Raw genomic sequence first — 40,605 nt, 5'->3', positions numbered from 1 at the left:
GCCCCCCGCCCCGGGCCCACCCCGGGGGCGCCCGGGGCCGCCGGGGGGACCACGGGGGCCCCGGGCCGTCCACGAGGGCGGCCCGGGGCCGGCGCGTCGCGTCTTCGGGCCGGCCCTGCGCGGAGCCTCCCGGCTCCCGTCGGGGCCGCCCGGGCCGCCGGGGCCTGCCGGGGCGGGCGCGTCCGGGCGGCACGGGAGCCGCCGCTCCGGCGGGACCGTCACGGCTCGTGCCCCGAGGCCGGCGCTCCGGCGGGGCCGTCCCGGCTCGTGCCCTGCGGCCGCCGTTCCGGCGGGAGGGTGCTGGGCGGGGCCCTGCGGCTGTCGCTCAGGCAGGGGCGTGCCGGGTGGGGTGCTACAGCCGGCGTTCCAGCAGGACCGTTCCGCCCGCCTCGCCCACCAGGGCGAACCGCGACCCCGGATGCAGCCGCCCCGCGTACGCCAGCGGGTCCCCGACCCGGCCGTCGGCGTTGTCGAAGACCAGGTAGGCCGGGCGCACCCCGCGCGTGCCGCCGAGCCAGAAGACACGGCAGCGCGAGGTCAGCCGGGTCAGCGCCGGGTAGTCGGCCTCCACCGAGACCCCGTCCGGGATCCGCGCCAGCAGCCGTTCGAGCGCGACGGCCCGCGCCGGCTTCTCGTAGGCGGCCCGCTCCCCGAGCCGGGCCAGCGGCAGGCTGGTCGCGCTGAGCGCGAGCGCGGCCGCGAGCACGGCGCCGGGCAGCTGGTGGGCGTACGAGCGCAGCCACGGCCGGGGGCTGCGCCGCTCCCGGTCCAGGGCGTCGGCCAGCGCCAGCGTGACGACCGGCATCAGGACGGCGCTGTAGTGCCAGTCGGTGGACCAGTAGTTCGGGTCGGCGGCGGTGAACCGCCAGCCCAGCGTCGGCAGGGCCACCCACAGCAGCGGGGAGCGCAGGGCCAGCAGTCCGCTGGTGGGGATCAGCACCCAGGCCAGGGTGGTGAGCTTCGTGCCGAGGCCGTGCAGGGCGGTGCCGGGGCCGCCGGCCTTCTGCCAGTAGGTGTAGCCGTCGGCGGCGAAGGCGGGGATCACCACCGTGAACACGAGTGCGGCCGCCACCGCTCCGGCCGCGGCGACGCCGAGGGCGAGCCGCGCCGCCCGCCGGTCGGTGCGCCGGGCCCGCCAGGCGACGACGAGCGCCAGCGCCGCCAGCGTGAGCCCCTGGTCCTCCTTGACCAGCAGCAGCGGCAGCCCCCAGGTCAGCGCCGCCCGCCAGCGCCTGGCCAGCAGCGCCTCCAGGGCGAAGGCGATCAGCGGCACGGCGAAGCAGATCTCGTGGAAGTCGAACTCGACGGCCCGCTGGATCCCCCAGGACAGCCCGTACGCCGCCCCGAGCGCGAGCCCCCGTGCCGGGCCGAGGAGCCGCGTCGAGGCGCGGGTGACGGGCAGTGCCGACAGGGCGAACAGCGCCGCCTGCACCACCAGGAGGGTGACCGGGCCCGGGAAGATCCGGTAGAGCGGGGCGATCAGGGCGATGACGGGGCTGAAGTGGTCGCCGAGGACGAGGGTGCCCGGGCCCTTCAGGTCCACGACGGGTGCCTGGAGGTGGGCGTAGGCCCGGACGGCCTGCTCGAAGATGCCCAGGTCGTACGAGGCGTCCTCCATCCGCCGGTGGCGGGTCACGGAGAGCGTGGCGTAGGCGGCGAAGAGTGCGGCGGTCAGCGCGTAGGGCGCCCGGCGCCGGGCCCACGCGGCGGCCCGGACCCGTGGCGCGGGGCGTGCCGCGGCGGTGGTGGGCGCGGCCGGCGCCGTGCGGGGCGCGGTCGTGCCGGCGGACGGGCTTCCGGAGGTGGGCATCCGGACAGATTGTCATCCCGGCGCGGAAGCATTGCTTCCGCCCCCGGACCCGCCCCCGGACCCGCCCTGGCCCCGATCCCGCCCCGCCCCCGCCCCGCCCTGGCCCCGATCCCGCCCCGCCCCCGGACCCGCCCCCGCTCCGCACGGGACCCGCCCCCGCCCCGAATCCCGCGCGCGGCCGTCACACCCGCGGCATAGGGTGGAACCCCCGGCCCGTTCACGTGTCGGGTGCTTCGCGTTGCCCCGCCCGCCCCTCCACCGGATGGAAAGCCGCCTTCATGAGCCTGCACGGACTGCTCGACGCCGTCACCCGGGACCCCGCCCTCGCCGAGGCGGTCACCGCGGCCGGGGACGGCAACCGCATGCACGTGGACCTCGTCGGCCCGCCCGCCGCCCGGCCCTTCGCGATCGCCGCGCTGGCCCGCCGCACCGGGCGGACCGTGCTGGCCGTCACCGCCACCGGACGGGAGGCCGAGGACCTCGCCGCCGCGCTGCGCTCCCTGCTCCCGCCCGACGAGGTGGTGGACTACCCGTCCTGGGAGACCCTGCCGCACGAGCGCCTCAGCCCGCGCAGTGACACCGTCGGCCGCCGCATCGCCGTCCTGCGCCGCCTGGCCCACCCCAGCGCGGACGACCCGGCGGCGGGACCCGTGTCGGTGGTCGTGGCCCCCATCCGCTCCGTGCTCCAGCCGCAGGTCAAGGGGCTGGGCGACCTGGTGCCGGTGAGCCTGCGCCAGGGCGGGAGCGCCGACCTCGGCGCGGTCACCGAAGCCCTGGCGGCCGCCGCGTACGCGCGCGTCGAGCTGGTCGAGAAGCGCGGGGAGTTCGCCGTGCGCGGCGGCATCCTCGACGTGTTCCCGCCCACCGAGGAACACCCGCTGCGCGTGGAGTTCTGGGGCGACGAGGTCGAGGAGATCCGTTACTTCAAGGTCGCCGACCAGCGCTCCCTGGAGATCGCCGAGCACGGCCTGTGGGCCCCGCCCTGCCGCGAGCTGCTGCTGACCGACCAGGTGCGCGAGCGCGCCGCCGCCCTCGCCGAGGAACACCCCGAGCTCGGCGAACTGCTGAACAAGATCGCCGAGGGGATCGCCGTCGAGGGCATGGAGTCCCTCGCCCCGGTCCTCGTGGACGACATGGAGCTGCTCCTCGACGTCCTGCCGGCCGGCTCCATGGCCGTGGTCTGCGACCCCGAGCGGGTCCGCACCCGGGCCGCCGACCTGGTGGCGACCAGCCAGGAGTTCCTGATGGCCTCCTGGGCGGCCACCGCCGGCGGCGGCCAGGCCCCGATCGACGTCGGCGCGGCCTCGCTGCGCGGGATCGCCGACGTCCGCGACCACGCCCGTGAACTCGGCATGATGTGGTGGTCGGTCTCCCCCTTCGCCGCCGACGACCCGGCCCTGGGCTCCGACACCCTCAAGCTCGGCATGCACGCCCCCGAGGCCTACCGCGGCGACACCGCCCGCGCGCTCGCCGACACCAAGGGCTGGATCGCCGACGGCTGGCACACCGTCTACCTCACCGAGGGCCACGGCCCGGCCGCCCGCACCGTCGAGGTCCTCGGCGGCGAGGGCATCGCGGCCCGCCTGGAGGCCGACCTCGGGGCCCTGGAGCCCTCGATCGTCCACGTCTCCTGCGGCTCGCTCGACAACGGCTTCGTCGACCCGGCCCTCAAGCTGGCCGTCCTCACCGAGACCGACCTCACCGGCCAGCGCACCGCCACCAAGGACCTCGGCCGGATGCCCACCCGCCGCCGCAAGTCCATCGACCCCCTCACCCTGGAGGTCGGCGACTACATCGTGCACGAGCAGCACGGCGTGGGCCGCTACATCGAGATGGTGCAGCGCACCGTCCAGGGCGCCACCCGCGAGTACCTCCTCGTCGAGTACGCCCCCGCCAAGCGCGGCCAGCCCGGCGACCGCCTCTACATCCCCACCGACCAGCTGGAGCAGGTCACCAAGTACGTCGGCGGCGAGGCCCCGACCCTGCACCGGCTCGGCGGCGCCGACTGGACGAAGACCAAGGCGCGGGCGAAGAAGGCCGTCAAGGAGATCGCCGCCGACCTGATCAAGCTCTACAGCGCGCGCATGGCGGCCCCCGGCCACACCTTCGGCCCCGACACCCCCTGGCAGCGCGAGCTGGAGGACGCCTTCCCGTACGCGGAGACCCCCGACCAGCTCACCACCATCGCCGAGGTCAAGGAGGACATGGAGAAGTCCGTCCCCATGGACCGCCTGATCTGCGGCGACGTCGGCTACGGAAAGACGGAGATCGCGGTCCGCGCGGCCTTCAAGGCGGTGCAGGACGGCAAGCAGGTCGCCGTCCTCGTCCCCACGACCCTCCTCGTCCAGCAGCACTTCGGCACCTTCTCCGAGCGCTACAGCCAGTTCCCCGTCAACGTGAAGGCGCTCTCGCGCTTCCAGTCCGACACGGAGTCCAAGGCCACCCTGGAGGGCCTCAAGGAGGGCTCGGTCGACGTGGTCATCGGCACCCACCGCCTCTTCTCGCAGGAGACGAAGTTCAAGGACCTGGGCCTGGTCATCGTCGACGAGGAGCAGCGGTTCGGCGTCGAGCACAAGGAGCAGCTGAAGAAGCTCCGCGCCAACGTCGACGTCCTCACCATGTCCGCCACGCCCATCCCCCGCACCCTGGAGATGGCGGTCACCGGCATCCGCGAGATGTCCACCATCACCACCCCGCCGGAGGAGCGCCACCCCGTCCTCACCTTCGTCGGCCCGTACGAGGAGAAGCAGATCGGCGCCGCCATCCGGCGCGAGCTGCTGCGCGAGGGCCAGTGCTTCTACATCCACAACCGGGTCGAGTCCATCGACCGGGCGGCCGCGAAGCTCCGCGAGATCGTCCCCGAGGCGCGGATCGCCACGGCCCACGGCCAGATGTCCGAACAGGCCCTGGAACAGGTCGTGGTCGACTTCTGGGAGAAGAAGTTCGACGTCCTCGTCTCCACGACGATCGTCGAGTCCGGCATCGACATCTCCAACGCCAACACCCTGATCGTGGAGCGCGGCGACAACTTCGGCCTCTCCCAGCTGCACCAGCTGCGCGGCCGCGTCGGGCGGGGCCGCGAGCGCGGTTACGCCTACTTCCTGTACCCGCCGGAGAAGCCGCTGACGGAGACCGCGCACGAGCGGCTGGCCACCATCGCCCAGCACACCGAGATGGGCGCCGGCATGTACGTGGCGATGAAGGACCTGGAGATCCGCGGCGCGGGCAACCTGCTCGGCGGCGAGCAGTCCGGCCACATCGCGGGCGTCGGCTTCGACCTCTACATCCGCATGGTCGGCGAGGCCGTCGCGGACTACCGGGCCGCCGTCGAGGGCGGGGTGGAGGAGGAGCCGCCGCTGGAGGTCAAGATCGAGCTGCCGGTCGACGCGCACGTCCCGCACGACTACGCGCCGGGCGAGCGGCTGCGCCTGCAGGCCTACCGGGCGATCGCCTCGGCGACCTCGGAGGCCGACATCAAGGCGGTCCGCGAGGAACTCACCGACCGCTACGGCAAGCTGCCGGAGCCGGTGGAGAACCTGCTGCTGGTGGCGGGCCTGCGGATGCTGGCCCGGGCCTGCGGGGTCGGGGACATCACCCTGCAGGGCACCAACATCCGCTTCGGACCGGTGGAGCTGCGCGAATCCCAGGAACTGCGCCTCAAGCGCCTCTACCCCGGCACGGTCCTCAAGCCGGCCACCAGCCAGGTCCTGGTCCCCCGCCCGAAGACGGCCCGCGTCGGCGGCAAGCCGCTGGTCGGCCGCGAACTCCTGGCCTGGACGGGCGAGTTCCTCACCACGATCCTCGGCTCGTAGGGGCCCTCCCACGACGGACCGCCCACGCCCCGGCGCGGGCGGTCCGGGGACCCTTGCCTAGCATCACCGGGTGATCGTTCCGGCCGCCGCGCTCCACGCCCCCTCGTCCGCGGGCCTGCCCGCCCTGGTCCTGCGGCCCTGGCAGGAGGAGGACGTCCCCGCGCTGGTGGAGGCCTGCGCGGATCCGGCCATGCGGCGGTGGATCCACCACCGCGCCGACGACGAGGCCGAGGGCCTGCGCTGGCTGGCGGAGCAGCGGCGGGGCTGGACCTCGGGCGTACGCTTCGCCTTCGCGGTCCTGGAGGAGGGCGCCCCCGCACCGCGCCGCCTCCTGGGCAACGCCGTCCTCAAACTGCCGCGGCCGGACGCCCCTTCGGCGGAGGTCGGCTACTGGACCACCGCCCACGCCCGCGGCCGCGGCACCGCCACCCGCGCCCTGGACACCCTCACGGCCTGGGCCTTCGACACCTTCGCCGCCTCGGGCCTTGCACGCCTCGACCTCTTCCACCAATTGCCCAACGAGGCCTCCTGCCGCGTGGCCGAGAAGTCCGGGTACCCCCTCCACACCACCGTCCCGGCCTCCCCGCCGGCCTACCCCGCACCCGGCCACCTCCACGTCCGGCGGGCGGCCGCCCTTGACCTTGCCGTGCCCGCCCCTAGGACCGACTGCCGCTGAGGGCGGCGACTTCCACCCCGAGCTCCGCAGCGGTGGGCCGATCGGCCGGGTGGGAGAGGAGTACCTCGCGCAGGACGTCCTGGAGTGCGCGCCATCGGACGATGCCGGTCAAGGGGACTCCGTAGGCGATGACCGCACGGAGCCTGTCAGGGGTGACGGCGGTGCGGTCGATCCCGATCGCCGGGTAGTCGAGCGGCCACGCGCCGGTTGCAGAGGTCCACAGTGCGCCGGCCAGGGAGTAGACCTCGGCCTCGGCGGTGACGAAGAGGCGGTCGGCTCCGGCCGTGGCCTGAGCGGCGAGTTCGGGGGCGAGGAGATGGACCACCCCGCCCTTGAACGTGCCCGGGACTTCGAAGCCGTCGCGCCTGGCCCAGGCGAGGTCGATGAGCTTCACGCCGTTGTCGGTGTGCAGCGCGTGCGCTGCCTGGAGGTCGCCGTGCACCCACCCGGAGGCGTGGAGCTCGCCCACTGCCTGGCAGAAGGCGACGGCCGCTTCCCGGGCGCGACCCGGGCCGCGTCCTTGGCGTACTGGTTCGAACAGGGCATAGGTCGACGGGGCATCGAACCAGGGGGTGACCATCCAGCTGATCCCGTCCAGGAGTCCGGCGCCGAGAAGGTAGCCGTCCCAGTCGAGCTGCCGCAGGGCTTCGGCCTCCCGGGCGGTGGTGGCCGCGCCCGGGCCGGTACCGGTCTTCAGGGCGACCACGCCGTTGGGTCCGTCGGCCCTGAAGACCGACGAGCCGCGGCGGTCGCTGACGGCCGTGAGCTCGACCTGGCCGCCGCAGGCCGCATCGGCGGCCGCTACGGCCTCGCGGGGCGGGGGAGAGTGCTCGACCACGTCTTGATCTCCTTCCAGTCGTGGGACAGCCCGGCGAAGACGTCCCGGCCGTCGTCCTCCGCATCACGGATGACCTCCGCGAGTGCGGGGGTGCCGTCCAGGAAGTACGGGTCCCGTCGGCGAACGGCGGGGCGCATGGACAGAAACGTGAACGACGGTACGGGGAGGGGCACTCCGGAGCGGCTCGTCCCGGTCTCGCCGGTCCAGAACTTTCCGAACATCAGGCCCACCCCGACGTAGAGGTTCTTGAGCGCCCAGTGCGGCCAGTCGAGTTCGCCACGGCCGGCCCCCTCCACCACCAGGTTCTCGCACACGAGGTGTCCGGACGGGCCGCGTGACGACTTGCGTACGCGCTCGGCGGACTCCACGGCCACCGCGAACACCGCTGCCTCGACCTCCTCCTGCCCGGCGCCCGGCACGATCTCGTAGGCCGTCCAGAACGTCAGACCCCGCTCGACGGACGGGGCGAGGAAGGGGCAGAAGGTCGTGGTCGCGTCCACGTAGGCCTGTGCGGGGGCCGTCACCGAGCGGGGAGCGAGGATGCGCAGAGCCCCCACCCGCCAGGGTGAGGGCTCCATGCGCGCGGTGCTGGTCACTCCGTCGTCTCGGCCGGGCGGCCGGTGAACTCGGGCCCGCAGTTCCACGAGGCCGTCACGGTGCCGGTCTCCCGGTAGACGGCCAGCAGGGCCGTGTCGAGACGGCAGGCGGCGTCGGTGAACCAGATGTCCGGCAGAGGGCCGTACGCCTCTTCGTACACGGAGATCCAGGCGATGGGGCCGTGGCCGCCGGACTCGGCGTGGCTCACGAGCTCACCGGCGGTCCCGGCGCAGAGGGCGGGGTAGTCCCTGGCCTCCAGGGCCTGATGCCAGGCGGCGTCCACTGCGCCGGAGAACATCTCGGGTGCGGGCTCGCCCGCACGATGGCGAAGGCCGGCGACGGTGAGGAACCGGCCGAGCTCGGTCGTTGCGGTGTTCATGGTGGTGCTCCTTTCGGTCGGGTGTTGCGGGTATTGCGGGTTGCTAGCCCCGTTCGAGGCTGGACGGGTCCCTGACGATCCACTCCCGGCCGCCGCCCTCCGGGCGGACGAACACGGCGTTCGTCATCAGGACGTGGGTGGAGGGGTCGGTCCATTCGCCGATGAACTGCACGATTCCGCTCCGCTGCTCCAGCGGGTCGTTGACCTTGACCCCCTCGGACACCCATCCGGGCACGGTCTGGCGCTGGCGTGGGCGTGGGCGGACACCGCGTGCGGACGTCATGGGTCTCTCCTTCGCGCCGTACGTGTGCGGCCTCGCGTCGACGAACCCCCCTTTCGGGTTCTGTCCGTTTCCGCGTCTTGAACGTACGGTCGTCGCGGACGCGGTAGGACTGACCGGCAGTACGTGTTGGCGGACGGCGATGCTCTCGGGGAGCTGGATATGGCGGCCACACCGCCCGCACGTGGACGTGCGCACATCGGGGCAGTCGCGGGGTTCGTGCTGAGGCTGGCGCGGGAGAGTGTTCCGCGCACCCAGGTGTCCATGGCCGAGGCCTTGGGGGTGGACCTGGGGACGTTGCAGGGGTGGGAGTCCGGCCGCAGGCCGCTCGGGAACATGAAGGCAGCGGCCTTGTTGCACCTGCGGCGCAGGATCGGGGCGATGGGCGCGGACGCTGTGGTGCTCGGCCTGCTCGACCCGGCGATGGACGCCGACCAGATCATCGCTGCCGCCCTGGATCCGCCCGACGCGATCGGGCTGCACCCGCTCGCCTCGTGGGTGCACAACCGTGAGACCGCCCACATGCTCGCGTGGGCTCTGACCGGGGTGGCGCCGCCGGTCCTGGCCGGACGGGTTCCCGCGCCGCGCCGGGGACCGTCGGCCGCAGCACCCCTGCTGGGAGCAGGGGAGCGGATCCAGTTCTTCGACCACCTCCGGGCGTCGGCGGAGGCGGCCCGGCGGCCGGGGGGTGACGCTCTGCTCCACCGCCAGGCCCTCTATCTGGCCTCGTACGACCGCAGCCCCGGGGCGGTGTCATGGACGGCACACGCCCTGCACGCGGGACGGGGTTACCTCGCGCGCCGGGGCTGGTCGGAGCAGTGGGCACAGGCTCGCTCCACCGCTACGGCACTGGCCCGGCTCGGAGATCCTCAGCCGTTACTCGACTTCATCGAGCGCTCGCTGGCGGACGACGACGCGGCCGAGGCCGCGAACCTGAACTACTGGGCGTACTGGCTCGGTGGTGTGCGCCTGCCGCAGTCGGACGACGGGTTCATGCGGGACCGCGAGCTCACCGCCTGGGACCCGGTCACACTGCTGCGCGGGCTCACGTACGGGCTGCACGAGGCGCCCGGATACGTCGATCTCTACGCCCACACCCTGTGGGCCCTGCTGACGGCCAGGCCGTGGCTTCCGCAGGCTTCGGGGCGGTTGGTGCGCGATCTGGCGGAGCGTACCCAGATGCTCCTCGGTGGCGGAGGGATCTCCCAAAGGTCCCGTCGCGAGCTCGATGCCGTGTACTACGTTCTTCTTGATCGGACTTGAGACCGGAGGTCAGCGGATGGCGGACGAGACGGTGAACGCGCAGGGCACGGCCGGATTCATCTTCGAGATGGGCGTGCTGAAGAACGCCAAGCGCACCGGGTGGTGGTTCACCGGCAACAACAACCCCGAGTCGATCGCCGAACACAGCTTCCGCGTCGGTGTCATCGGCGCCGTGCTGGCCATGATGGAGGGGGTGGACCCGGCGAAGGTCGCGCTGATGTGCCTGTTCCACGACACGCAGGAGACCCGGATCGGCGACATCCCGCACATCGGCCGCCGCTACATCGACGCCGCGGCCAACCAGGCGGTCACCGCCGACCAGGTCTCGGCCGCGCACCCGGCCGTGCGGGCCGGGGTGCAGCGTGTGGTGGAGGAGTACGAAGCCAACGACACCCCCGAGGCGGTCGTCGCCAAGGACGCCGACAAGCTCGAGTGCCTCGTCCAGGCCATCGAGTACCGGGCTCAGGGCAACACCCTCGTCCAGGACTGGATCGACACGTCACTGAACAGCTTGAAGACCGCCTCCGCGCAAGCCCTCGCGGAGGCCGCGCTCACCATGTCGCCGCTGGAGTGGCGCAAGACGTTCCTCGGGTGAGCCGGTCCGGCGGGCGGGGTGTCAGATGGATTCGCCGGCCGGGCCGCCCAGTTTCGACATGTCGAGGACGTCGGCGTCCTTGGGGGAGGTCGTGTCCACCGGGACGTCGAAGGCCGAGAAGAGGGCCTCGCCCGTGGAGTCGCCCATGACCGTCGACTTCAGGACGTACGGCCTGCCCTGGGTGGCCACGTAGTCGGTCTGGGTGCCCTGCTTCGCCGGGGAGGTCACCGCCAGGGCCGGCTTGCCGTCGACCGTCGCCGGCTCGCCCCTGCGGGCGAGGGGGCTGGGGTGGTCGAAGCCGCTGGTCAGCTTGGACAGGTCGCAGCTGCCCGTCATCGGGGCGGCGCGGGGGTCCGAGGCGGGTATGCGGACCCAGCGCTCGGCGAGCATGGCGACGATCTGGTCCGTCTGCTTCTGCGGGGAGTGCTTCGTCTTCGCGACGGCCCGCCAGTAGGTCTCGTCACCCCGGAAGTGGACGGACTCCGAGGACTTGATGACGTCGAGCCGGCCCATGCCGTCCATCCGGATCTCGCCCTTGCAGTTGCCCTTGCGGTCGAGGGAGAGGTCCACCTTCATCGGCTTGCCGTCCTGCTGGACGGTGGCCGCCACCCGCATCGACTCGGCCTTGCGGGTGGCCTCGTAGGCCTCGGTGAGGATCTCCTGACCGGAGCGGGTGGGGGAGGCGGAAGGAGTGGGGGAGGCGGAGGGGGAGGAGGGGGGCGCGGTGCGCGCGGTGGCCGGGCCGCAGGCCGTCGGGCCGGCCAGCAGGGCCGCGGCGGCTGCGACGGCCGACGCCGCCCTGGACTTCGTACGGTTGCGCATTTCCGGTGACCCCCGTGGTGACGACGTGTTCGCGGCTTCCCCGTCGAGGGTAGGGCGCCCCACCGACACCGCTACCCGGTGGGGCCGGTAAGGGCCTGGTACTCGACGTGCCGGCCGTCCGGGCCGCTCTCCTCGTGCTTGAGGAGGTACGGCGCGGGGTCCAGGGAGACGTGGTCGGTGATCTCGACACCGCCGGGCCCCCGCGACACCAGCACCGCGGCCGGCCTGCCGCTGAGGCGGGTGTCCGGCCCCCGGCGCAGGCCCGTGCGTTCGGCCGGGAAGGTCCGGGCGGGGGAGCCGTCCGCGCACAGGGCGACGAGGTGGGCGGCGGCGGGATCGGCAGGCCGCAGGTCGATCCAGCCGTCCTCCGTGTCGGAGGATCGGGCGGACCGGTTCCCGAACGGGTCCTGGACGAAGCCGGCGTCGCCGCGCAGGGAGACCTTGGCGTCGTCCACGAGGATCTCGCCCGTCCCGGCGCCCTCGACCGTGACCTGCCCCCAGCAGCCGCCGTCGTCCCCGAAGTTCAGCCTGGCCGTGATCGCGCGTTCGCCGATCCGCCGCGAGACGACGGCGGCCTTGGAGTCCGCCCGCTCCGTCCGCTCGTACGCGGCACGCAGCACGGTGGCCGGATCCCGGTCCGCGAACGGATCGTGCGCCGCGGCGGCCGTGGGCGAGGGGTCCGGCCCCGCGCCGGCGGACAGCGGGCCGCAGGCGGCGGCGGTCGCGGACATGAGGACCGCACACAGGGCGGCCGTGAGCGTGGACGTGTGTCTGGGCGTGTGTGTGGGCGTGTGTGTGGGCGTGCCGGTGCGCATGACGGGTCCCCCCCCCCGGGATCGATCAGAAGGGGTGAGGCTAGCCGAGGGGGCAGGAGAGCCGGTGGAGGCGGACGGGGTACGGGCCCGGGGCGGGCGTGCTGCGACCCTGCAACGGTTGCGGCCATCCCCTCACCGGCGGCCGGAAACGCTGTATACGCTTCCAGCCGTCACCCTTTCCGCACGGCCCGTCAGGAGCAGCGATGCACGGCCCCGGCATCCCGCCGCAGCAAGGCCCCCACGGCCACCGGCCCTTGTCCGGGGCGGCGATGACGCTGCGCGTGCTGTTCACCGCGCTGCCCCTCCTGACCTGCGGGTTCTTCGCCTGGGGGTCGCTGCTGCGGATCGCCCTGCTCACTCGCAAGACCCGCGACTGGGTGCTGCTGGTGCTGGGCGGGGTGCTCTCGGTCGTCTGGATCGTCCTCATCGAGCTCGACCCGACCGAGGAGACCAACGGCTGGCAGGGCAACCTCGGCGCCGGTGGCTCGATCTTCACCGGTTTCGCCATCTGCGTGTACTACCTCGTCGCCGACATCAAGCACCACGAGGCGAAGGCCGCCGCCGCCCCGGCGGTGGGCGCCGCGCCCTGGTACCCGGCGCAGCAGGCCCCGTCCCCGTACAACCAGCCGCAGCAGCACCAGCCGCAGCCCCCGCAGCAGACCCGGCCCTCCTACGGCTACCCGCCCGTCCCGCCGCAGCAGACCCCGGCCCCCGGCACGCCCCCGCGCATCGGCCAGGTCCGCGCCGAACTCGACGAGCTGAGCGAACTCCTGCGCAAGCAGACCCCGCACACCCCGCCCCGTCCCCCGCAGCCCGGCGGCCCCTACCAGGACCCGAACAGCACGGCGGTCCAGGACCCGCAGCAGTGACCGGCGGCGAGCGGCTCATCGGCGAGCGCTACGAGCTCGCCACCGTCCTCGGCCAGGGCGGCATGGGCCAGGTGTGGACGGCCTACGACAAGCGGCTGGACCGCCGCGTCGCCGTCAAACTGCTGCGCCCCGACAAGGTGGCCGGCCCCGGCACCGTCGCCGAGGAGCTGCGCCTGCGCTTCGTGCGCGAGTGCCGGGTCACGGCACAGGTCGACCACCCCGGCCTGGTCACGGTGCACGACGCGGGCAGCGACGGCGACGAGCTGTACCTCGTCATGGGCTACGTCGAGGGCTCCGACCTCGCCGACCACCTCGCCGCCCACGACCCCTACCCCTGGCCGTGGGCGGTCGCGGTGGCCGCGCAGCTGTGCGGGGTGCTGTCCGCCGTGCACGCCGTGCCGATCGTCCACCGGGACCTCAAGCCCCGCAACGTGATGATCCGACCGGACGGGACCGTCCTCGTCCTGGACCTCGGTGTCGCCTCCGTGATGGACACCGACACCACCCGCCTCACCAGCACCGGCACCCCCATCGGCAGCCCCGCCTACATGGCGCCCGAGCAGGCCATGAGCGGCGCGGTCGGCCCGTACACCGACCTGTACGCCCTCGGCGTGCTGCTGTACGAACTCCTCAGCGGCAACGTCCCCTTCGCCGGGTCCACCGCCCTCGGCGTGCTGCACCGGCACCTGTACGAGCCGCCCGCCCCCGTACGCGACCGCCGCCCCGAGATCCCGCAGGAGCTGGAGGCGCTGCTGATGCGCCTCCTCGCCAAGGACCCGCAGGACCGCCCCGGTTCGGCGCAGGAGGTCTACGAGGCCCTCGCGCCGCTGCTCCCGGCCCCCGGCAGCCGCGCCCTCGCCGGCCCCCTCGACCCGACCCGGCCCTTCCTGCGCCCGCACGCCCCCTGGCCCGACCGGGCGGCCGCCGGCATCCCGCCGATGCCCACCGTCGCCCCGGCCCCGCCGCGCCCGGACATCCCCGGCGCGGTGGACGAGGCCCGCAAGCTGCTGGACGAGGGGCGGCTCACCCAGGCCGTGGACATCCTCGGCGGCATCCTCCCGGCGGCCGAGGCCGAGCACGGCGAGCACTCGCCCGTGGTGCGCAGCCTGCGCAAGCAGTACGCCGCCACGCTGATGGACGACGGCCAGTACCGCCGCGCCCTGCCCGAACTGCGCCGCCTCGCGGACGAGTTCCCGGCCGGGGATCCGCAGGCGCTGCGCTTCCGCTACGAGGCCGCCCAGTGCCTGGAGCAGCTCGGCGCGGCCGGGGCGGCCCTCGCCGAGTACCGTTCGCTGCTCCCGCTGTTCGAGAACCACTACGCCAACCCGGACCCGGGCCTGCCGCTGGAGGTCCGCCGCCGCATAGCGCACCTGCTGCTCTCCCTCGGCGACCGCGCCGCCGCCCACGACACCCTGGTCCGGCTCCTGTACGACGCGGACCGGGTGCACGGGCCCGCGCATCCCCTCCCGGTGGAGATCCGCCGGACCCTGCAGTGGCTGGGCCAGGTGCGCTGACGCCGGACCGCCCTCAGGCGCCCCGACCGCCCTCAGCGCCCGGACCGCCCTCAGGCGCCCCGACCGCCCTCAGCGCCCGGACCGCCCTCAGGCGCCCCGGCCCCGCAGCCCCGCCAGGAGTCCCGGGCGGCGCCTGAGCACCGCCAGCGCGGCCACCGCCAGGGCCGCGGCCCCCGCCAGTCCCGCGCCCGGGAGCAGCCCCGGCGGGGTGAAGGAGCAGTGCAGGGTGGTGGTGCGGCCGTCCAGGGGCACCGCCAGCAGCCCCAGCCGGGACCCGGCCGGGCGGCCCTCGCAGCTCCAGCCCGCGATCGCCGGCACCGCGACGACCGCCGTGCCCGTGCTGCCGGGCGGCAGGGTGGCGGTCAGGCCGGAGTCGGACACCCGCACCGAGGTGGCGGCCGAGGCGCGCAGGGCGGCCACCGCCGCCGTGAGCTTCGAGCGGTCCAGACAGCCCAGCGTCCACCGGTCGGGGGCCCGGCGGTCGAAGACGAGCTGCGAGGACGGGCCGTGCGAGCGGCCCAGCGGCTGGAGCGCCGCCCGGTTCTTCGGCTGGGTCCCGTTCATCCTGGCGGGCCGGCCGTCCGCGAGGCCGGCCGAGCCGCTGTACTGCGGCGCCCACAGGAACGGGTCGGTGCCCGACCGGCAGACCCCGGGCGCGACCGGCTCCTCGTAGACCTTCGCGCCCAGCAGCAGCTCCTGGTTGGCGAACGGGGACTCGCCGAACCCGGGCGGCGGCGGCCCGGCCGGCCGCACGGTGACCAGCGGCAGCGCTTCCGCCCGGACCACCTTCCCGTCCGCCCTCAGCCGCGCCCCCACCGAGAGCAGGGCGTCCGTCACCGGGTTGTCCAGGCTCTGGACGCTGCGCCCGCGCGAGGTCCAGCCCGCGCCCAGCGCCGCCATCGTGCGGGTGAACACGTCCGGGGTGTGGCTGCTGTAGTACTGGCCGCCCTCGCCGCCCAGCAGCAGCGGGTCGTTGCCGGACAGCGCGGGCCGGCCCGCGTCGGTGCGGTACGCCGGCCAGCCGTCGGCCCGTGCCAGGGCCCGCTCGCGGACGGTGTTGGTCCGCCCCCACGAGGGGTAGTCGTCCAGCCCGGCCAGCTTGCCCTTGTGCCCGTACGCCGTCGTCGCGGCGGCCTGCGCGACCAGGGCCGCCGCCAGCACGGCGGCCGCCGGGAGCAGCAGCCGCCGGTGGCGCAGGCCCCACCAGGCCCCTGCCGCCGGCGCCAGCCCGCCGCAGAACAGGGCGTACCCCCAGCCCGTGGCCAGCGCGCTGCCCGCCGCCCACGCGGCGGCCGCCGCCAGGACGCCGGCCCCGGCGGCCAGCGCCCGTACGCCGGGCGGCCCGGCCGAGAGCCCGGTCCAGGCGGCGATGACCACGATCCCGGCCAGCACGAAGGTCTGCCGGTACGGGCTGCCGTTCGGGGTGGCGAAGACGTGCCAGGCCAGATGGGTCGGGGCCCACTGCAGGGACAGCAGCACCGCCGCCACCAGCCCCGCCCACCACAGCCGGGTGCGCAGCGGCAGCGCCCGGTGGAAGGGCAGCGCCGTCACCAGCAGCAGGGTCCCGGTGCCGACGAACAGGGCGGGGGAGCCGAAGGAGTAGGTGGCGGGCATCAGCCGGGCGAACAGGTCCGACCAGGGGACCGGGGCGAACTCCTTGGACCACCCCGGGTAGGCCTGCCGCGAGCTCAGGAACAGCGGCACCAGCAGCGGCGCCGTCAGCGCCATCCCCAGCACGGTCGTCACCGCCGCCCGCCCGGCCACCCGGACCCGCTCGCGGACCCCCTCCCGGGTCAGCACCACCCGCACCACCAGCACCAGCGCCGCGCCGAGCGTGGCCATGTAGGCGGTGTAGAAGTTCGCCGCCCAGGAGACGGCCACCACCAGCACCCCCAGCAGCGGCCGCCGCCCGCGCAGCGCCCACTCGCCGGTCAGGCACAGCAGCGGGAAGGCGATCAGCCCGTCCAGCCACATCGGGTTGTACGAGGCCTCGATCACCGACCAGCCGCACAGCGCGTACGAGGCACCCAGCAGCCCCGCCGCCCACCACGGCCCGGGCCGCTGGGTGCGCAGCAGCCAGGCCATCGCGGCGGCCGCGGCGGTCATCTTCAGGACGGTGACCACGTACACGGCGAGGTCGATGTCGTGCCGCGGGAACAGCCCGACCAGCAGGGCGAAGGGGCTCGTCAGGTACGTGCCGAGGTCGGGCAGGAAGCTGGTGCCGTACCCGGACTGCCAGTTGAACAGCAGCCCGCCGTGCGCCCGGCCGTGCAGCAGGTCCCACAGGTGGGCGTGGAAGGGCACGAACTGGTTGCCGAGGTCGTTGACGCTGCGGTGCCGGTGCCCGTACGGGAAGACCCGCGCGACGGCGTCCCCGGAACACACGGCGACGGCCGTGACCAGGGCGGCGAACGCCGACCCGAGGAGCGCGGGCCGGCGTCCGGAGCGGCGTACGGGGGCCGGAGCGGGGCGCTCCGGGGTGGGGTGCGGAGCGAGCTGCGAAGTCGACATGGTGAGCCGACCTTCGCAGGAACGTCCGGCTCCGCGGTAGCCGGGGGGTTAAATCGCACCTTCAACACCCCGGGAATCGTTGGTCGAACAGGTGGCTCGGGCCACTCCGACTGCATACCATCGATCACCGCACGGCCTTGTGCACCGACGCACAATCCCCCGGCCCTGGAGGCTCCTTTGCACCGTCGCACAGCGCTCTCCGTATCCGTCGCCCTGCTCGCGGCGGCCCCTTTGCTGGCCGCCTGCTCGGGCGGGACCCGTCCCGGTACCGCGGCCGTCGTCGGCGGCGAGCGCATCACCACCTCGGCGCTCCAGGCGCAGGTCAACGACGTGCGCACCGCGCAGAACCGGTCCGACCAGGGGGCGCGGCTGATCGGTGCCACCGCCGGGCTGGAACGGCTCAAGCTGAACAAGATGATCCAGACCGCGGTCCTGGAGCGGGCGGCGGACGACGCGGGGCTGAGCGTGAGCCCCAAGGAGATCGAGGACGTCCGCAAGGCGCAGCTCCAGCAGGTCGGCGGGGAGAAGGCGCTGGCCGCGGCCGCCCTGGAGCAGGCGCAGCTGGCGCCGGACCAGATCGACGCCGACACCCGGTTCAAGCTGCTGCGCGACAAGCTGTTCGCGCACTACGGCAGTCAGGACAAGGCGCTGGTGAAGCTCGGAGAGGCGGCGAAGGAGCTGCACATCGAGGTCAACCCGCGCTACGGGCGCTGGGACGAGAAGCAGATCCTGCTCGGTGACCAGCAGACCCCGTGGATCACGCAGAAGACGATGCCCGAGCAGGCGGCCCCCGCCGGAGCCTGACACCCGGGGACGGAGGTAGGTTCGGAGGGTGACCGACCACACCGCCGAACCCGCCCCCGCCGACGCCCCCGCCCCGGCCGGCGCCGCCGCGTCCGCCGCCGGCTCCGACTCCGCCGGCTCCGGGCGGATCGTCCTGCTGACCGCCAGCCACCGGGTGGCCCCCGGGCTGCTGTCCTGGCCGGCCTGGCAGGCCCTGCACGCCGCGGACCGGGTGCTGTGCGCGGACCCGGGCCACCCGCAGCTCCCGTACCTGCGGGAAGCCGGGGTGGTCGTGGCGCACGAGGCCCCCGACGCGCACGCTCTCGTCGATGCCTGCGCCGGGGGCCGCACCATCGTGGTGATCCCGTCCGGTGAGGGCGACCAGCGGCTGACGGACGGGCTGGCGCGGCTGGCCGGTTCGGGGCGGGTGGCCATGCCGGACCTGGAGCTGCTGCCGGGGTCGTACGACCTGCCGGGGGCGCGGCTGCTGGACCTGGTGCAGGTGATGGACCGGGTGCGCCGGGCGTGCCCGTGGACCTCGCGGCAGACCCACGAGGGGCTGGTGAAGTACGCCATCGAGGAGGCGTACGAGCTGGTCGAGGCGATCGAGGACGGCGACCGGGAGGCGCTGCGCGAGGAGCTCGGCGACGTGCTGCTCCAGGTGGTCTTCCACGCGCGCATCGCCGAGGAGGGCACGGGCGACGCGGAGGAGGGGGAGGCGTTCTCCATCGACGACGTCGCCGGCGATCTGGTCGACAAGCTGATCCGCCGCCACCCCCACGTCTTCGGGGACGCCACGGCCGAGTCCCCGGAGGACGTCAGCGCCCACTGGCAGGCGACCAAGGCGGTGGAGAAGCAGCGGGAGTCGGTCACCGACGGGATCCCGCTGGCCCAGCCCGGGCTCGCGCTCGCGGCGAAGCTGGCCGGCCGGGCGCGGGCGGGCGGGGTCGCCGTGGAGCTGCCCCGGGGCGAGGGCATCGGCTACGAGCTGCTGGAGCTGGCGGCCCGCGCCGAGGCGGCGGGCACCGACCCCGAAACGGCACTCCGCGCGGCGGCCCGCACCTACCGCGACGCGATCCGCGCGGCGGAGGGCGTCGGCGAGTAGCCGCCTGCCGCCGGGAGGCGACCGGATCAGGGGCGGGCGGTATCCTCCCAGCTCACATGCGCTTCCTTGAGGGCGGAGGGGTCCACCGATGACAGCCGACGGATGGCCGGGGTTCCTGGTCCACTCCGAGCGGTTCACCGCGCTCTACAGCGAGCTGCCGGCTCCGGAGGGCCTGGTCCTCCGATCGGTGCACCTCAGTCCGTACGGTTCCGCCGTGACGTTGCGGGTCGAGTTTCCCCGCTTTCCCGACCTCGCTCCGCCGGAGTGGACCGGGGCCGGCTGTGACCGCTTCGAGGCCCAGATCGAGTTCATGGCGGCCGACGACATCCAGATGCGGGGTGTCCCCGACAGCACCGTGGTCGACATCGGGTTCGGTTCCCGGGTCCGGACCCCGGAACGCCGGATCCGGATCGCGGTGAGCGGTCCGCAGTTCTCGCTGGATCTCTCCGCGCACGCCCTCAAGGTGGGCCGTCTCAACGCCTATCGCTCCGGCGACGAGGACCCTTACGCGGCTCGGCGGTGGTTCGTGAGCCCCCTCGACCGGCGCAGGCACCGAGGCGTGCTGCCTCCCACCACCGCGAAGGCGTTCTATGAGGGAGCATGACTGGTCTGCCGAGGTGACCGGCTCCGAGGCGGTCCGTGAGGTCCTCGGCTCGCCTCCACCGCCGCTCACCGACTACCACCTCGACTCCGTCCTCGTCGACGAGCGCGCATCGTCGGTCACCTTGAGGTTCTCCGCGTTCGGCGTCCCGGCCGGCGCCGCAGGCCTGTGGCAGGCCCGCGGCCACAACGCGGTCGAGTTCGTCCTGGTCTGCGTCGGCGTGAAGAACTTCGAGGTGGACGGCTGGTCGGGCTGGCCCACGAGCGTCGCCAGCCTCAGCGGGCGCAGCGTGGTGCTCGCCGGCCGGGACAAGCGCGTGTCCTTCGAAGCCGACGAGATCCGTGCGCAGAACCCGGTCGGGTACTTGCGGAGCCGAGCCGAGTGACCTGACCTCCGCTGCGCGCCACATGCCTGCCGGGCGGTCCGAGGCATTAGCCGCGCGGGAGCCGGTCGGCCGGGCCGTTGCGGCACATGCCTTTCGGTCGCGCGGAAGCATTAGCCGCGCGGGGCCCGGGCCGCCGGGTCGTGCCAGTGCGGGGGCGGGCGGTGCAGGAACCACTCGCCGAAGCCCAGGGGGCGCCCGCCGCGCGCGGCGCCGGGGACCGGGACGGTGTCGTGGAAGAGGCGGTCCGGGCGGGCTCCGAGTTCCTCCAGGACCAGGGCGGTCTCCTCCATGAACACCGGCGGCCCGCTCAGGTAGACGTCCTGCTCGGGCCACAGGGCCCGGTTGCCGAGGGCGGTCGCCAGCCGGGCGGTGGCCTGGTCGCGGTGCTGCCCGGGGGCGGGGGTGATGTAGGTGACGGCGAGCCGGCGGTGGGCGGCGGCGTACGCGTCGATCCAGGGCCGGTCGTAGAGGTGCGCGGCGTCCCGCGCGGCCAGGAACAGCCGCACGTCCCGATCGGGAGGGTGCTGCGCGAGCTCCTCCAGCATGGCCCGGACGGGGGCCCAGCCCGTTCCGGCGGCGACGAAGGTGACGGGCCGGTCCGCGCGGCGCAGGGTCAGCCGCCCGCCCGGCGCGCTGAGCCGCAGCCGCTCGCCGGGCCTGGTCTCGCGGACCAGGGCGGTGCTGAGCCGGCCGCCCTCGATCCGGCTGACGTGCAGGTCGACGGTGTGGTCGGCGCGGGGTGCGTTGGCGAGGGAGTAGGTGCGCCACACGGACGGGACCCGCGCGCTGCTCACGCTGACGTACTGGCCGGGGAGGTACGGCAGCGGGGCGTGCGGCGCCAGGGTCAGCACGGCGACGTCCTGCCCGTAGCCGAGGTGGCGCACGACCTCGGCGTCCCACCAGGGCGGGTCCTCGCTCGCGGCGGCGCCGGCCGTCATCGCGTCGGCCATCAGCTGGTAGGCCTCGGTCCAGGCCTTCTCGGCGTCGGGGGTCCAGGCCGCGCCGGAGGTCGCGGCGAGGGCGGCGAGCAGGCTGGAGCCGACGGCGGCGTAGTGCTCGGGTCCGACCAGGAACTTGCGGTGGTCGCGGCCGAGGTCGTGGAGATAGGGGAGGAGGCCGTCGTCCTCCAGGCGCGAGACGACGTGGGTGAGGGCGGCGAACAGCCGGTCGCGCTGGCGCTCCATGTCCTCGGCGGATTCCGGGAACAGCCGTCGGATCCCGGGGTTGTGCCAGAAGAGGTGGGAGTAGAAGAACTTGACCGCGTGCTCGGCCCGTCTCTCCACCACCGCGAAACTGCTCCTCAAGATCCTCACGTCCACAGGACCGAAGTAGGAATGTCCGACAAGCCGCCGTCAAGTGAAGGGCGATCCATGGACAGCCGCGACCAACCGCTCATAAGGGATGCCCGGTAGCGAGCCGGGATACCGTCGACGGGTGCACGAGCAGACCCCCGACACCCCGCCAGCCCCTCCCGTCCCCGAGGCGCCGACCCTCTTCGACTGGGAGTTCGCCACCGACCCCTACCCCGCCTACGCCTGGCTGCGCGAGCACGCGCCCGTGCACCGCGCCACGCTCCCCAGCGGGGTCGAGGCCTGGCTGGTGACCCGGTACGCGGACGCCCGCCAGGCCCTCGCCGACCAGCGGCTGAGCAAGAACCCGGCGCACCACGCGGAGCCGGCCCACGCCAAGGGCAAGACCGGGATCCCCGGTGAGCGCAAGGCGGAGCTGATGACCCACCTGCTCAACATCGACCCGCCGGACCACACCCGGCTGCGCCGGCTGGTGTCGAAGGCGTTCACCCCGCGCCGCGTCGCGGAGTTCACCCCCCGGGTGCAGGAGCTGACCGACCGCCTCATCGACGGGTTCCAGGACAAGGGGGAGGCGGACCTCATCCACGAGTTCGCGTTCCCGCTCCCCATCTACGCCATCTGCGAGATGCTCGGCGTACCGCGCGAGGACCAGGACGACTTCCGCGACTGGGCCGGGATGATGATCCGCCACGGCGGCGGTCCGCGCGGCGGGGTGGCCCGGTCGGTGAAGCGGATGCGCACCTATCTCGGGGAACTGATCCACCGCAAGCGGGACGATCTGGGCAACGACCTCATCTCCGACCTGATCCGGGCGAGCGACCACGGCGACCACCTGACGGAGGCCGAGGCCACCGCGATGGCCTTCATCCTGCTGTTCGCCGGCTTCGAGACGACCGTGAACCTCATCGGCAACGGCGTCCACTCCCTCTTCATGAACCCCGGCCAGCGGGCCCGCCTCCAGGACTCCCTCGCCGCGGGCGAGACCGCCCTGCTGGAGACCGGCGTCGAGGAACTGCTCCGCTACGACGGCCCGGTGGAACTGGCCACCTGGCGGTTCGCCACCCGCCCGCTGACCCTCGGCGGCCAGGACATCGCCGCCGGCGACCCCGTGCTGGTGGTCCTCGCGGCGGCCGACCGCGACCCCGCGCGCTTCGCCGAGCCGGACACCCTCGACCTCTCCCGGAGTGACAATCAGCACCTCGGATACGGCCACGGGATCCACTACTGCCTCGGCGCCCCGCTCGCCCGCCTGGAGGGCCAGACGGCGCTCGCGACTTTGCTGAAGCGTCTGCCGGATCTGGAACTTGCCGTTCCCCCTACGGACCTGCGCTGGCGCGGCGGACTCATCATGCGGGGCCTGCGCACCCTGCCCGTCCGCTTCACAGTCCCGAACGCCTGAGCCGCGCGCGCGGCGTCCCCGGCGGCCCCCGCACCGGCCGCCGGGGCGGCGGAACTGACCGGAATTCAGTCTTCGGCCGAACTTGTGACATCCGTTCGAAGGAGGCTAGGTTCTGCCGTTACCCCGCCGTTATACGAAAGGTGCAGGCTCATGCTTCCCGGGAACGGCCGCCACAGACGACCCCGTCAGGTCCCCGCCATCGTCGTCACCGCCGGAGTCACCGGCTCGGCGCTGGCCCTGCCGCTGCTCGCCGCCACGGGCGCGAGCGCGGCCGACACCGCGACGTGGGACAAGGTCGCCGACTGCGAGAGCGGCGGCACGTGGAGCGCCAACTTCGGCAGCGGGGCCTACGGCGGACTCCAGTTCACCCTGGAGCAGTGGAAGAACGCCGGCGGACTCGAGTTCGCGGAGCGCCCCGACCTCGCCAGCCGTTCGCAGCAGATAGCCGTGGCCGAGCGGGTGCTCGACTCCCAGGGCCCCGAGGCGTGGCCGCTGTGCTCCGCCTCGGCCGGGCTGTCCAAGAACGGGCCGAAGCCCGACGTGGACACCGGCACCTCCAAGACCCCCGGCCCGGTCGGCCCCAGCCCGGTCCGGCCCGACTTCTCGGTGCCGTCCACCGGGAAGGACAAGCCCTCCACGGACTTCGGGGCGCCCACCCCGGCCCCCGGCGCCCCGGGCCCCGGCGTGCTGCCGGACTACCCGCTGGGAGCCACCAGCGGACTGCCCGTCATGCCGGAGCCGGACTACTCCGTGCCGCCCACTCCGACCACGGGCCCCACCGCCCCGACCACCACCCCGACGAACCCGGGCAACACGGGCAACCAGGGCAATCAGAACGGTCAGGGCAACCAGGGCAACCCCAACAACCAGGGCAACCCGGCCACTCCGACGACCCCTGGCACCCCGACCGCCCCGGTCGACCCGACGGCCCCGGCCACCCCGGGCGCCACGCCCGCCCCTTCACCCTCCGCCGGCGCCTCCGACGGCAACGGCAAGCACCGCGGCCCGGCCGCCCTGGAGGTGCCCGCGGCCCCTGGCGCGGCGTCAGCCGCCGCCGCGGAGCCCGTGTACACGGTGAAGGCGGGCGACAGCCTGACGGCCATCGCGGACGCCAACGGCCTCAAGGGCGGCTGGACCGCCCTCTACCAGGCCAACGAGCAGGTCATCGGCAAGGACGCGGACCTCATCAAGCCCGGCCAGAACCTGGATCTAACCAAGAAATAGGGGTAGTTCGGGCAGTCGTTACGGGCTGAATGTCCGTTATCGGCAAGTGAGACATGCATCTCTTCCGGACAACTGGCGTGTCTCATTCCGGAACTTCCGCAAACCCCGCTCCGACCTGCGCAAACGTGGTCTCCGGGAACGCAAGTAGGCCGGTTTCTCCCCAAAATCACACGTTGAACATCGGGGAGAGACCTGCCTACCTTCTGAGTCGCTCGCCACCGCGAGCTCCTTCGACCGCATCGCCGAATCCTGCCGGCGGCCGGAGGGAACAGTCGTCGCGCAAGCGCCGTTGGCAGGAGCGGGGGAACCAAGGTAGTTGCCGGGAAAGGCCGTTGAGAGACGGCCCGCGTACCGGCTTGGGGTGAAGACGCGCAACTGCGCGGCCGGGCAACTCATCCGCCCGAACCCGACAGCTCACCTCGAAGGCGTCGGTGAGGAGAACTCCATGCTGCTTTCCGGCAAGGGCAAGCACCGCCGCGGCTCCAAGGCCGTCCGCATCGTCACGCTCGCCGGTGTCGCCGGCGTGGCCGTCGCCGCCCCGCTGATGGCCGCCGGCTCCGCCAGCGCCGCCACCGTCTCGGAGTGGGACAAGGTCGCCTCGTGCGAGTCCGGCGGCAACTGGTCCATCAACACCGGCAACGGTTACTACGGCGGCCTCCAGTTCTCCGCCTCCACCTGGGCCGCGTACGGCGGCAAGGCGTACGCCGCGCAGGCCAACCAGGCCACCAAGTCGCAGCAGATAGCCATCGCGGAGAAGGTCCTCAAGGGCCAGGGCAAGGGCGCCTGGCCGTCCTGCGGCGTCGGCCTGTCCAACTCCGCCTACAACGGCGGCGGCTCGACCACCACCCCGGCCAAGCCGAAGCCGGAGTCCAAGCCGGCCCCGGCCAAGCCCGCCCCGGCGAAGCCCTCCACCCCGAAGGCCGACACCGACACCGAGACCAAGAGCACCGGCTCCGGCTCCGGCTGGACCCCGTCCAAGCCGGCCCCGTCGAAGCCGTCGAAGCCGTCGACCCCGAAGGCCGAGACCCCGGCCACCGGCAGCGGCTCGTACACGGTCAAGGAGGGCGACACCCTCGGCACCATCGCCGAGGCCAACGGCGTCAAGGGCGGCTGGGAGAAGCTGTTCGACCTGAACAAGGACACCGTCAAGGACGCGGACCTGATCTTCCCGGGTCAGAAGCTGAACCTCGGCTGAATTCCCGCGTAACACCTGAGCGGCGCCCGAACCGCACCTGAGCAGTACCCGGCACGGCCCGTGGCATCGACGCCCGGCGCGCATCCTCATCGCGCGCCGGGCGTCGTCGTGTCCGGGCCGCGCCGCCGCATGTCCGGCCCGATTTCCAGGGTCCTATGTCCTGGAAGGCGGGTATTCGGCCCCTTTTTCGTCCCAGGACCCGGGCGGTCGGCTGGCCGACCGCCCGGAGCCGGTTAGGCTCTAGTCGGCGAGGCCGTCCCAGGCCCCACGCCACCGCACACCCAGCGTCACATCCCAGAAGGAGATGCTCGTGCCGTCCATCGACGTCGTCGTAGCCCGGGAAATCCTGGACTCCCGAGGCAACCCCACGGTCGAGGTCGAGGTGGGCCTCGACGACGGCAGCACCGGCCGTGCTGCAGTTCCGTCCGGTGCCTCCACCGGAGCGTTCGAAGCCGTAGAGCTCCGCGACGGTGACCCCAACCGCTACCTGGGCAAGGGCGTCGAGAAGGCCGTCCTGGCCGTCATCGAGCAGCTCGGCCCGGAGCTCGTCGGCTACGACGCCACCGAGCAGCGCCTGATCGACCAGGCGATGATCGACCTGGACGCCACCGAGAACAAGGGCTCCCTCGGCGCCAACGCCATCCTCGGCGTCTCCCTCGCCGTCGCGCACGCCGCGTCCGAGGCCTCGGACCTCCCGCTGTTCCGCTACCTCGGCGGCCCGAACGCGCACCTGCTGCCCGTTCCGATGATGAACATCCTCAACGGCGGTTCGCACGCGGACTCCAACGTCGACATCCAGGAGTTCATGATCGCGCCGATCGGCGCGGAGTCCTTCTCCGAGGCCCTCCGCTGGGGTGCCGAGGTCTACCACACCCTCAAGAAGGTCCTGCACACCAAGGGCCTCTCCACCGGCCTGGGCGACGAGGGCGGCTTCGCCCCGAACCTGGAGTCCAACCGCGCCGCGCTCGACCTCATCATCGAGGCCATCAAGCAGGCCGGCTACGTCCCGGGCAAGGACATCGCGCTCGCGCTCGACGTCGCCGCGTCCGAGTTCTACAAGGACGGCAAGTACGAGTTCGAGGGCCAGTCCCGCTCGGCCGCCGAGATGACCGAGTACTACGAGGAGCTCGTCTCCGCGTACCCGCTCGTCTCCATCGAGGACCCGCTGTTCGAGGACGACTGGGCCGGCTGGAAGACCGTCACCGACCGCCTGGGCTCCAAGGTCCAGATCGTCGGCGACGACCTCTTCGTCACCAACCCCGAGCGCCTCGCCCGCGGCATCGAGGAGGGCTCCGCGAACGCCCTGCTCGTCAAGGTCAACCAGATCGGCTCGCTGACCGAGACCCTGGACGCTGTCGAGATGGCCCAGCGCAACGGCTTCAAGTGCATGATGTCCCACCGCTCCGGCGAGACCGAGGACGTCACCATCGCCGACCTCGCCGTCGCGGTGAACTGCGGCCAGATCAAGACCGGCGCCCCGGCCCGCTCGGACCGCGTCGCCAAGTACAACCAGCTGCTGCGCATCGAGGAGATCCTCGACGACGCCGCGGTGTACGCCGGGCGCAGCGCCTTCCCGCGCTTCAAGGGCTGAGTCCTCGCCTAGCCTCCCTACGTCCCCGCACTCGGTCCCGTACCGTGTGCGGGGACGTATTGCGTAGCGCGCGCACAAAGGGGAGGCGGATCAATGGCCGGGAACCGGGATCGGTTCTCCACCTTCTCCACGGCGACCAGGCTCCGGCAGCTCGGCGAGCGGACCGCGGCCCACGTCTACCGCTCGCAGTCCCGCCGGGTCGTGCGCCGCAGCCGGCTCACCGGCCGGGCGGCATTGCTGGTGCTCGTCCTCTGTACGCTGGTCGTCGCCCTCGCCTACCCGATGCGCCAGTACGTGTCCCAGCGCTCGGAGATCGCCGACCAGCAGCGGGCCGCCGCCACCGCGCGCAAGCGCCTGGAGCAGCTCCGCGACGAGAAGGCGCGCTGGCAGGACCCCGCCTACGCGGAGCAGCAGGCGCGCAGGCACCTGCACTTCGTGCGCCCGGGGGAGATCGGCTACATCATGACCGACCCCGGGGCCGCGGCCGCGGAGCACCGCCGCGGCGGCCAGAGCGGATCCGACCGCCCCTGGTACTCCAACGTCTGGGACGGCGTCGACAAGGCCGACCGCCCCGGCGACTGACCCACCCGTTGGCCCACCCATCACGACCGTCACGTACGGGCGACCGCAACGACCGCCCCGTACGACCGAACGAAGAGACTTCCTCCAGGCATGCAGACGCCCCCGCCCCAGACCGACCGGACCGAGCCGACCGCCGCCGACATCGAGGCGTTCGAGCAGCAGCTCGGCCGCCCCCCGCGCGGGCTGCGCGCCATCGCGCACCGCTGCCCCTGCGGCCAGCCGGACGTCGTCGAGACCGCCCCGCGCCTCCCCGACGGCACCCCCTTCCCCACGCTGTACTACCTCACCTGCCCGCGCGCGGCCTCCGCGATCGGCACGCTCGAGGCCAACGGCGTGATGAAGGAGATGCAGGCCCGGCTCGCCGAGGACCCGGAGCTCGCCGCCGCCTACCAGAAGGCGCACGAGGACTACATCCGGCGGCGCGACGCCATCGAGGTGCTCCAGGGCTTCCCGAGCGCCGGCGGCATGCCGGACCGGGTCAAGTGCCTGCACGTGCTGGTCGGCCACTCCCTCGCCGCCGGCCCCGGGGTGAACCCGTTCGGCGACGAGGCCCTGGCGATGCTGCCGGAGTGGTGGGCCAAGGGCGCCTGCGTCACCCCGTGCGGGGAGAAGAAGTGCGGGGAGAAGAAGGAAGAGGAGTCCGCATGACCCGGGTCGCCGGCATCGACTGCGGTACGAACTCCATCCGCCTCCTGGTCGCCGACTGCGACCCGGCCACCGGGGAGCTGGTCGAGCTCGACCGCCGGATGACCATCGTCCGGCTCGGCCAGGGCGTGGACAAGACCGGCCGGCTGGCCCCCGAGGCGCTCCAGCGCACCTTCGCGGCCTGCCGCGAGTACGCCGGCGTGATCAAGGAGCTGGGCGCCGAGCGGGTCCGCTTCGTGGCCACCTCGGCCTCGCGCGACGCGGAGAACCGCGAGGACTTCGTACGGGGCGTCCTGGACATCCTGGGCGTGGAGCCCGAGGTGATCTCCGGGGAGCAGGAGGCTGAGTTCTCCTTCACCGGCGCCACCAAGGAGCTCACCGGCGACACGGCGCTGGAGCGGCCCTTCCTGGTGGTGGACATCGGCGGCGGCTCGACCGAGTTCGTCGTCGGCGAGCAGCACGTGCGGGCGGCCCGTTCGGTCGACGTGGGCTGCGTCCGGATGACCGAGCGCCACCTGGTGGTGGACGGCGAGGTCACCGACCCGCCGAGCGAGGCGCAGATCGCCGCCATGCGCGCCGACATCGAGGCGGCCCTGGACCTGGCCGCCGAGAGCGTCCCGCTGGAGGAGGCCCGCACCCTGGTGGGCCTGGCGGGCTCGGTGACCACGGTCGCCGCGATCGCCCTGGAGCTGCCGGAGTACCGCTCCGAGCGCATCCACCACTCCCGGATCTCCTACGAGCAGGTCCGCGAGATCAGCGGGCGCATGCTGACCGCCACCCACGCCGAGCGTTCGGCGATCCCCGTGATGCACCCGGGTCGGGTCGACGTGATCGGCGCGGGCGCCCTGGTCCTGCTCGCGATCATGGAGCGTACCGGTGCCACCGAGGTCGTGGTCTCCGAGCACGACATCCTGGACGGCATCGCCTGGTCCGTGGCCTGAGCGGTCCGCCGCCGAGGGTGTACGAGGGGGCGTCCGGATCCGGACGCCCCCTCGAGCCGTTCGAGGGCGTTCCTGCGGCGCCCGTCGTGCGGGGCTGTGGCGCGCGAATATCGCGTTCCACCCGATGAGTGGCTGGTGGGGCGGGGGAGGACGCCCGGGGTGGGAGCTGTGCGTGGGCAGTGCGAGGGCAGTGCGGGGCTCCCGGGAGGCCGAAAAGGCCCTCCCGCGAACCAAGTTCGTGAAGTTCTTCACAAGGAAAAAGCGCCCCTCGGGTCAACAAGAGGGTCGTTCGAGGGGTTCTTGAGGGTCGCAGGGCCGTTTCAGCACCTGTTTGTGCGATGCGCGGGCGCTACGGGTTTCGTATCAGAGGTAAGGACGAAACCCGGTGGTCCAGTCCGGTTGGAGGCCTGGAGGCCAGTTCAGGGCGGGTGAACAACGAATCCCGTTACCCTCTGGTTCCCGTTGCGCGCCATGATCTGGGTCACGCGGGGCGCGCAGTGTAGCAGAGGTGTTCCAGCTCCTTGTGAAGGGGCTCACGAGCATCACCCCTTGGGGTGCTGGATACTCATCTCATGAGCACCACGGAGCGTCCCAGGATCCTCGTTGTAGGAGGTGGGTACGTAGGCCTGTACGCAGCCAAGCGCATCATGAAGAAGATGCGCTACGGCGAGGCGACCGTCACGGTCGTCGACCCGCGCTCGTACATGACCTACCAGCCCTTCCTCCCCGAAGTGGCCGCAGGCAGCATCTCGCCTCGGCACGTCGTCGTCCCGCTGCGACGCGTGCTGCCCAAGGCTGAGGTTCTCACCGGCCGGGTCACCACCATCGACCAGGACCGCAAGGTCGCCGTCGTCACGCCGCTGGTCGGCGAGGCGTACGAGCTGCCCTTCGACTACCTGGTGATCGCGCTCGGCGCCGTCTCGCGCACCTTCCCGATCCCCGGCCTGGCCGAACAGGGCATCGGCATGAAGGGCGTCGAAGAGGGCATCGGCCTGCGCAACCACGTCCTCGAGCAGCTCGACAAGGCCGAGTCCACGACGGACGAGAACGTCCGCCGCAAGGCCCTCACCTTCGTCTTCGTCGGCGGCGGCTTCGCCGGCGCCGAGACGATCGGCGAGGTCGAGGACATGGCCCGCGACGCCGCGAAGTACTACACCACGATCAAGCGCGAGGACATGCGCTTCGTCCTGGTCGACGCGGCCGACAAGATCCTCCCCGAGGTCGGGCCCAAGCTCGGCACCTGGGGCAAGGAGCACCTCGAGTCCCGCGGCATCGAGATCTACCTCAACACCTCCATGGACTCCTGCGTGGACGGCCACGTGGTGCTGAAGAACGGCCTCGAGGTCGACTCCAACACCATCGTGTGGACCGCGGGCGTCAAGCCGAACCCGGCGCTGGCCCGCTACGGCCTGCCGCTCGGCCCGCGCGGCCACGTGGACACCGCCCCGACCCTCCAGGTCCAGGGCACCGACTACATCTGGGCCGCCGGCGACAACGCCCAGGTCCCGGACGTCGCCGCCCGCAAGGCCGGCGTCGAGAACGCCTGGTGCCCGCCGAACGCCCAGCACGCGCTGCGCCAGGCCAAGGTCCTCGGCGACAACGTGGTCTCCGGCATGCGGGGCTTCCCGCAGAAGGAGTACGCGCACTCCAACAAGGGTGCGGTGGCGGGCCTCGGCCTCCACAAGGGCGTGGCGATGATCGTCATGGGCAAGATGAAGATCAAGCTCAAGGGCCGTCTCGCCTGGTACATGCACCGTGGCTACCACGGCATGGCCATGCCCACCTGGAACCGCAAGATCCGCGTCTTCGCGGACTGGACCCTCGGCATGTTCCTCAAGCGTGAGGTCGTCGCCCTCGGCGCCCTCGAGACCCCGCGCGAGGAGTTCTACGAGGCCGCCAAGCCGGCGCCGGCCCCGGCCGCCGCCGCTGCCCCGGCCGAGAAGGCCAAGGCCTGACCCCGGCCCTGACGCCGGTGTCCTGAGCACGACCCCGAAGGGGCCGCCCGCCATCCGTGGTGCGGGCGGCCCCTTCGGCGTACCCCGGGGCGGGGCGAGGACCCCCGCGCAGGCTCCGGCGCACGGCACGGTCAAGGTGCGCTCAAGGTGCGGTCCAGGTGTGATTCGGCGGAGAATGCCGCTCGTCCGGAGTGGGTAGCCGGTTGGTCTGAACACCTTGGAGGTGCCTCGATGACCGACGCCGCGCCGCGGCTGGCAGCCCTTGCCGAAACCCTGCTGGGCGCCCCCCTGCCCGTCCGCATCCGCGCCTGGGACGGCAGCGAGGCCGGCCCCGCCGCCGGACCCGCCCTGGTGCTCAACAACCGGCGCGCCCTGCGCCACATGCTGTGGAAGCCCGGCGAACTGGGCCTGGCCCGCGCCTGGGTGGCGGGCGACCTGACCGTCGACGGCGACCTCTTCGAGACGCTGGACAAGGTGGCGGGCCTGGTCTGGGAGCGCGAGCACCCCGCCGCACCCGTTTCCGCCCGCCGCCCCCGGGGCGGCCTGGCCAAGCTCGCCGCGCTGCGCCCGCACCTGCCCGCGCGCGCCTCGGGCGCCGCCGGCACGGCCGCCCTGCTGCGCGACCCGGCGACCCGCGCCGCCGTACGGGAGCTCGTGGCCCTGGCCCGCCCGTGGACCCGGCCCGCCCCGCCGCCGGAGGAGGCCGTCCGCCAGGGCGGGATCATCCACTCCAAGAGCCGCGACCGGCACGCCATCAGCCACCACTACGACGTCGGCAACGAGTTCTACGAGTACGTGCTCGGCCCCTCGATGGTGTACTCCTGCGCCTATTGGACCGAGGGCGGCACCCTGGAGGAGGCCCAGCGCGACAAGCTGGACCTGGTCTGCCGCAAGCTGGCCCTGAAGCCCGGCCAGCGGCTCCTGGAGGTCGGCTGCGGCTGGGGCTCGATGGCCCTGCACGCCGCGCGCGAGTACGGGGTGCAGGTCACCGGGGTCACCCTCTCCACCGAGCAGGCCGCCTACGCGCGCAAGCGGATCGCCGACGAGGGCCTGACCGACCGGATCGAGATCCGCGTCCAGGACTACCGGGACGTCAAGGACGGCCCGTACGACGCGATTTCCTCGATCGGCATGGCCGAGCACGTCGGCTCCGTGCGCTACCGCGAGTACGCCGGGATCCTGCACGGGCTGCTGGCGCCGGGCGGCCGCCTGCTCAACCACCAGATCGGCCGGCCCCCGGAGCCCGACGAGGCCGCGTACGAGATAGACGAGTTCATAGACGCCTACGTCTTCCCCGACGGCGAGCTCTCCCCGGTCGGCTCCACCGTCGGCGAGCTGGAGAAGGCCGGCTTCGAGGTCCGCGACGTGGAGGCGCTGCGCGAGCACTACGCGCTGACCCTGCGGGCCTGGGTGGCCCGGCTGGAGGACCACTGGGACGAGGCCGTACGGCTCACCTCGCCCGGCCGCGCCCGGGTCTGGCTGCTGTACATGGCGGCCTCGGCGCTGGGCTTCGAGCACGCCCGCCTGGGGGTCAACCAGATCCTGGCCGTGAAGCCGGGTGGCGGCGGCACCTCGGGGATGCCGCTGCGCGCCCGGGTCTGGGGCGGCGCGTAGCCCCGTACGCCGCGAAGACGCGCGTGGGCCCCGGGGCAGGTCGCCCCGGGGCCCTCGCGCGTTCCCGTTCCCGCCCGCGGCTACTCGGTCTTGATGGCGGTCAGCATGTTCAGCCGGGCGGCGCTGCGGGCCGGCCACATGGCGGCCAGGACACCGACGACGGCGGCCAGCAGGAGGAAGACGCCGAGCCGGCCGTAGGGCAGGACCAGCTCGTAGTTCGGCACCGACTTGGTGAGGGTGGAGCCCACGGCCCAGGCCAGGAAGAGGCCGATGCCCATGCCGAGGACCGCGCCGAACAGCGAGATCACCACGGACTCCAGGCGGATCATGTTCTTGACCCGGGCGCGGTCGAGGCCGATCGCCCGCAGCATGCCGATCTCCTGGGTCCGCTCGAAGACGGACATCGCCAGGGTGTTGACCACGCCGAGCACCGAGATGATCAGCGCCATGCCGAGCAGCCCGTACATGATGTTCAGCATCGTGTTGATGATGCCGCCCATCTCGTTGCGCATGTCCTGCTGGGTGGCGACGGTCATCGCCGGGTTCTTGCCGAGGGCGTCGATGACGGCCTGCTGCCCGGCCTTGGAGTCGCCGGCGGTGGCGTTGACGTAGACCTCGCGGACGTACTGCTGGTCGGTGTGCGCGCTCAGGACCTTGTTGTCCATCACGTACGGGGACAGCAGGCCCTCCAGGTCCTTGTAGACGGCGCCGATCTTCAGGGAGCCCTGCTGCCCGTCCTCGAACCGGACCTGGAGGGTGGAGCCGGCGGTGAGGTTCTGCTTCTTCGCGGTGCTCTCGGCGACGGCGACCTCGCCCTTGCCGAGGGAGGCCAGGGAGCCGGAGGTGACGTCGATGTTGAGCAGCTCGCCGATGGTGGCCGGGTTGACGCCGGACACCGAGCGGAAGCTGTCGCCGACCTTGAAGTAGCCGTCGGCCTGCGGGGAGACGGCCTTGATGCCGGGGGCCTTGGCCAGGGTCTCGGCCACGGACTTGTCCAGGCCGCCGATGCCGCCGGCCATGGAGACCTTGTAGTCGGCCTTCAGCTTGTCGGTGCTCATCCGGTCGACCGCGGCGCCCATGGTGACGCCGAGGACGGACAGGGTGGTGACCAGGGTGAGGCCGATGGCCAGGGAGGCGGCCGTCACGGCGGTGCGGCGCGGGTTGCGCACGGCGTTCTGCGCGGCCAGCTTGCCGGGGACGCCGAAGACCTTCGCCAGGAGCGGGCGGACGGCGCCGATGACCGGCCGGGACAGCAGCGGCAGCAGGACGATCATGCCGATGAGCATCAGGCCGGCGCCGCCGCCGATGACCGTGCGGCCGTCGCCGCCCATGGACACGCCGAGGAAGACGACGCCGATGCCGGCGAGGCTGATGAGCGAGCCGAGGACGTTGCGGACGACCAGGGACTTCGCGGTGGCCGGGAGGTGGGCGCTGCCCATGGCGGCGACCGGGGCGATCCGGCCGGTGCGCCAGGCCGGCAGCAGGGCGGCGACGGTGGTGACGACGACGCCGATGAGCAGTGCGGCGACGACCGTGCCCGGGGCGACGACCAGGGGGCCGTCGGGGATCTTGGCGCCGATGGTGTCCATCAGGGAGCGCATGCCGACCGCCAGGCCGATGCCGGCGGCCAGGCCGATCGCGGCGGAGGTGGCGCCGATGACCAGGGCCTCGGCGAGCACGGAGCGCATCACCTGGCCGCGCTTGGCGCCGACGGCGCGCAGCAGGGCCAGTTCCTTGGTGCGCTGGGCGACCAGCATGGTGAAGGTGTTGTAGATCAGGAAGACGCCGACGAAGAGGGAGATGCCGGCGAAGGCGAGCAGCATGGTGCTGAAGCTGCTCATCTGCTTCTCGATGTCCTTGGCCTGCTGGGCGGCGAGTGCCTTGCCGGTCTGGGCCTTGGTGTGCTTGGCGTCGAGCAGCGGCTTGATGTCGGCGAGCAGCTGGTCGGCGGAGGTGCCGGCCTTGGCGGTGACGGCGAGCTCGTCGTAGAAGCCGGGCTGGAGGTAGAGCTCCTGGGCGACCTTGGTGTCGAACAGGACGAGGCTGCCGCCGGCGTTGACGGCGCCGTCCTCGGTGGTGAAGACGCCGGTGAGGGTGAACTCCTTGACCGGGCCGTTGGTGGCGACGCGGACCTTGTCGCCGGTCTTGTAGCCGCCCTTGGCCGCGGACTCCTTGTCGAGGGCGATCTGGTCGTCCTTGGCGGGGCCGGTGCCGTCGGTGAAGGTGTAGCGGGGGTCCTTGCCGTCCTTGACGGGGGCGTAGTTGGAGCCCTTGTTGGCCCAGCCGGAGCCGATCAGCTTGCCGTTCTCGTCGCCGACGCCGGCGAAGCCGGAGACCCGGCCGGAGACGGAGTCGACGCCCTTGACGGCCTTGACCTTGTCCAGGGTCTGCTGGCCGATGCCGGGCTCGCCCTCCTTCTGGCCGTCCTCGTTGCGGGAGGGACCCCACGAGGTGACGGAGACGGCTATGCCGTCGTAGCTCTTGGCGGACTGGCCCGAGAGGGCCTTGCTCATGGTGTCGGTGAAGACGAGGGTGCCGGAGACGAAGGCGACGCCGAGGGTGACGGCGAGGACCGTCATCAGCAGCCTGGCCTTGTGCGCGAGGACGTTGCGCAGGGCGGTACGGAACATGGGGATATCAGTCCTGGGCTGGAAGTCTGTTCGTGGCTTCGGTGATCAGTGACCGATCAGCTGGTGCGGCCCTTGGCGTCGAAGGCCTTCATCCGGTCGAGCACGCCGTCCGCGGTGGGGGCGTACATCTCGTCGACGATGCGGCCGTCGGCGAGGAAGATGACGCGGTCCGCGTAGGAGGCGGCGACCGCGTCGTGGGTGACCATCACGACGGTCTGGCCGAGCTCGCGCACCGAGTTGCGCAGGAAGCCGAGGACCTCGGCGCCGGAGCGGGAGTCGAGGTTTCCGGTGGGCTCGTCGCCGAAGATGATCTCGGGGCGGGCGGCCAGGGCGCGGGCCACGGCCACGCGCTGCTGCTGGCCGCCGGAGAGCTGCGTGGGGCGGTGGGAGAGGCGGCCGGAGAGGCCGACCATGTCCACGACGGTGTCCAGCCACTGCTTGTCGGCCTTGCGGCCGGCGATGTCCATGGGGAGGGTGATGTTCTCCAGGGCGGTCAGGGTCGGCAGCAGGTTGAAGGCCTGGAAGATGAAGCCGATCTTGTCGCGGCGCAGCTGGGTCAGCTGCTTGTCCTTGAGGCTGCCGAGCTCGGTGTCGCCGATGCGGACCGATCCGGCGGAGAAGGTGTCCAGACCGGCGACGCAGTGCATCAGCGTCGACTTGCCGGAGCCGGACGGGCCCATGATCGCGGTGAACTGGCCGCGGCCGAAGTCCACGGAGACGTTGTCCAGCGCGACCACCTGCGTCTCGCCCTGGCCGTACACCTTCGAGAGCTGCGTGGCGCGGGCGGCCACGGCCTGGGCGGTGTGCTGCGGGGCGTAGTTCATGGCGGTCACGGGGACTCCTGTCGAGCGGGTCTGCTGCGCGGTGGCGGGACCCTTCCATCCTCACCGCGGCCTTACCCCCGGGGGATCAGCCGAGGTGCCCGTTCGACGGTCCACTCGAGGCTGACCGGTGGAGCGGTCGTCTCCTCCTCTGGTATGACGGGAGCCCCGATGAGGGGTCCGTGCGGAGGGGTGGCCCGGGGTGGCGCGGGGCGGCGAAATCACGTCATTTGCGAGGCGGTGCGGAGCGTCTGCCTCAGCGCTGCCGACCGTGACTTATCGGTCCTGACGCCCACTCAATCGCCAATAAAATCAGACAACATCGGATAGAGGCGCCCCTGCCGGGCGGGGTGTTCCGGATAGGCTCACCGCAGCGTTCAAGGCTTTTACCACGGGGCCCGCTGCGCCCTGCCCGGATGGTGGAATGCAGACACGGCGAGCTTAAACCTCGCTGGCCCTCGGGCCGTGCCGGTTCAAGTCCGGCTCCGGGCACTTCCGCGCCTCCGCCACGGCCCCGCACACCGTTCCCGGGGCCCCTTCCTTTATCTCCGGCGATCCGCCGCGTCTTCTCCTAAGATCCTCCTCCAGCAGTAGGGTGCTTTCTTTGCGAACGCATTACCCTTGACGCAAGGCCGCGCACGGTGGCCATGGAGGAGTGAGATGAGGAGCAGTAACCCGGTCTTCTCGCGACGGGGGTTCAGCCGCGACAACGGCGGCTACGCGGGCTTCGACGCGCAGTACGCGCAGGCCGGGACCGCGACCAACCCGTACGCGACGAATCCTTACGCCGTCGACCCGACCACGGGCATGCCGGCCGCGCCGGCCCGCGGCGCCGCCATGACCATCGACGACGTCGTGAGCCGTACGGCCATGACGCTCGGCACCCTGATCATCACCGCGGCCGTCGCCTGGATCGCCCTGCCGGTCGACCCGGCGAACCTCAACAAGTCGTACATGATCGCCGCCGGCGCGGGAATCGTCGCCTTCGTCCTGGCGATGGTCCAGAACTTCAAGCGCAAGCCGTCCCCGGGGATCATCCTGGCGTACGCGGCGTTCGAAGGCTTCTTCCTCGGCGTCATCTCCGCGGCGACCAGCTACTACCTCAGCCCCGGCGTGGTCATCCAGGCCGTGCTCGGCACGATGTGCGTCTTCGCCGCCGTGCTGGTGGCGTACAAGATGCGCTGGATCCGCGTCACGCGCCGGTTCACCGGCTTCGTGATGGCCGCGGCCCTCGGCTTCGTCCTGCTGATGCTGGCCAACGCGCTGTTCATGCTGTTCGGCGGCGGTGACGGCCTCGGCTTCCGCAGCGGCCCGCTCGGCATCGTCTTCGGCATCGTCGGCGTCGTCCTGGGCGCCTGCTTCCTCGCCCTGGACTTCAAGCAGGTCGAGGACGGGGTCAACTACGGCGCCCCGCGCGAGGAGGCCTGGCTGGCCGCCTTCGGCCTCACCATGACCCTGGTGTGGATCTACCTGGAGCTGCTGCGCCTGTTCCAGATCCTCTCCGGCGACGACTAGTCGTACCGGTAGCCGTCAGAGGCAGGGGGAAGGCCCCGCGAGCACCGCTCGCGGGGCCTTCCCGCATCTCGGGGGCGTACGGGACGGGGGGCCGGGGTTCAGCCGAACCGGCGGGCCGCTCTGCGCAGCCCGTACTCGTGGACGATCGCCTTCGCCTGGCCGTGCGACAGCTCGTGCGCGCCGAGCAGCCAGCTGACCTTCTCCTCGAACCGGAGGAGGGACGGGCCCTCGTCGACGGTCCTGAGCCAGTCGGAGATCTCACGACCGGTGGTCTGGGGGATTCTGTCGATCATGTTGCGGTGGGTCTGCTCGGAGAACTCAACGGACATGGGCGCCTCCGGGGGTATCGCCGTGCTGTTCTCTTCACTGCACCGTGCCGGAGAGTTCGCCCGTTGGCAATGGTGCGGTGGCGGCGCGTAAGGTCGGCCGGGTGCTCGATACCTCGCCCCTGACCGCCGCCGTGGAACGTTTCGCCGACCGGCTGCGGTCCGCCCCGCAGAGCCGGCTCCAGCGCGGAGCCGCCGCGGAGGCCCTGGAGCTGGCCCGTGAGCTGGCCGCGGCGGCGCAGCGGCTGGAGGACCCCTCGGGGGCGGCTCCGGCGCGCGTGATGCCCGACGAGGGCGTCTTCGTCGTCGGGGACCAGCTGGCGGTGGCCGGGCTGGACCTGGCCGAGGCGCTGCGCGCCGCCGCCGGCCCGGGGGCGGGCCCGGGCAGCGCGAAGGCCCCGTCCGAGGTGCTGGACGAGGCCGTGGCGCTGGTGGAGCGGGTGGAAGTCAGAGCGATGCGATGACGCGGTCCGCGAGGATGTAGACGTTGCTGTCCGGGTCCTCGCCGTCACCGCAGGAGAAGGTCAGCGCGTAGGCGCCGGAGATGCCCGAGCCGCCCAGCAGGACCGGGGCCGTGCCCGAACGCAGGGCCTCGGCCAGGCGCTCCGCCGTCTCCCGGTGGCCCGGGGTCATGCACAGCGTGGTGCCGTCCGTGAAGACGTACACGTCGAGCGTGCCCAGCGGGCCGGGACGGACGTCCGCGAGGGCCGTACGGGCCTCCGCGAGCTCCTCCAGGCGGCTGACCGTGCGCTCGTGGTCGGCGCCGGGGTGCGGCTGGACCGGCACGAAGTCGGGGTGGGAGGGGTGGCGCCGGCGGGCCGCGGCCAGCTCGGCCGAATCCTCCGGGTAATCGTCGGCGAGGTCGTCACCCAGGACGGGCTCCAGACCGACCAGGTCCGCCTGCCGGGGCAGGAAGACGGGGCCGTCCTCGCCCAGGCCCGGCAGCCCGCCCAGCAGGCTCGGGGCGTCGGCGGCGTCGCGGGCCTCCTGCGCGGCCCAGAAGGCCCGCGCCTCGGCCAGCTCGCGCTCGCGCTCCTCGGCGAGGGCGGCGGCCACGGCGGCTCGTATCTCGGCGGCGGGGGACTCGACGGCGCTGCGGGCGTGCGGGACGCTCGCGCCGCGGGCGTGGGCCGGCAGGGCGAGCTCATCGCGCAGGGCCGACACCTGCTTGCGCAGTCCGTGTACGGCGTGCAGCGCAGCAGCGCCCACGGCCGTGGCAGCGGCCGTGGTCAGCAGCAGGGCAAGAGACATGGCGCTCACTGACTAACTCCTGATTGATTCGATCCCCCGACTTCCTACATCAGCTTGTCCTGTGCTGGGAATGGCGTGCAGTGCATTACGTCATGAATTGGACAGGTCTTTCGTCCCCGCGGCCCCCGGGGGATGACGTCTGACCTGGGCAAATGCCGATCCCCCAGGACAAAGGTCACATCCTGGGGGAGATTCGGTCACAGGTCGGCCGCGACGGGATTAGACCTGATGTCAGTACACCGTATGGATCTAGAGGATCCCTTGCGGGAGCTGGGGGCCCGGCTGGAGCGGTACCGGACCCCTCACTCTGCGCGCTGTGGCCCGCGTCTCAGCTGAGGCGCTCGATCACCATGGCCATGCCCTGGCCGCCGCCGACGCACATGGTCTCCAGACCGAACTGCTTGTCGTGGAACTGGAGGCTGTTGATCAGCGTGCCGGTGATCCGCGCACCGGTCATCCCGAACGGGTGACCGACGGCGATGGCCCCGCCGTTGACGTTCAGCTTCTCCAGGGGGATCTCCAGGTCCCGGTAGGACGGGATGACCTGCGCGGCGAACGCCTCGTTGATCTCGAACAGGTCGATGTCGCCGACCGTCAGCCCGGCCCGCTTCAGCGCCTGCTTGGACGCCTCGACCGGACCCAGGCCCATGATCTCGGGCGACAGGGCGGTCACACCGGTCGACACGATCCGGGCCAGCGGGGTCAGGCCCAGCTCCGCCGCCTTGGTGTCGCTCATGATGACGAGCGCGGCGGCGCCGTCGTTCAGCGGGCAGCAGTTGCCGGCCGTGACCAGCCCGTCGGGACGGAAGACGGGCTTGAGGCCCTCCACGCCCTCCAGCGTGACGCCGGCGCGCGGGCCGTCGTCCTTGCTGACGACGGTGCCGTCCGGGGTGGTCACCGGGGTGATCTCGCGGGCCCAGAAGCCGTTCTTGATGGCTTCCTCGGCGAGGTTCTGCGAACGCACGCCGAACTCGTCCATGTCCCGGCGGGTCACGCCCTTGAGGCGGGCCAGGTTCTCGGCGGTCTGGCCCATCGAGATGTAGGCGTCCGGGATCAGCCCGTCCTCGCGCGGGTCGTGCCAGCCGCTGCCCTCGCTCTGCGCCACGGCGGCCGTACGGGCCTCGGCGTCGGCGAAGAGGGGGTTGTGCGTGCCGGGCATGCCGTCGGAGGAGCCGTTGACGAACCGCGACACCGTCTCGACGCCGGCCGAGATGAACACGTCGCCCTCGCCGGCCTTGATGGCGTGCAGCGCCATGCGGGAGGTCTGCAGGGAGGAGGAGCAGTAACGGGTGATCGTGGTGCCGGGCAGGTAGTCCATGCCCATCTGCACGGCGACGATACGGGCCAGGTTGTGGCCCTGCTCCCCGCCGGGCAGGCCGCAGCCGAGCATCAGGTCGTCGATCTGGCGCGGGTCCAGCTCGGGGACCTTGGCGAGGGCGGCCTGGATGATCGTGGCGGTCAGGTCGTCCGGCCGGACGTCCTTCAGCGACCCCTTGCCGGCGCGCCCGATGGGGGAGCGGGCGGTGGAAACGATGACGGCTTCGGGCATCGGGGCTCCAAGGGGTGTGCGCAGGGGTCTGCGTGCGTCGTTGCGGGACCGCAAGCGAAGTTACCGCCCCGTACGGTCGAGGTCACCGGGGCGGCGATGTGATGCCCGTCGCTCCGGGGCGGGCATGGGCCCCTCCACCGGCCCCGGATGACGAATCCGTCGTCCTTTGACTACTGCAGCGACCCCAGGCGGCTGGCAGACGCTGAGACGGGAGGAGCGCGTAGCGATCTGACGCGTGGGGACGGCCCCGGAGGGCATGCATGTCGGCCCGGATGGACGTCTGCCGACCCCCGGCCAGCCCGACTGGTCCCTGACTCGGCCGCATGTCCATCTCCGGACCGTCCCGTTCCTTTGGGGGTTTCCCGGAAGTCTTCGTTTTTCCGTGGCGGGACGGTCTGTCAA

General features: G+C 72.6%; 35 protein-coding genes, 1 tRNA gene and 1 riboswitch. Of the genes, 22 read left to right on the top strand and 14 right to left on the bottom strand.

What is annotated here, in order from left to right; all coding sequences use genetic code 11:
• Positions 1–352 precede the first annotated feature (352 nt).
• On the bottom strand, positions 353–1,810 hold the full coding sequence (locus ACFVXK_RS17745) for a DUF2079 domain-containing protein (RefSeq protein ID WP_389612661.1): 1,458 nt from the start codon (positions 1,808–1,810) through the stop codon (positions 353–355).
• 278 nt (positions 1,811–2,088) lie between these two features.
• Here ACFVXK_RS17745 and mfd point away from each other — a divergent pair, with 278 nt between their 5' ends.
• A complete protein-coding gene (gene mfd / locus ACFVXK_RS17740) occupies positions 2,089–5,622 on the top strand; it encodes a transcription-repair coupling factor (RefSeq protein WP_389612659.1) in 3,534 nt (1,177 codons plus the stop codon).
• A 70-nt stretch (positions 5,623–5,692) separates the two neighbouring features.
• On the top strand, positions 5,693–6,298 hold the full coding sequence (locus ACFVXK_RS17735; protein ID WP_389612657.1) for a GNAT family N-acetyltransferase: 606 nt from the start codon (positions 5,693–5,695) through the stop codon (positions 6,296–6,298).
• Here the strand turns inward: ACFVXK_RS17735 and ACFVXK_RS17730 are convergent.
• The 4 genes from ACFVXK_RS17730 to ACFVXK_RS17715 are packed head-to-tail and all read right to left on the bottom strand — an operon-like array spanning position 6,279 to position 8,395.
• Entirely contained in the window at positions 6,279–7,136 is an 858-nt protein-coding gene (locus tag ACFVXK_RS17730; RefSeq protein ID WP_389612655.1) for a hypothetical protein, read from the bottom strand. The two genes, ACFVXK_RS17735 and ACFVXK_RS17730, sit on opposite strands and share 20 nt — an antisense overlap.
• Positions 7,100–7,714 carry a hypothetical protein gene (locus ACFVXK_RS17725; RefSeq protein WP_389612653.1) on the bottom strand — a complete coding sequence of 205 codons (615 nt, stop codon included), beginning with the start codon at positions 7,712–7,714 and terminating at the stop codon, positions 7,100–7,102. Before ACFVXK_RS17725 ends, ACFVXK_RS17730 begins: the two co-directional genes overlap by 37 nt.
• Positions 7,715–7,728: 14 nt before the next feature.
• On the bottom strand, positions 7,729–8,112 hold the full coding sequence (locus tag ACFVXK_RS17720) for a hypothetical protein (RefSeq protein ID WP_389612651.1): 384 nt from the start codon (positions 8,110–8,112) through the stop codon (positions 7,729–7,731).
• Positions 8,113–8,155: 43 nt separating this feature from the next.
• Positions 8,156–8,395 (bottom strand): hypothetical protein, encoded by a 240-nt coding sequence (locus ACFVXK_RS17715; RefSeq protein WP_389612649.1) that lies wholly within the window; start codon positions 8,393–8,395, stop codon positions 8,156–8,158.
• Positions 8,396–8,773: 378 nt separating this feature from the next.
• Here ACFVXK_RS17715 and ACFVXK_RS17710 point away from each other — a divergent pair, with 378 nt between their 5' ends.
• Both ACFVXK_RS17710 and ACFVXK_RS17705 read left to right on the top strand, forming a co-directional pair.
• Positions 8,774–9,655 (top strand): XRE family transcriptional regulator, encoded by an 882-nt coding sequence (locus ACFVXK_RS17710; RefSeq protein ID WP_389612647.1) that lies wholly within the window; start codon positions 8,774–8,776, stop codon positions 9,653–9,655.
• A gap of 16 nt (positions 9,656–9,671) precedes the next feature.
• A complete protein-coding gene (locus ACFVXK_RS17705; protein WP_389612645.1) occupies positions 9,672–10,250 on the top strand; it encodes an HD family hydrolase in 579 nt (192 codons plus the stop codon).
• A 21-nt stretch (positions 10,251–10,271) separates the two neighbouring features.
• On the opposite strand, the gene ACFVXK_RS17700 is transcribed toward ACFVXK_RS17705, so the two are convergent.
• Together ACFVXK_RS17700 and ACFVXK_RS17695 are read right to left on the bottom strand one after the other, a co-directional pair.
• Positions 10,272–11,072 carry a hypothetical protein gene (locus tag ACFVXK_RS17700; protein WP_389612643.1) on the bottom strand — a complete coding sequence of 267 codons (801 nt, stop codon included), beginning with the start codon at positions 11,070–11,072 and terminating at the stop codon, positions 10,272–10,274.
• Positions 11,073–11,143: 71 nt separating this feature from the next.
• Positions 11,144–11,803 carry a hypothetical protein gene (locus tag ACFVXK_RS17695; protein WP_389612641.1) on the bottom strand — a complete coding sequence of 220 codons (660 nt, stop codon included), beginning with the start codon at positions 11,801–11,803 and terminating at the stop codon, positions 11,144–11,146.
• A gap of 287 nt (positions 11,804–12,090) precedes the next feature.
• On the opposite strand from ACFVXK_RS17695, the gene ACFVXK_RS17690 reads away from it, so the two are divergent.
• The gene (locus ACFVXK_RS17690) at positions 12,091–12,756 is read left to right on the top strand and encodes a hypothetical protein (RefSeq protein ID WP_389612639.1); all 666 of its coding nucleotides are present in this window, start codon (positions 12,091–12,093) and stop codon (positions 12,754–12,756) included.
• On the top strand, positions 12,753–14,270 hold the full coding sequence (locus ACFVXK_RS17685) for a serine/threonine-protein kinase (RefSeq protein WP_389612637.1): 1,518 nt from the start codon (positions 12,753–12,755) through the stop codon (positions 14,268–14,270). The genes ACFVXK_RS17690 and ACFVXK_RS17685 overlap by 4 nt, the downstream gene beginning before the upstream one ends.
• Before the next feature lie 87 nt (positions 14,271–14,357).
• Here ACFVXK_RS17685 and ACFVXK_RS17680 read toward each other — a convergent pair whose 3' ends face one another.
• Positions 14,358–16,781 carry a YfhO family protein gene (locus ACFVXK_RS17680; protein WP_389612635.1) on the bottom strand — a complete coding sequence of 808 codons (2,424 nt, stop codon included), beginning with the start codon at positions 16,779–16,781 and terminating at the stop codon, positions 14,358–14,360.
• Positions 16,782–16,958: 177 nt separating this feature from the next.
• Between ACFVXK_RS17680 and ACFVXK_RS17675 the strand changes: the two genes are divergently transcribed.
• The 4 genes from ACFVXK_RS17675 to ACFVXK_RS17660 all read left to right on the top strand — a co-directional run bounded on the left by ACFVXK_RS17675 (position 16,959) and on the right by ACFVXK_RS17660 (position 19,655).
• On the top strand, positions 16,959–17,585 hold the full coding sequence (locus tag ACFVXK_RS17675) for a SurA N-terminal domain-containing protein (RefSeq protein ID WP_389612633.1): 627 nt from the start codon (positions 16,959–16,961) through the stop codon (positions 17,583–17,585).
• Between the two features lie 127 nt (positions 17,586–17,712).
• Positions 17,713–18,669 carry a nucleoside triphosphate pyrophosphohydrolase gene (locus ACFVXK_RS17670; protein WP_389612667.1) on the top strand — a complete coding sequence of 319 codons (957 nt, stop codon included), beginning with the start codon at positions 17,713–17,715 and terminating at the stop codon, positions 18,667–18,669.
• A gap of 88 nt (positions 18,670–18,757) precedes the next feature.
• On the top strand, positions 18,758–19,273 hold the full coding sequence (locus ACFVXK_RS17665) for an Imm50 family immunity protein (protein WP_389612631.1): 516 nt from the start codon (positions 18,758–18,760) through the stop codon (positions 19,271–19,273).
• Positions 19,260–19,655, top strand: coding sequence for an Imm50 family immunity protein (locus ACFVXK_RS17660; protein WP_389612629.1), 396 nt, complete (start codon positions 19,260–19,262; stop codon positions 19,653–19,655). Before ACFVXK_RS17665 ends, ACFVXK_RS17660 begins: the two co-directional genes overlap by 14 nt.
• Before the next feature lie 110 nt (positions 19,656–19,765).
• Here the strand turns inward: ACFVXK_RS17660 and ACFVXK_RS17655 are convergent, their stop codons facing one another.
• On the bottom strand, positions 19,766–20,941 hold the full coding sequence (locus tag ACFVXK_RS17655; protein ID WP_389612627.1) for a globin domain-containing protein: 1,176 nt from the start codon (positions 20,939–20,941) through the stop codon (positions 19,766–19,768).
• Positions 20,942–21,089: 148 nt separating this feature from the next.
• Here ACFVXK_RS17655 and ACFVXK_RS17650 point away from each other — a divergent pair, with 148 nt between their 5' ends.
• From ACFVXK_RS17650 to ACFVXK_RS17610, 9 genes are all read left to right on the top strand, one after another.
• Positions 21,090–22,364: a cytochrome P450 gene (locus ACFVXK_RS17650; RefSeq protein WP_389612626.1), complete on the top strand. Its 1,275-nt coding sequence runs from the start codon at positions 21,090–21,092 to the stop codon at positions 22,362–22,364.
• A 150-nt stretch (positions 22,365–22,514) separates the two neighbouring features.
• Complete coding sequence (locus ACFVXK_RS17645) at positions 22,515–23,588, top strand: transglycosylase family protein (RefSeq protein ID WP_389612624.1); 1,074 nt, start codon at positions 22,515–22,517, stop codon at positions 23,586–23,588.
• A gap of 274 nt (positions 23,589–23,862) precedes the next feature.
• Positions 23,863–24,031, top strand: a riboswitch (cyclic di-AMP (ydaO/yuaA leader).
• Positions 24,032–24,033: 2 nt separating this feature from the next.
• Positions 24,034–24,783 carry a transglycosylase family protein gene (locus ACFVXK_RS17640; RefSeq protein WP_389612622.1) on the top strand — a complete coding sequence of 250 codons (750 nt, stop codon included), beginning with the start codon at positions 24,034–24,036 and terminating at the stop codon, positions 24,781–24,783.
• A 304-nt stretch (positions 24,784–25,087) separates the two neighbouring features.
• Positions 25,088–26,374 (top strand): phosphopyruvate hydratase, encoded by a 1,287-nt coding sequence (gene eno, locus ACFVXK_RS17635; protein ID WP_358894546.1) that lies wholly within the window; start codon positions 25,088–25,090, stop codon positions 26,372–26,374.
• A 93-nt stretch (positions 26,375–26,467) separates the two neighbouring features.
• The gene (locus tag ACFVXK_RS17630; protein WP_358894545.1) at positions 26,468–26,956 is read left to right on the top strand and encodes a septum formation initiator family protein; all 489 of its coding nucleotides are present in this window, start codon (positions 26,468–26,470) and stop codon (positions 26,954–26,956) included.
• Between the two features lie 90 nt (positions 26,957–27,046).
• Positions 27,047–27,604, top strand: coding sequence for a DUF501 domain-containing protein (locus tag ACFVXK_RS17625; protein WP_389612620.1), 558 nt, complete (start codon positions 27,047–27,049; stop codon positions 27,602–27,604).
• Positions 27,601–28,542, top strand: a complete 942-nt coding sequence (locus ACFVXK_RS17620; protein WP_389612618.1) for an exopolyphosphatase — start codon at positions 27,601–27,603, stop codon at positions 28,540–28,542. The genes ACFVXK_RS17625 and ACFVXK_RS17620 overlap by 4 nt, the downstream gene beginning before the upstream one ends.
• A gap of 572 nt (positions 28,543–29,114) precedes the next feature.
• Positions 29,115–30,497 (top strand): NAD(P)/FAD-dependent oxidoreductase, encoded by a 1,383-nt coding sequence (locus ACFVXK_RS17615; RefSeq protein WP_389612616.1) that lies wholly within the window; start codon positions 29,115–29,117, stop codon positions 30,495–30,497.
• Between the two features lie 231 nt (positions 30,498–30,728).
• Complete coding sequence (locus tag ACFVXK_RS17610) at positions 30,729–32,111, top strand: class I SAM-dependent methyltransferase (protein WP_389612614.1); 1,383 nt, start codon at positions 30,729–30,731, stop codon at positions 32,109–32,111.
• Between the two features lie 80 nt (positions 32,112–32,191).
• Here the strand turns inward: ACFVXK_RS17610 and ACFVXK_RS17605 are convergent, their stop codons facing one another.
• Both ACFVXK_RS17605 and ACFVXK_RS17600 read right to left on the bottom strand, forming a co-directional pair.
• Positions 32,192–34,741 (bottom strand): ABC transporter permease, encoded by a 2,550-nt coding sequence (locus tag ACFVXK_RS17605; protein WP_389612613.1) that lies wholly within the window; start codon positions 34,739–34,741, stop codon positions 32,192–32,194.
• A gap of 56 nt (positions 34,742–34,797) precedes the next feature.
• Positions 34,798–35,565: an ABC transporter ATP-binding protein gene (locus ACFVXK_RS17600; protein ID WP_389612665.1), complete on the bottom strand. Its 768-nt coding sequence runs from the start codon at positions 35,563–35,565 to the stop codon at positions 34,798–34,800.
• Positions 35,566–35,972: 407 nt separating this feature from the next.
• On the opposite strand from ACFVXK_RS17600, the gene ACFVXK_RS17595 reads away from it, so the two are divergent.
• Together ACFVXK_RS17595 and ACFVXK_RS17590 are read left to right on the top strand one after the other, a co-directional pair.
• Positions 35,973–36,054: transfer RNA gene (locus ACFVXK_RS17595), tRNA-Leu, on the top strand.
• Between the two features lie 168 nt (positions 36,055–36,222).
• On the top strand, positions 36,223–37,077 hold the full coding sequence (locus ACFVXK_RS17590) for a Bax inhibitor-1/YccA family protein (protein WP_389612611.1): 855 nt from the start codon (positions 36,223–36,225) through the stop codon (positions 37,075–37,077).
• Between the two features lie 98 nt (positions 37,078–37,175).
• On the opposite strand, the gene ACFVXK_RS17585 is transcribed toward ACFVXK_RS17590, so the two are convergent.
• Positions 37,176–37,406: a DUF4287 domain-containing protein gene (locus ACFVXK_RS17585; RefSeq protein ID WP_365146204.1), complete on the bottom strand. Its 231-nt coding sequence runs from the start codon at positions 37,404–37,406 to the stop codon at positions 37,176–37,178.
• A 101-nt stretch (positions 37,407–37,507) separates the two neighbouring features.
• Between ACFVXK_RS17585 and ACFVXK_RS17580 the strand changes: the two genes are divergently transcribed.
• Positions 37,508–37,867 (top strand): hypothetical protein, encoded by a 360-nt coding sequence (locus ACFVXK_RS17580; RefSeq protein WP_389612609.1) that lies wholly within the window; start codon positions 37,508–37,510, stop codon positions 37,865–37,867.
• On the opposite strand, the gene ACFVXK_RS17575 is transcribed toward ACFVXK_RS17580, so the two are convergent.
• Together ACFVXK_RS17575 and ACFVXK_RS17570 are read right to left on the bottom strand one after the other, a co-directional pair.
• Positions 37,851–38,654, bottom strand: a complete 804-nt coding sequence (locus ACFVXK_RS17575; protein ID WP_389612663.1) for a hypothetical protein — start codon at positions 38,652–38,654, stop codon at positions 37,851–37,853. The two genes, ACFVXK_RS17580 and ACFVXK_RS17575, sit on opposite strands and share 17 nt — an antisense overlap.
• A 328-nt stretch (positions 38,655–38,982) precedes the next feature.
• Positions 38,983–40,203 (bottom strand): acetyl-CoA C-acetyltransferase, encoded by a 1,221-nt coding sequence (locus tag ACFVXK_RS17570; protein WP_389612607.1) that lies wholly within the window; start codon positions 40,201–40,203, stop codon positions 38,983–38,985.
• Between the last annotated feature and the right edge of the window lie 402 nt (positions 40,204–40,605).

Origin of the sequence: Streptomyces sp. NPDC058157 (assembly GCF_042884105.1) — a bacterium.
Classification (GTDB): Bacteria; Actinomycetota; Actinomycetes; order Streptomycetales; family Streptomycetaceae; genus Streptomyces.
Note: the sequence above shows the minus strand (reverse complement) of the source record. Positions and strands in the feature narration are given on the sequence as shown.

Excerpts from the sequence above, each read along its gene's own strand:
- ACFVXK_RS17640 (WP_389612622.1), top strand. The coding sequence starts at position 24,034 with ATGCTGCTTTCCGGCAAGGGCAAGCACCGCCGCGGCTCCAAGGCCGTC.
- ACFVXK_RS17575 (WP_389612663.1), bottom strand. The coding sequence starts at position 38,654 with ATGTCTCTTGCCCTGCTGCTGACCACGGCCGCTGCCACGGCCGTGGGC.
- mfd (WP_389612659.1), top strand. The coding sequence starts at position 2,089 with ATGAGCCTGCACGGACTGCTCGACGCCGTCACCCGGGACCCCGCCCTC.
- ACFVXK_RS17725 (WP_389612653.1), bottom strand. The coding sequence starts at position 7,714 with ATGGAGCCCTCACCCTGGCGGGTGGGGGCTCTGCGCATCCTCGCTCCC.
- ACFVXK_RS17695 (WP_389612641.1), bottom strand. The coding sequence starts at position 11,803 with ATGTCCGCGACCGCCGCCGCCTGCGGCCCGCTGTCCGCCGGCGCGGGG.
- ACFVXK_RS17700 (WP_389612643.1), bottom strand. The coding sequence starts at position 11,072 with ATGCGCAACCGTACGAAGTCCAGGGCGGCGTCGGCCGTCGCAGCCGCC.
- eno (WP_358894546.1), top strand. The coding sequence starts at position 25,088 with ATGCTCGTGCCGTCCATCGACGTCGTCGTAGCCCGGGAAATCCTGGAC.
- ACFVXK_RS17625 (WP_389612620.1), top strand. The coding sequence starts at position 27,047 with ATGCAGACGCCCCCGCCCCAGACCGACCGGACCGAGCCGACCGCCGCC.
- ACFVXK_RS17745 (WP_389612661.1), bottom strand. The coding sequence starts at position 1,810 with ATGCCCACCTCCGGAAGCCCGTCCGCCGGCACGACCGCGCCCCGCACG.
- ACFVXK_RS17715 (WP_389612649.1), bottom strand. The coding sequence starts at position 8,395 with ATGACGTCCGCACGCGGTGTCCGCCCACGCCCACGCCAGCGCCAGACC.
- ACFVXK_RS17680 (WP_389612635.1), bottom strand. The coding sequence starts at position 16,781 with ATGTCGACTTCGCAGCTCGCTCCGCACCCCACCCCGGAGCGCCCCGCT.
- ACFVXK_RS17645 (WP_389612624.1), top strand. The coding sequence starts at position 22,515 with ATGCTTCCCGGGAACGGCCGCCACAGACGACCCCGTCAGGTCCCCGCC.
- ACFVXK_RS17570 (WP_389612607.1), bottom strand. The coding sequence starts at position 40,203 with ATGCCCGAAGCCGTCATCGTTTCCACCGCCCGCTCCCCCATCGGGCGC.
- ACFVXK_RS17600 (WP_389612665.1), bottom strand. The coding sequence starts at position 35,565 with ATGAACTACGCCCCGCAGCACACCGCCCAGGCCGTGGCCGCCCGCGCC.
- ACFVXK_RS17615 (WP_389612616.1), top strand. The coding sequence starts at position 29,115 with ATGAGCACCACGGAGCGTCCCAGGATCCTCGTTGTAGGAGGTGGGTAC.
- ACFVXK_RS17710 (WP_389612647.1), top strand. The coding sequence starts at position 8,774 with ATGGGCGCGGACGCTGTGGTGCTCGGCCTGCTCGACCCGGCGATGGAC.
- ACFVXK_RS17590 (WP_389612611.1), top strand. The coding sequence starts at position 36,223 with ATGAGGAGCAGTAACCCGGTCTTCTCGCGACGGGGGTTCAGCCGCGAC.
- ACFVXK_RS17605 (WP_389612613.1), bottom strand. The coding sequence starts at position 34,741 with ATGTTCCGTACCGCCCTGCGCAACGTCCTCGCGCACAAGGCCAGGCTG.
- ACFVXK_RS17690 (WP_389612639.1), top strand. The coding sequence starts at position 12,091 with ATGCACGGCCCCGGCATCCCGCCGCAGCAAGGCCCCCACGGCCACCGG.
- ACFVXK_RS17610 (WP_389612614.1), top strand. The coding sequence starts at position 30,729 with ATGACCGACGCCGCGCCGCGGCTGGCAGCCCTTGCCGAAACCCTGCTG.
- ACFVXK_RS17620 (WP_389612618.1), top strand. The coding sequence starts at position 27,601 with ATGACCCGGGTCGCCGGCATCGACTGCGGTACGAACTCCATCCGCCTC.
- ACFVXK_RS17665 (WP_389612631.1), top strand. The coding sequence starts at position 18,758 with ATGACAGCCGACGGATGGCCGGGGTTCCTGGTCCACTCCGAGCGGTTC.
- ACFVXK_RS17705 (WP_389612645.1), top strand. The coding sequence starts at position 9,672 with ATGGCGGACGAGACGGTGAACGCGCAGGGCACGGCCGGATTCATCTTC.
- ACFVXK_RS17660 (WP_389612629.1), top strand. The coding sequence starts at position 19,260 with ATGAGGGAGCATGACTGGTCTGCCGAGGTGACCGGCTCCGAGGCGGTC.
- ACFVXK_RS17585 (WP_365146204.1), bottom strand. The coding sequence starts at position 37,406 with ATGTCCGTTGAGTTCTCCGAGCAGACCCACCGCAACATGATCGACAGA.
- ACFVXK_RS17720 (WP_389612651.1), bottom strand. The coding sequence starts at position 8,112 with ATGAACACCGCAACGACCGAGCTCGGCCGGTTCCTCACCGTCGCCGGC.
- ACFVXK_RS17630 (WP_358894545.1), top strand. The coding sequence starts at position 26,468 with ATGGCCGGGAACCGGGATCGGTTCTCCACCTTCTCCACGGCGACCAGG.